Origin of the sequence: Mucilaginibacter psychrotolerans (assembly GCF_004519315.1) — a bacterium.
GTDB classification, from domain to species: Bacteria; Bacteroidota; Bacteroidia; order Sphingobacteriales; family Sphingobacteriaceae; genus Mucilaginibacter; species Mucilaginibacter psychrotolerans.
The window spans coordinates 57,672-115,342 of the sequence record NZ_SOZE01000016.1; the positions used below are offsets into that span (position 1 = coordinate 57,672).

The following is a 57,671-nucleotide window of genomic DNA, read 5'->3' on the forward strand; positions in this document are numbered from 1 at the left end:
CAGCAACCCTCCTTTGCCAAACTTACGTTTGGTATGCTGTTATGACAACGCGAAAAAAAATTATGAGAAAAATCCTTACCCTCCTTATATTATCGGTTGCTTTTGCTGTCAAAGCATCGGCACAAACCTTTAATGCCGACGATTTTAAGAACAATCTCGGCAAATCCAAAACCTTGTGCGACACGGTTTACTCCGTAAAAATATTCAGCGACACACTTTCCCTCATCAACATGGGGGGCAACTATCCCAATCAGAAATACACGATCGCCGTAAAGGGAAATAAAATTGTGATGGATTGGGCCAACCTAAAAGGCAAACGCTTGTGTGTTACAGGTGTTTTTGAGATGCATAAAAACCGCCCCGAAATTGTAGCTGCCGAGCCCAACCAAATCAGCTATCCTTAAAGATTATTTTCCAATGAAAAGCTTCAGGATTGTTAATTAAAAATTACAAAGACTGGGGCTTTGGATGGCGTTTTGTCGTTATTTTAAATGATGTAACCAATAGCTAATTTTTGAGGGTATTGAATTTCCGCATTTCAAAATAAATCAAAAAATAGGGTTGTGACATTTCGCCTGTAATGCAAAAAATGTATAACTTGAACGCGATTTTGAACTAATTACAAGCGTTTTTTAAGGCTATGTAGTATTTAGCCTCCTTATACCAATTAATGGACTTACTTACCGAGAATATTTATCACCAGGAAGAAACGGGCGATGTGTTCCTGCATCGATTGTTTGAGGAACAGGCGCAACTCACGCCCGATGTACTTGCCATACAGCTTGCCGGACAGCAAATTACCTACCACGAATTAAACAGGAAAGCCGACCAACTTGCCCTGGCTATAGTAAACCAAAGCCCGGATTCTCTGGTAATAGGTGTTAGTGTGCAACGATCCATAGAAACCATTGCAGGCATACTGGCGGTGCTTAAAGCAGGTAAGGCCTATTTGCCTATTGATGCATCATACCCTATTGAAAGGCTGCAGCATATCCTAAAGGATGCAGGTGTGAATACGATACTGGCAGCAACGGCGCAAAAAGAATTGTTCACCCATTTGCCGGTTACAGTAATTGCATCAGATAAAGAGTACACTGAAACGGCAACATCTGTTGATCAAAATATCCGCACTCATGTTGCCTATGTTATTTATACCTCAGGTTCTACAGGTACGCCAAAGGGCGTTTGTGTGGGGCATGTAGGCGTGGTTAACCTCATTTATTACCACAAGCGTATTTCACCCTATTTAGGTATTGGTGCAAAAACTTTGCAATTTGCGCCCTTGGTGTTTGATGCATCGGTGGTAGAGATATTTTGTACGCTATGCATAGGCGGTACATTGGTACTTGTTGAAGATGAAGTACGTATAGATCCGGTTAGGTTGATCCGATATGTGGATGACATGAAGGTTAACCGTATCAACGTGCCTTTTGTAGCCCTGCAATATTTTACAGAAATAGCCGATGCAGAAAAACGATACCCGCAATCACTATTGGAGGTAATTACAGCCGGCGAACAATTAAAGGTAACGCCACAGATTGTTCGTTTTTTTCAGGCTTTGCCGGGCTGTGTTTTCTACAATATGTATGGCCCAACCGAAACCAGCGTTGCCAGTACAGCATTAAAACTGACGGGAGCGCCTGAAACCTGGCCTGCTTTACCAACCATTGGTAAGGAGATAGATAATACAAAAAACTACATCCTCGATGAAAACCTCAGTCTATTGCCCGATGGCGAAGTTGGCGAGCTGTGCATAAGCGGTATAAATCTTAGTTACGGGTACCTTAACCGTCCCGATCTGACTGCCGAAAAATTTGTGGATTGGCAAAATAATGGCCAAACTATACGTATTTATCGCAGTGGCGATCTTTGTCGTTTTTTGCCTGATGGTAACATTGAGTACCTTGGCCGTAAAGACACCCAGGTGAAGATACGCGGCAACCGGGTGGAGATTGGCGAGATTGAAGTTTTGCTAAATCAGCTCGATGGTATACAACAATCCGTTGTGATTGCACGGGAAGACACACCCGGCGATAAACGGCTGGTAGCCTACCTGGTAGCCTCGCACGAAAGGGTAACTACTGCACAGGTACGTGACAGGATAGAAGAAAAGCTGCCCGATTTTATGATGCCCTCGGCTTTTGTGTGGATGACCGACCTGCCCAAAACCAGCAGCGGCAAGGTGGACCGTAATAACCTGCCCAAGCCGGATCTGAAACGGCCTGAACTGGCAACTTTATATAAGCCGGCAGCTAACCTTACGCAAAAACGCCTTGCAGGTATCTGGTGCGAATTGCTACAACTTGAAAAAGTAGGTATCGACGATAATTTCTTCGAACTGGGCGGAAATTCCCTGCTGGGCCTTAAAACGGTTGCAACTTTAAAGAAGCAATATAATGTTGTGCTGCCCATTACCAAATTGTACCAGTTTCCAACGGTGGCCGGTATTGCTGCATATTTGGATGGCACTACAGGTAAGGTGGCCGAGGTGGTATTACCAAAAACTAAAGTTAAGGCCGGCAACGGCGATATCGCCATCATAGGCATGGCAGGCCGTTTCCCGGGTGCCAATACGATAGATGAGTTGTGGACGCTATTAAAAGAGAGCCGTGAAACCACCCGCTTCTTTACCGATGAGGAAATTGACTCTTCGATACCACCCGAGGTACGCTTTGCGCCTAATTATGTAAAAGCCCGTGGTGTAGTAGAAAACTCCGACGAGTTCGACGCAGCATTTTTTGGACTGAGCCCGCGAATAGCAGAACTGATGGACCCACAGCAGCGCATTTTTTTGGAGCTGGTTTGGGAGGCCCTGGAAAGCACAGGTCACCTGCCATCGCAATACCATGGCATGGTGGGTCTTTTTGCAGGTTGCGGCAACAATACTTACTATATCAACAATGTGATCCCCAACCGCCACCTGATTGATAAGGTTGGCAGTTTCATGGTATCAACGCTCAACGAAAAAGATTATATCGCAACGCGAATTGCTTACGAGCTTGACCTGAAAGGTCCTGCTGTTAGCGTGCATTCGGCGTGTTCAACATCGCTGCTAGCAATTGCCCAGGCAGTTGACAGCATCCGTGCAGGGCAATGTAATGCGGCATTGGCAGGCGGGGTATCAATCAGTTCACCTATAAACAGCGGGCATTTGTATCAGGAAGGCACCATGCTGAGTGCCGATGGCCATTGCCGCTCTTTTGATGCTGAAGCAGATGGTACCGTGTTCAGCGATGGGGCAGGGGTAGTGCTGCTGAAAAGCCTGGAAGAGGCCGAAGCCGATGGTGACACCATTTACGGCATTATCAAAGGCGTGGGCCTTAATAACGATGGCGGCGGCAAGGGTAGCTTTACTGCACCCAATGCAGCCGGGCAGGCCGGTGCCATAGCCATGGCTATCAGGGATGCGGGGGTATCGGCAGCAGACATTACTTATGTAGAGGCGCACGGTACGGCTACTGTACTGGGCGATCCGATTGAAATAGAGGGACTGCGCATGGCGTTCGGTCCGCAGGATGCTAACCAGTACTGCGCCATTGGCTCCATCAAGAGTAATATGGGCCACTTAGTGGCAGCTGCGGGCGTTGCTGGCTTTATAAAAGCAACCTTGGCGATGTATCATCATCAAATCCCGGCTTCGTTACACCATACCAGGGCCAATCCCAACATCGATTTCGAAAACAGTCCGTTCTTCGTTAACACCCGGCTGCGCGATTGGGAGACCGATAAAAAGCGCATAGCCGGTGTAAGTTCTTTTGGCGTGGGTGGTACCAACGTACACCTTATACTTGAAGAATACCCGCAGCAAATCAAACTCTCGGGTGAAGGGAACGCTTTGCACCTTATCCAATGGTCGGCTAAAACGGAGAGCAGCGCCGATAAATACCGCGAAAAGCTATCCGCATGGATAAATAGCAATCCGGATGCATCCCTGGCAGATATTGCCTATACGCTGCAAACCGGGCGTACGGGCTTCGCCAATCGTTACATCGCGGTAGCAGCAACAAAAGAAGAATTATTAGAGAAACTGGCATCGTCAATACCCAAAACAGATTCCAAAAAACTCAATGCCAAAGCAACCGAAGTTGCTTTTATGTTTCCCGGTCAGGGCGCACAGTTTGTGAATATGGGGCGGTATTTGTACGATACCGAAGCGGTTTACCGCTCGGCTATAGACGATTGCATCGCCCTGCTCAAAGGCACCTCTCAGGAAGATATCCTGGCGATATTATACAACGATAGCAACGAAGCCGCCGCTACCGAGCAGTTAAAAAATACGCTGTACACGCAGCCTGCCCTGTTCATCACCAGCTACGCCATGGCCAGGCTTTGGATGAGTTGGGGCATAACCCCGGCTGTACTAACGGGCCACAGCATAGGCGAATTCGTGGCCGCGCATTTTGCGGGCATCATGTCGCTTGCAGATGCGGTAAAGCTCATCAGCAGCCGTGCAAAATTAGTAAGCGAAGCAGAAGGTGGCGATATGTTATCCGTACGAATGCCCGAGGCCGAAGTACGCGATATATTGCCCGATGGACTTTCCATTGCAGTCCTGAATACCAAAAATGCCACCGTAGTAGCCGGGCCAAGTGCAGAGGTCGCGAAATTTGCCCAAACGGTTGCCGCCATGAACGTCGCTACGCGCGTGCTGGAAACCAGCCACGCCTTCCATTCGGCTATGATGGATAGCGTGGTAGAACCCTTTGAGGCTGTAGTGAAAACCGTTAAGCTTAACCCGCCGGTTAAGCCCATCATATCAACTATAACCGGTAAATGGCTCAGCGAGGCCGAAGCGCTCGACCCGCATTATTGGGCCATGCATGTACGCCGCACGGTAAGATTTGCCGATGCAGCTAATTTGTTAGCCGAAGACGAGGGCCGCATAATGCTGGAAGTTGGTCCTGGCAATGTACTCTCCACCCTGGTAAAGCAACAGGCATCGCCAAAGTTGGTTACAACCATACCAGGCATAGATAGCGCCCTGGGCGATTTGCCCACCCGATCGGCGTTGCAGGCGCTTGGGCAGCTTTGGATGAACGGTATCGACCCGGATTGGACAGCATTTTATGCCGGGCAGCAAAGGCTGAAACTGAACTTGCCTACTTATGCCTTCGATAGGAAACGTTTTTGGGTAGAGCCGGTTATCCCGCTAAGCCATTTAACGCCGCCATTTGAAGCACCTACTGAACAATTATTTGAACACAGCACAGCAATACAAAAAGATATGCCACTTAGAAAGGAACTGTTGATAGGTAAACTGAAGGATATATTTGAGGATACATCGGGTATAGATGTGGATAGCAGCGATGCCAGTTTTATCGAAATTGGTTTCGATTCGCTTTTGCTTACGCAGGTAGCCACCAACCTCAAAAAAGAGTTCAACGTGCCTATCACTTTCCGCAAATTATTTGAGGAATATAATTCGCTGGATTTACTGGCGGCCCACCTGGATAACATACTCCCTGCCGACCAATACCAACCCGCCCCGCCGGCAGCTGCGGCGAGGCCGGTCGCCCAACCCGTTTACCAGCAGCCAACTTACCAGCAGCCAGTATTTCATGCCGCGCCGCAGGCAGAAGGCAGCAACCAGGTCCTCACCATGATTGCTCAGCAATTACAATTATTGGCCAGCCAGGTAGCCCTTATGCAGGGTGGGAATACAGGATACCCGCAACCGGTGCGTACTACTACCGTACAACTTACGCCGCCACCAGTGCAGGTACAGCAAGGTAACAGTGCGCAATCGCCTGTGGCAAAACCCGCCATATCGCTTGCGCCTGCATCAGATATCAGTGCCGAGGAAATGGTAGAACTTAAGAAGCCCTTTGGTGCTACGGCCCGTATAGAGCGACAGGTGCAGGGCTTAGCGCCTAAACAACAGGCACTAATCGCCAAGCTCACCAAAGATTATAACGAAAAAACAAAAACCAGTAAGGCGCAAACGCAGCAGCACAGGCCGTACATGGCAGACCCAAGGGTGGTGAGTGGTTTCCGCCCGCTAACCAAAGAGTTGGTTTACCCCATTGTTGTGAACAGATCTAAAGGCAGCCGCGTTTGGGATGTAGATGGTAACGAATACATTGATGCCCTTAACGGTTTCGGCTCCAATATGTTAGGCTATCAGCCCGATGTGTTGAAGACGGTGATACACGAGCAGATAGATAAAGGTTACGAGATTGGCCCTCAGCATGAACTGGCGGGCGATGTTTGTAAACTGCTTTGCGAGTTTACGCAGTTTGAGCGTGCTGCCTTGTGCAACACCGGTTCTGAAGCGGTACTGGGTGCAATGCGCGTTGCCCGCACAGTTACCGGCAGATCGCTCATCGTAGCGTTTAGCGGATCTTACCATGGTATTATGGACGAGGTTATTGTACGTAGTACTAAGAAGTTAAAAACGGTGCCTGCCGCATCGGGCATCTTGTCAGAAAACGTGCAATGCATGCTGATTTTGGATTATGGTACCGACGAAACCCTCAAAATAATACAAGAGCGTGCCGACGAGATAGCTGCCGTATTGGTAGAGCCCGTGCAAAGCCGCCGCCCCGAATTTAAACCGGTAGAGTTTCTGAAGAAACTTCGCGTACTTACTGCCGATGCTAAAATTGCCCTGGTATTTGATGAGGTGATCAGCGGTTTCCGCATGCATCAGGGTGGTGCGCAGGCCATATTTGGCGTAAAGGCCGATATGGGCACTTATGGCAAAGTTATTGGCGGTGGTATGCCGGTTGGTGCCATTTGTGGTGTAAAAGAGTATATGGATGCGCTCGACGGCGGCCAGTGGCAGTATGGCGACGCATCTGTGCCCGAAGTTGGGGTAACGTACTTTGCCGGTACTTTCGTTAGGCACCCGCTGGCCCTGGCGGCTGCAAAGGCTTCGCTGGAGTATATGAAAGAGCGTGGTCCCGCGCTTCAGCAAAAGCTTACGGCTATGGCCAAAATCTTCACTGATGGTATGGAAGCCAAATGCAGGCAAGCGGGTGTTCCCATCACCATTGTGGGCTTTGGTTCGCTGTGGCGCATGAAGTTTTTAGAAGAAATTCCCTACAGCGAACTGTTGTTTACGCTGATGCGCTTAAAAGGAGTGCATATATTAGACGGTTTTCCGTGCTTTATTACCGATGCGCATACCGAGGACGATATTAAATTCATGCTGGGGGCGTTCACCGAAAGCCTCGACGAGATGATTGCAGCCGGGTTCTTTCCAACCAATCAACAGGTTGAGGGGGGTGCTGTTACGGCATTGCACGTTGAGCCCGTGGCCGCAAACGCAAATACACCACCGGTACCCGGCGCCAGGCTCGGGCGCGATAAGGATGGCAATCCCGGTTGGTTTATTGCCGATGAAAGCAATCCGGGTAAGTATTTGCAGGTAAAATAGTTTTAATTTGAACGGTGTTATGAATTACGAGGTAAGTCCTGTTGAGTTCGATCCATTTGCCGGGCCCCAGATTGCATTGGTGGCCCCAGCTACCGAACCGCAAATAGAAATATGGACATCGTGCCTGATAGGTGGTGCAGATGCCAGCTGCGCCTATAACGATTCGGGTTCGCTTTTACTTTCCGGTCCCTTTGATAAAGAGGCCATGTTTAAGGCCCTACAGGCCCTTAGCGATAGGCATGAAGCACTGCGGACGGTTTTCAGCGCCGACGGTAAGAGTTTCCTGGTGTATGATAATCCAACTTTGCATATCGATTACCAGGATCTTTCGTCACATACCGAAGCGCAAAACGAGCTTTTTATCCAGAATTACACCCGCCAGAACGCTATCACCGCTATCGATTTGATGCACGGCCCCCTGTTTAAACCAACTATACTAAAGTTAAGCAGCCAGGAGCACTACATCACCTTTGTGGCGCACCACATCATTTGTGATGGATGGTCGATAGGGATTATTATGCAGGAGCTAAGTAAGCTATATTCGGCCTTTGCCAAAGGCGAATGGCCAAAACTGCCCCCCGCGCCAAAGTATAGCGACTATGCCGTTGAGCAAAACGCCAATATAAATTCAGAAGAACGGCATCAAACTGAAGAATACTGGGTAAACCAGTTCAACGGTAGCACGCATTTACTTAATGTACCTACTGATAACCCACGCCCCGCCCAGCGCACTTATAAAAGTAAACGTGCTGATTTTACGCTGGATGCCCAGTTGGTTGCCGATATAAAACTAATGGCGCGCAAAGCCGGAACCAGTTTTGTAACCACGCTGATGGCCGCTTTTGAAGTTTACCTGCAACAGATAACCGGCCACGAAGAGATTATATTAGGGTTACCCGCCGCAGGGCAATCTGCCACCGGGAATTACGGCCTGGTGGGCCATTGCGTAAATTTGCTGGCCCTGCGCAGCCACCCCAATGGCGAGCAATCGTTTTTAGATTACCTAAAGGCGCGCAAAACAGAGGTACTGGATGCTTACGATCACCAGATGTTCACCTTTGGTAGCCTGCTCAAAAAAATAAATATTCCAAGAGATCCCTCGCGCGTGCCGCTGGTGCCTGTGGTTTTCAACATCGATATCGGTATGGATGAGGGAGTAGATTTCTATAACCTGAGCCATCGCTACATCACCACCGGCCGCGAGTACGAAAACTTCGAGATATTCCTGAATATTACCGACCATAAGGATGCCCTGGTGCTGGAGTGGTCGTATAATACGCAGATATTTGAGCCTGCCCGCATCAGCCTGATGATGGATGAATACCAGCATTTATTGAAACAAATAGTAAGTGCGCCCGATAAGCTGATTGGCAAATTGCCGCTGATGCGTGCAGATGAATTTACGAGCCAGTTAAAAGCCTGGAATAATACCAGCGTAGCTTATCCAAAAGAAAAATCGCTTCACCAGATTATTAGTGCAATAGCCGCAAAAAATCCTGGTCACGTGGCGCTGAAGTTCGGCAACGAACACCTTACCTACAAGCAGCTGAACGAAAAGTCCAATCAACTTGCCTGGGTATTAGTGACAGAGGGGGTAAGAAAAGGTGATAAAATAGCCATTTCGGTAGATAGGTCGGCTGATTTGGTGATAGGCTTGCTGGCCATTATCAAAGCAGGGGGTGTTTACGTACCTCTGGATCCGATTTTCCCCATCAACCGTATCAACTACATGCTGGCCGATTCCGGCGCAGCAATATTGCTCACCTCTGCCGACTACTCCGGCAAATACGAATCGAAGGCCAAAGAACTATTGCTTGCTGATATGATAGCAGGCATGGGCAATCAACCCGTAACGGAGCCGAACGTTGAGGTAAAAGGCAAAGATTTGTTATACATTCTTTACACATCCGGCTCAACCGGGCAACCAAAAGGGGTGCAGATTGCGCATCATAACATGGTGAACTTTTTGTACAGTATGCAAAAGGAGCCTGGTCTTACGGCGCATGATAAACTACTTGCTGTAACTACCATCAGCTTTGATATTGCGGGGTTGGAATTGTTTTTGCCGCTGATTACGGGTGCGGAGATTGTACTGGTTGATGCTGCCACGGCAAAAGATGGTTATGCCTTGCTGGATATCATCAAAAAAGAAAAAATTACCACCATGCAGGCTACGCCATACACCTGGCGTATTATGCTGGAGGCCGGCTGGGAAACCGAGAAGATAAAGGTAATATGCGGCGGCGAAGCCTTGCCTATGGATCTGGCTACGCGCATACTGGCCCGGGCATCATCGCTTTGGAACGTTTATGGCCCTACCGAAACCACCGTATGGTCTACCATTAAACAAATAACGCCTGAGGATAAGCAGATAAGTATAGGCAAGCCGATTGATAATACCTTTGTATATATCCTTGATCAATTTCAAAACCCGCTGGCACCCGGCGCGGCAGGAGAAATTTATATTGGCGGAGAAGGCGTAGCAAAAGGTTACCTGGACCAGCCGATACTAAATTATGAGAAGTTTTTAGAAGATCCCTTTGCTGATACCCCTGGTACCATGATGTACCGCACCGGCGATTTGGGTAAATACCTGCCCGATGGCAACTTGATGTACCTATCGCGCATTGATGCGCAGGTGAAGATACGCGGTTATCGTATAGAAACCGGAGAAATTGAGTTCCACATGGCTAAAGACCCCGACTTGAAACAGGCCGTGGTAATTGCTCGGCCCGATATCAACGGCGTAGATAAGCTGGTTGCCTATGTAGCCTTTAAAGATGGCTTTGTATGCAAAGACTTTAACGAATGCTCCAACTACTGGCGCAATGAGCTGAGGGGCGCTGTGCCTGATTATATGATACCTGATAATTTTATACAGGTAGATGCTATGCCGCTAACGCCAAACGGCAAGGTTGATAAAAAAGCACTTGCGTTGATTGGACCTCTCCCCACCGATGGCGACACCCTGTACATGGCACCACGTACCGATGTGGAGGAGATGGTAGCCGGGATATGGAGAGAGTTTTTGGGCATCGAAAAAGTGGGTATTTTCGATAACTTTTTTCAGTTGGGCGGGCACTCGCTTATTGCCGTGCAGGTGATGGCCAGGATTGAAAAAGAAACAGGCAAACGCCTGCCGTTGGCTATATTGTTCGAAAACTCGACTATAGAGAAACTTGCCCTGGTTTTGAATATGGACGGCAAAGCCATTATGTGGGATTCGCTGGTGCCGATAAAGCCCAAAGGTAGCAAAATGCCTATCTATATCGTACACGGTGCGGGCCTCAACGTGCTGTTATTCAATGCGCTCGCTATCAATATGGATGATGAGCAGCCGGTGTACGGCTTGCAGGCTAAAGGCCTCAATGGGGTAGAGGAGCCGCTTAACCGCATGGAAGATATAGCGGCACATTACATTTCGAGTATCAGGGCGCAAAACCCCGATGGGCCATACGCCCTGGCAGGCTTTTCGTTCGGTGGTATCATCGCCTTTGAGATGGCTAAACAACTGGAGGCCTTAAACCTGGAAGTAAAAATGCTGGGGATGTTTGATACCTATGCCTATCGTACGCCTTATTATGATAGCTGGTTGGTAAACAAGGTTAAACGCGGTATGTATGTTGGCCGCCGATTGTGGTATTCGCTCACGTTTCAGGATGGCTTCAAGGAAACGATTCAGTATCGGGCAAAATCACTCTACAGGATGATGATGCGGTTGATATGGCGATTGAGAGACGGCAAAGAGCAAAAGGAAGGCTTTTTTGGCTATAGCAACCGTATCGACGATATGAACGATATAGCCCAAAAATATTATCGTATAGAGCCTTATGATATTGCCATAGAACTATTCAGGGCGGAGAGGCGATCTTTTTATCTGGACGATTTTGAATTTATGGGCTGGAAGCCCTTTGCCTTAAAAGGGGTAAACATTCACAATATCCCCGGTGAGCATAATACGATATTTAAAGCACCGAACGATAAAGAATTTGCGCGGATATTGCAGAAGTGCCTGGATGACCTGGCAAAGAAATAAGCTTACAGCATAAAAGCCTGCGATTTTGGGAAGGGTTAGCATCCGGTTTTTAAACGATGTGGATTGGCACCAAGCGATGCCGGGAGACTTTATTATGAACAATGGTGAGTCGCACCTCTTCCGCATCCACATCGGTAGCAACCTACAGCGATTGCAGGCTTTCGCAGCTACGTTAACGCCTTCAGAAACTGAGCGTTGTAACAAATACCACCAGCTGAAAGACAGGCAACGTTTCATAATCAGCAGAGGGGCACAACGTTCTATCCTGAGCCGGTACCTTAATCAAACGGCTGAAGAACTGCAATTTGTGTTAGGTGATAACAAAAAGCCTTATCTGCCTGATACGCGCTACGGCACTGGCCTACAATACAACATTACCCACGCCGGTGAATGGATTTTGCTTGCCGTTGCGGATAGGCCGGTGGGAGCCGATGTAGAGTTTATTGATAGCGCATTCCCGTTTGCAGATATCCTGCCGGAACATTTCAGCCAGGAAGAAATGGGGTTTGTAAACGCCGCAAACCAGCACGACCGTTTCTTTACCCTATGGACCCGCAAAGAAGCATTACTAAAAGCGACCGGCCAGGGCCTCGGTGAATACCTCAAATCAACACCATCGCTGGATGGTAAACATGCGCTGCCCGGCAATTTGTTAGGATCGGAGAAGGATTGGCAAATCAGCAGCTTTAACTTGACGGATAGTTATAAGGCTAGCATTGCGGCCGGGAATGAGATCCGAGTGCTACGTTTTTTTGATGTTAGTTTTTGACACGGGATACCTGCGCCTCCGTTAATAAATTGGCCCTCGTTGATTCACTGTGTGGAACCCATTGGGTCGGCTATTGGTGTTAGCGGTTCTTGTGCCGTTGGCTTTAGCTTTTTTATTTGCTGTAAGGCCACCACCGCTTTTTTCCACTCCTTGCGCTGTTTTGTTGCAATTTGGGAAGTATCGGCATTCTGGTAATAGGCCATGATGTTGCGCTGCAGTTGCGGAGTGATGTTTTTGTACTCCTGTTCTTTAATCTTGATCAACAATTGATCGTAAGTTTTATCGGCCAGGGGGTACTCGCCAAGTACTGCACGGCGACCTGTATCAAAGTCTATATCGGGTAGGTCGAGGCGGTTTTTTCCAGCTTGTTTCAGGGCAATGGCATATCTAACTAAGATGGTATCGAAACTATGGGCGAACAGGCGTTCGCCTTCTTTGCCGGGCGATACGTATTTTAACGTTTTCAAAGGGCCTATCTTGGGCAAGATCCGGATGATAAAAACCGTTAAACGCGCAAAGAATTTTGGTTTTACCTGTTCTTTGCCGTACTCCAACTGGAACGATTTTTTGCTCATTTTATACTGGAATTTCTTGGCCGTCATGCTTGGGGTCATCTTCAGTATGGTGTCCTTATTGGCTTTAAACGCCGATTTGGTAAGCACCGGGAACAAATTGCGGATACCCCAGCGTAGCGTATTGATACTGCCGTTGATATTGGAGAAGATGCCGTCGAGCTTTTGTCCGTAGGTTTCGTAAAAGGCTTTCTCCAGCACAGGAACCGAAATATTGAAGCCTATAAAATCGTGGTAGCCTTCAGTGGTATAACTGCCACGACCGGTTTGCAATACGTCGTAAGAAAACTCCATACGGCTATGCGATTTATGGTCGTCATTATAGGTCACAAAATCGCCAAATTTCTGTTGCAGTTTAGGGTATATAAGCGGGATATTGCGGTTGGTAGCTAAAGAGTGGCCGTATTGATCGGCCATGTAGTGCGATAGCGCGCCCAATGCAAATGCGTATTCGTTAGCGTTTTGGGCATCGCGTATCAGGGTTTCCACAAAATCGCCACTGCGCACGTAATGTAGCAAATCGGTAAAAAAGCCATTACCGAATGGCATATAGCCCATATCGGCCACCATGGCACCGCCATAAGCATAGGAGTGCACCATCTTTACTTCTGAGTCGGTGAGGTTGGGATATTTTTGCCTAATGAGCGGCAATAGGTCTGATTTCCAAGAAGCATCAATAATGGCCTCGTGCGCCAGGATGGAGTATGCCCTTGCCTGCAAAGAAGCAAAAAACAAAAGAGCGGCAATTGCTAAGGTTTTAAGTGCAGGGTATCGGCTTGCAGGGTTCAATTCAGTAGGAATTTTGGATTTATCATGAACGAACAAGCAAAGGGGAATAAAGTTTTTAAGTGACAAGGATGCACGTATTTTGTTATAAATGCGGCAATCATCCTGTTCATCCTGAAATCCCTTAATCGTGTCCTCTTTCGTTATAAACACCAAATTCCGCTATGGAGATCTGATGGTCGGCCTTATCTATCCAAACACGCACTTTGCTGCCGTACACGGTGGCAAAACGATTAACCTTCACGCGGTTAGTGGTTTCGTCTGTAACTATAGGTTTCCAAACGCCGTTTTGCAGGTACTCCAGATGATAGTTGCTGATGTTGGGCTTTTGTTCGGTAATGGTCACCGTGTTAAAGGCTATCTCATGGCCGAAATCTACCTCGTACCAGGGTTTTTCTACCCTTGCATTCGATGTCCAGTTGGTGGTGAAATCATCGTCATTGGCAAAATCCATAATATCCATATCCTCGCTCCAACTTGAATTGGATGGCTTATGTTTGGCCAAATTGGTGGAAATGATAGGCTCACCCGTTGGCGCAAGTTTTGGGGCAGGGCCATCGTTTTTCCAAAGTTCACCAATCTGCTTTAGCGCGGCGAGTGCGTTATTGTCGATTAAGCCATCGCGGTTGGGGGCCACGTTCAGGATGAAGTTGCAATCTACTTTATTAAGGGGGATAATATCTTCGTTAACCAGTTTTACCGGGTCTTTAACCGGCGTGGTAGGGAAGTTTGTTTTCCAAAACCAGGCACTGTTGATAGGCAGGCAGGCCAGGGCAGGCATGCGGTTAGTTTCTTTTGATACACGCTGACCAGCACCCATTTCGTAGGTTTTGATATCGGTATAGTATAAGCCTTCGGCGGGGTATTTGGCACCGTTAAGGTCCATAATTACGCACTCGGGCTGAAGAGATTTTACCAGGTGATAGATATCTTCGAAGTTGATATCATCATAAGAAATGCGGCTCCATGGCGCGTCCCAGCCATCTATGATAAGGGCTTCTATTTTACCGTAATTGCTCAGTAATTCAGCGATCTGTGCCTTTACCATCTCGAAGTGTTTGGGTGTGATGCTGTTTGGCCGGAGGCGGTGGTGAGTATCTAAGATACTGTAATACAGCATCACTTTTAAGCCATTGGCCCGGAAAGCATCTACATACTCGCGCACTACATCACGTTTTAGCGGGCTGTTCATTACGTTGTAGTCGGTGGTTTTGGTATCCCATATGCAGAAACCGCTATGATGCTTGGTGGTTAAGCAGCCGTAACTCATATTGGCCGATTTAGCAGCCTTTGCCCATTGCGTTGGGTTCAGCTTTTTGGGGTTGAAAAGGGCGGGTGAGGCATCTGGGTCGGGCCAGTCGGCATCATTAAAAGTAGGCATATTGAAGTGGATGAACATGCCGAACTTAAGGTTTACGAAGTTTTGTTGCAGTTCCGTAAGCGACTTGGTTTGTGCCGATGCAGCATTTATAAAAATGAGGAATGTAACAAGCGCGAGGAGGATTTTTTTCATACAGATGTTAGCCGATATAATTAAAATCTAAACATACGGCTTATGATTTTATTTGCCATGCTTTGTAGGAATTATTCAATAGGATTGTTTGTAATTCGCTCATTTTTAATTATATATGAGTTGTTAAAATGGTGCTACCAAAATTTTACAATCCGTAAATGCAATTGTGTTGCATTATGTATTATCTTTGCTTTATGAAATTGCTGAAAGCAGGCGCGAAACTGGATAACATAGGGATGACAGCATCTACGCTGTGTGCCATCCATTGCGCGGCGGTACCCGTGTTTTTCTCCAGCCTGCCTTTGGTTGGGATGGGTTTTTTGGCCAATCCATGGGTGGAGTGGGGGATGATTATACTGGCGCTGATTATCGGCGTATCATCAATTGGTGGGTCTTTCTTTAACGCGCACCGCAGGGTACTGCCGCTGGCTTTGCTGATAATTGGTTTTGCAACCATTATATTAGGCCATATATTTACCAAGGGTTGGCTGGAAGCAGTTATTGTCCCAATTGGGGGTATTACCATAGCGGTGGCCCACTTCGTAAACTATAAGTATGCAGGTACCTGTACTTCCGGCGATAGTTTTTTGCATGTAACACACAAGCATCAATAAATGGCACAAACAAAAAATACGTATCAGTTTGAGGATCTGCTGGATAAGCACCAGCTGAAGAAGACTGCTGCGCGCTTACGTGTGCTCAGTATGATGTACGCCAAAAACACCGCTACCTCGCAACCCGACCTGGAAAGCGTGATGCACGATATAGACCGCGTTACCCTCTACCGCGTGCTCAATGTGTTCGAAGAGAAGGGTATTATCCACAAAGTTTTTGATTTGAATGGTACGGCCAACTACGCCGTTTGCCAATCGGGCTGCCACGAGCACCACCACCACGACGAGCACCTGCACTTCAATTGTACCGCCTGCAAAGGCGTGTTTTGCCTGAACGAATTGAGCCTCCCGGCCATCAATCTACCTGCGGGTTTTCAGCCCAGCGGCTTTACGGTTTATGCATCAGGGCTATGCCCCAAGTGCAGCAAGATGCAATAAAGTTGCAAATAGTATTGATGGATTTTTCAATTAAATCGCCTTATTTTACTTCAAAATCTGGAATAGTCCCAACGAAAACCTTTGAAAATCTTTAACAATCGTAATTTTTCTGAATTTTTAGGCCGAAAATCATTTGGCTTTTTCGAGTGATTCCGTGAACTATGCATCATGCAAGTAATATCCCGTTGTAGCCTTCTTTCATAACAATTTCTTTACGCTAATAAAAAACAAACAAAACATTAGTTCTGGTTTTTGTTCGTACTTTACCAAAACATCTATACTTACAAAAGCATCTGCTAATGCCTTACTACCAGCATTATTCTTTCGACCTATGGCTAACGCTCATCAAATCAAATCCCGATTTTAAGATTGAGCGGGCCCGGTATTTTCATCAGCACCATAACGCCCTCCATAAATCCGTAGAGGAGATAGCCGGCACATTCCGCCGGGTAGATTTGATGGTGAACGCCATAAACGAGAAAACCGGCAAGAACATAGATGCCGACGAGATGTACCTGATGGTAATCGACTCCATACACGATGGGCAACTGAATTTGGATAAGGTGGATACCCTCCATCTGCACGCTATGATGGAGGAGCTGCTGTTCCGCTACCCGCCCCTGCTTTACAGCGATGTAACATTTGATACGCTCATACTTCTAAAACAAAACAGTGGCGGCACTTTTAGCTTGTTAAGTAATACAGGATACATCACCGGGAAAACATTGAGAAAAGTATTGGAATTGTACAAATTGAATGATTTTTTTGATTTTCAGCTGTATTCAGATGAGGCGGGCATGTCAAAACCTAACAAGGGATTCTTCAATGTTATGCTGAATAATATTGATATTGCTAACCCTGGTAAAAGCATTCCCCTCGCTGATATTATTCATGTGGGTGATAACCCTAAAAATGATATTGCCCCAACGGTTGAAGTCGGCATCAACAGTTTGCTCATCAATTCAAACAAAGATACCATCTTGAATTTGGTAACATAAAGTAGGCGAATTGAATATTAACAATACAATCAATCATGCTACTCATGACAATGAATTTTTAATAGATACTTAAAATACAAAAACATGAAAAAGCTCTTAAAATCAATCTCAAAAAACAAAAAATTGATAATTACGATAATTCAATTAGTATTTGTGTTGGCAAATTTAAATAGTAATCAACGTCACTATAGCAGTACGGATTCCAATTTTTTTTATTCATTTGTAACATTGACAGGGCAAATCAATCAAACTGGAGACATCACCTTAAATTGATTTTTTAAATCTACTAATAGTATATTCTTAATTTTTTCAGAATTCAACTCAAGTGTTCGTAATTATAAATTAATGCACAGCACCTATTCTCTGCATCATATCAACAATGCTGACGATTTCGGCTTCAGCGCCGATGATTACAGCCGCTTTAAGTTTGGCGATGGTCTGGTATCCAAAGCCTTTGGTACGGCACTGGCTGATTGTTTTATAGCCGAGAGGCTGGTCGTGAACCCTATCCGCCGGCAGATGTTGGTGCTCTCCAGTCCGTATTCCTTCATCCCCACGGCAACCTTTGCCATGAAGGATTGGTTCGTTTACCGCCTTAACCATTGGTTGGCGCAGCATGGTTTCCCCGTAGTGCAGGAGGCCAAGGTTCATCGCACCATTACCTATAAAGAAGATTACGGCGAACTGGATGCAGAGCAACGGATGAAACTCATCGGTAACGACCAGTTTCATATAGATAAGGATTTCCTGGCGGGCAAAACGCTCATCTTCCTGGATGACATCCGCATAACGGGCAGCCACGAGCGCATGATTATGAAAATGGTAGGGGAGTATGGCCTAACGAATGATATCCATATGCTGTACTTTGCCGAACTGGTAAATAAAAGCATCCATCCTAATGTGGAGAACCACCTTAACTATTATCATGTAAAAACAATATTTCATTTACAGGATATAATAAAGGGGGCAGATTTTCGTATCAATACCCGTATTGTAAAATACATCCTCAACTATGATTTCGATAGTTTTTGCATTTTCATACAAGAACAAAACAATACATTTACCGAACAATTATATCATATGGCGCTTGGCAACGGTTACCATACTATCGAAGCCTACGCTCAAAACCTTAACCACCTCAAAAAGCATTTACTTTTAGATAATTATAAATTAATAGCATATGGCAATTAGTCTTCAAAAGGGGCAGCGCGAAGCTATCGACGCTCCTAAATTTACGATAGGATTAGGTTGGGATACCAACAGTTCATCAACCGGAGCGGCATTCGACCTGGATGCGTCTATCTTCATCATGGGCGACAACAAAAAGTTAGTGGCCGATGAGTTCTTCGTGTTCTACAACAACCTGAAATCTCCCGATGGCGCTGTGGAGCACACCGGAGATAACCTTACCGGCGCAGGCGATGGCGATGATGAGCAGATCAAAATAGATCTGTCGAAAATAGACCCGCGTGTTACCGAAATTTGCGTAGTGGTAACCATACACGAGGCAGAAGCACGCCGCCAGAATTTTGGCCAGGTGCGCAACTCTTTCATCCGTATTGCGGATGCAGGCACGGGTGCTGATATATTGAAATACGAACTGGAGGAGGATTTCTCGATAGAAACCGCCGTAGAATTCGGCCGTATTTATAAACGCGACAATAAATGGAAATTTGAAGCCGTAGGTGCCGGAATGAAAGGCGGCCTGCAGGATTATTTGAATAAATACAATTAGGGGGTTGGTGAGTGGAGAGTAGTTAAGTGGTGAGTGGATGTTGCGGCGAAGATAACAACCACTCTCTACTCACTATTCTCTATTCACCGTTTTACAACCATTCACCACTCTCCATTCACTACTCACAACTAATAATAAACATAAGATGGCAATCAATCTTCAAAAAGGGCAGCGCATCAGCCTCGAAAAAACCGACGGCGCAAAGCTGCAAAATATATGTGTAGGTATTAACTGGGGCGCTATAGAAAAGAAAGGCCTGTTCGGCTTCGGTACCACCAAAGAAGCGGTAGACCTGGATGCCAGCTGCGCGCTGTACGACGACCAGAAACGTCTTTTAGAAGTGGTTTACTTCGGTAACCTGAAATCTAAGGACCAAAGCGTACGCCACAGCGGAGATGACCTTACCGGCGATATGGGCGGCGACGACGGCATGGATAACGAAGTTATTACCGTAGATTTTTCGCGTTTGAGCCCTGCGGTAACTTATGTGGCTTTTGTGCTCAACAGTTTCCGCGGACAGGATTTCGGCGACATACCTTTCGCTTCTATCCGTATATACGAGGGCACGCCAACACGCGTGAACGAAATATTTGCAAAGTACGATATCGCCAATGGAGCGGCCTTTAAGGGCCACGTAAGCATGGTGTTGGGCGTGTTCTACAAAAAGAATGGCGAATGGAAATTCAACGCCATTGGCGAGCCAACTAAAGACCGCAAGCTGGAAGAAACCGTAAAAACGGTTACACAAAATTATTTATAAGCTGTAATCAGCATCAACATTAAGCAAAATGGAAACCAACCCAAGCAATAACGAATTGAATTTAAACATGCCGGACCTTAACCTGCCGCCGCAGCCGCAGGCAGGCACCACTGTGCCGGTAAAGTTGGCGAAAGATGGTACGGTGGATTTAAGCACTATTACCCCTGCTGAAGAAACCAAGTTCAAGGAAATTGCAAAAACCATCGACCCTAAAGATGTAAACTCGATACTGAACTACGGTACCGAGGTGCAGAATTCGATGGAGCGTTATAGCAATACGTTCCTTACATCCGTTCGTACGTACAACTCAGGCGAGGTGGGCACCCTGATTACCGACCTGCTGCATGAACTGAATTACATCGACGTAGATGAGCTGAATCAAAGCGCGTTTACCAGGTTCATCGGCAGCATACCTTTCCTCAAAAGTATCGTGATGGATACCAAGAAGCTGTTTGCCAAATACGATACCGTGGTAAACAACATCGATAAGATCGTAAACAAGGTGAAGGCCGGCCGGGTAAACTCGCTGAAGGATAATGCGGCACTGCAAACCATGTTCGATAGCAATGTAAGCTATATCCACCAGATGGAGGAACTTATAATTTCGGGCCAGCTGAAGTACAACGAACTGAACGAACAGCTTGCCGTAATGGATGGCAACCCTGCTGCCTACGAGGATTATGAAATTGCCGACCTGCGCGATTTTGTTAACCGCCTGGATAAACGCCTTGCCGACCTTAAGGTAGTGCGCTTCATCATGATGCAATCCCTTGCGCAGATACGCGTGGTGCAGAACAACAATACCACCATTGCCGAGAAGGCGCAATCCATCGTATCAACCACCATCCCGGTTTGGAAGAATCAGCTCACCATTGCTGTTGCCCTGAACAGACAAAAGGAAAACGTGGAAATGCAGAAGAAGATATCAGATACCACCAACACCATTTTGCAAAAAAATGCCGATTTGCTAAAGCAAAACAGCATAGAGGTTGCCAGGGAAAACGAAAAAACCGTGGTTTCTTTAGATACGTTAAAGCGCACCACGGCTTCGCTGATAGAAACGCTTACCGAAGTGAAACGCATACACGATGAAGGCACGCAAAACCGCAGGGTGCTGAACACCGAATTACAAAATTTGGAATCGGAACTGAAGAAGAACGTGGCTAATGTGAGTTAAACTCGAGGAATCGATTCGTGGTTATTTAAACACAGAGCGCGCAGAGGTTTGCACGGAGGTCACAAAGTTTTTGCTGGGTTAAACGCGGTAAAAGTTACGTGACCTCTGTGTTTTCATCTTTCCCGCCGCCTCGTCAAGTGTTCACACTTGACGAAAGGAAATGGCAAGCGTCCACGCTTGCCGATGTAGCATTGGGTTAATTGAGTGGACGTTCACGAGTTTTGCGTTTGAGCAAAGTAAGCGTGGTCGCTTACCAACGTTTTTGCGCCAAGTGAGGACACTTGGCGCGGCGGCAGGCTTATCTATCTTTTTTCCTAACATCGATTTTGCTAATTTAAGCAAATCTTACTGTCCGGTTTTACCGTTGCATCTCAGGGAGATTGATAATTTTATAGACTCTCCCAACCTGTCGCTAGACCCACATTTAAAATAATTGGATATGGTATTAGGTTATATTATTTTTTCTTACGACAATAAATACAGTATGTACCGTAATTTAAAGTTAAATGAGTGTGATAAATACAGTGATATTTATACGATTAACAGGATAGACCCTGAAATTAAGATAAAAACCAAAAAGCCCATTTCGAGTACGTATGATAATTTTACGATTGTTTCCTATCAGTTCAAAGCGTTTTGCGAGCAGGAAGGCTATGAAGGATTGGAGTTTGTAACGTTACCAAAATCGCCCGGTTTTTACTGGTTAAAAATCCATAACGTGATTGAACTAGATAGAAATGGTCATAGAAAAGGATTTAGTGGTATTCAATTTATCAACTATAACGAACAATGCAAAGGTTATGAATCAGTAATTGGTGCGTCTCCGGTATTTTTAAAAATAAAGGAGTCAATCCCGGATGGTTTTTTTCGCAGTGATTTATGTTTTGGGGGTTATTCAGCCAAAACTCCAGCGCAATTAATCGGAATAGAAACGATGAAAAAAATTAAGTCTGCTGGATTCAAAGGTATCGATGCCAGCGAAATAAAGGATAAATATGATTGATAGAAAAATTGTGAACGTTGGGAGTATAAGGTGTATATTGTAACGCTTTTAATGTTTAATGGTACGGTAAGTTATAGTTTTCCAAAACAGGTAGCTAAAAATACTTTGTTAAGCTCCCCATGCTGGCGCGCGTGTCGCGCGTTCCTTATCAACCTTACAAAACAGAATATCATTAAAATCCAGTAGCTTTATTCGGAAGGAATGGTCCTAATAGATATCGATTTTTTATAGCAGCTATCGCATACGCGGCACGCCTGTACAGGTAAAGGCCAACGCCCTTTCATTATATTTAACGATGCAAACGAACTACGATATACTCGACTGGGCCGATGCCAACGAACTGAAATCGCGCATGGTCGGTGAGGTAGTAGATTATATTGATTTCAACCTAAGCAGGGTTTACGAATTGAGCGATGGAACATATTTAGTCATGCCAATCAATCCCTTCGCAAAATGCCTGGCAACCAAAGACGCGATTTTGTTGGAAAAATGGCGAACAGATTGCTACTACCCAACAAACGAGAAAGTCAATGCTTTTTATTTTGCAAACAAAGAAAAATTTGAAAACCTGCCTCAGTTTCAAGAGGTACTGATTAGCGAATTGTTGAAGTATCTGGAAAAGTATAAAAGCGAATTAACGCAACCGCCTGACCTTGACGAAATATGCCGATTGTTAAAGAAGAAAAAAGCTTTTAATAAGTATAAGCTGAATTTTATTGTGCTGATGGGCTGTCATATTATCAATAAATATCCGGATGACGGACTTAATTGGGCAAAGCTTGTCGACAAGCAATTGTTGAACCCGCTCGTAACGCTTGTGTTGTCAAGAGTCGTTAATAACGAAGACCGGTATTTCAATCTTCAATATTTAGTTGATGGCAAGTGGGGCTATAGCGGGCTTCAGGATATTGAGCACCAATATAAATATCCATTGCATAGGCCGGATGAAATTGTTTCCTTGCAAAAATTTGATTGATATGGGTTGATTTTTTTCCTGCGCTGCATACGCGCAAAGACCAAGTGTTACATAATCTGCCTTAATGCATCACCCCTTTTGCTATTCAAAATCGGATAAGCGCCTACGATAGTATTTTTGTATTTTTACATTTTAAATGGGCTTACGGTTGATGGATGAAAACAGGATAAATATTTTAAATGATAGTACCCGCACCATCAGTAAGCTGCAATTGCTTACGGTGTTCTTTAATAACGATGTCATTTATAAAATTTACCTGCGCACCCAGGTTATTCACCAGTTATTTGCCACCAACCCCGATCTGGATATCAATAAACTGGAATTGTTCCACCTACAGTTTACCGTTACCCTGATAGACCTGCTTAAGAAGATAAAGAAAAGCAACGAAAGCCGTGCCGACCTGCTGCTGGATGAAGTTCAGTTGAACAACGAACTGATAGGCCAGATGGACGATACCGTTTTTACCGAACACGACTTTAGTAACGATAAGCAGCGCCAGGCGCTTAAAATGAGCCAAAGCCTGCGCAAACTGTTCGATGTTCTTTCGCAAGAGCTACCCGATTACCCATTCGCTAAAAACATTAATCTTTTCAGCGCACGCTACGCGCCCGATTACTTCGACGAGATACCCGTAGAACTGCTGGACGAACTGTTGCGCTACGACGCTGCCGACCTTTACACCCACAAGTATGCCACCATACAGCGTAAGCTGATGGGCAAACTGAATAAGCACGATTTTAAGCTAACCTTTTTTTGCGGCCTAAAAACCGGCGACATAACCTTAGAGGTGTATAAATTCGCGGAAATAGAGCAGTACTTCCTATATTCGCCCTCAAACAATATCTTTTTGTTTTGCGACGTAAGCAAGATAGCCGGGGTGGCCCGCGAAAACAAGCTATCGAAGAAGGAACGCGTGATGCAGGAGTTGCTGGATAAGAATGTGCGGCTGCAAAGCAGCGCAGGGGTAATGAAAACCCACCTGCCTGCCGAAGTGATAAGCCTGCTGGAAGAAGATTATAAAAAGATTGCCGATGTTGATTTTTTACAGCACATGAGTAACTTCGATGTGCAGGCCAACACGCTGAAAGCTATGCTAAACACCGATTTAATTTAACCCCGATATATGGACATTTTACATACCCTGCTTGGCCCGGATATTAAAGCAGGATTACTCATTATCCTCAACTTAATCGTTATTGAGAGCTTGCTTTCGGTAGATAACGCTGCTGTGTTGGCAACCATGGTGATAGATCTGCCACCAAAACAGCGCAGCAGAGCGCTTAAATATGGTATTATTGGCGCTTACGTATTGCGCGGGGTATGTTTGTTTTTGGCAGCCTGGCTGGTAAAAATTTGGTGGCTAAAACCCCTGGGTGGTTTGTACCTCATGTATCTGGCCTTTGATTATTTTAAAGGGAAACTACAAACAAAAGAGGCCGGCGAGGAAGAATCTGTAGATAAGGAGAAAAACTGGCTGTACAAATCTACAGTTGGGTTAATAGGTACTTTTTGGGCAACCGTTGCATTGGTAGAACTGATGGATCTTGCCTTCTCTATCGACAACGTATTTGCCGCAGTTGCTTTTACAGACCATGTGTTTTTGATTTATGTAGGGGTGTTTATTGGCATATTGGCCATGCGATTTGTAGCGCAGGCCTTTGTAAAGCTGATGGAGAAGTTCACGTTTTTAGAAACCGTGGCTTTTATCGTGATCGGCGTCTTGGGTATCAAGCTAACGTCATCGTTGTACATCCATTTTCAACCCGAAACACCGTTCTCTAAGTTTATGGAAGGCGAAACTGCCGATATTGCGGTATCGGTATTCACTGTCGCTATCTTCCTGATCCCGGTAATAACATCCCTGCTGTTCAATTTCCCTAAGAAACACACCATCGAACCGGAAGTTGCCGAAGCAGCCGAAGACGTGCTGGATAAAAGCTAAGCCATTCCTATGAACAAACTGATCGCATCAATATTTGGGATAGGGTATGCAAAAGGAGGGGGCACGCTTGCCGCCATAGTAACCTGTCCGCTTATATGGGGCATATGGCAACTGTCGGCACACCCCGCCTATGTTTTGTTTGTCGTTACGATCTTAATCACCATACTGGGTATTTATGTTGGCAACAAGGTAGAACCCGAGTGGGGCAAGGATAGTTACCGGGTAGTGATAGATGAAGTTGCCGGCATGCTGATAACCATGCTATTTGTGCCTGCCAACCTTTACCTGCTGCTGTGCGGTTTAGTGCTTTTCCGTTTTTTCGATATCCTGAAACCGCTTGGTATCCGTAAGATGGAAGCCTTGCCCGGTGGCACCGGCGTTATGATGGACGATGTACTGGCCGGTGTATATGGTAACATCGTGCTGCAGGTTATCGTTTTCTTCTTCTTTCACCAGCTGCAGGTGAGCTGGTAGTCCCCGCCTGTGCAATTGCGTTTTGTTTTCCCCCTATTTAAACAATAACCAGCTGAATGCACTGCCATACGGTAAGTTCTTTTGATACCGAACCGTTGGCTATACGCTTACCGGTGTTATATTCATCGGCTACAAGCTGTAGCTTGTTTTCGAGTTGGCGGCACAGTTCTCCGTTGTCGTTAAAGCCAATGGCATGCAGGGGCATATCCGTTTGCAAATTGTAGGCGTGTGCTGCGGGTTGCCCGCATATGGTCAGTATATCAAACTTAATTTGGTTACTAATATATACAATGTCCATCTTTCCACTTTATCGATTGTATTTCTAATACGTAAATATAATTATTAAGTTATAAGTAATTTCAATGTTATGATGGGATGGTGTCTGTATTTTTCCTATTGGTTAATTATTGGAGATTGCATTGTGGATAAATAACTGAAAATGTGTTTAATTGGTTAATAAATTATAGTTAAAATACCCCAGTTGGGGGAAATGGGTATTTCTACTCGTTTTTAAAATCAGGTATAATTACCTGATTGAAGTGTACTTCAAAAACGCCGTATTTAATGGCAAAGAGCACTAAGCCGGCGGTATTGCGGCAGTTTGTTTTGATCAGCAGGTTGTTGCGGTGCCCTTCTACAGTGCGTACGCTCAAAAAAAGTTCTGCGGCTATCTCGGCGTTGTTGTATTCTTTGCAAATGAGCAAAAGCAATTGTTTTTCGCGCTTGGTTAAGGCTACAGGTATTGGGTTAAGGAGGTCATGCGCATGGTTTTTATGGTTGGTGCCGTTCCTTATAGCCGTAAGGGCTTCGTTGTTGAAATAAAAACCTTTCTCGTGTACGGTGTTTATGGCGGTTATCAACTCGTCTTTATCGCAGTTCTTGGCCAGGTACGAGGCTGCCCCGGCATTGATCATTTTGGAGATAAGTGCCTCATTTACATGTACCGAGAGTATAATTACCCTGGTTTCGGGGTATAGTTCGTGCAGTAGTTTGTTAAGTTGTATGCCGTTCATGCCGGGCATATCCATATCTATCACGGCAACGTCTACACGGGTATCCAATACCTTAAGGGTATCCAGCAGTTCCTGGCCGCCGGAGCTATCGGTAATCAGGTTAAGGTTATCAATGGAATTGATAAGCAGGGCTAGGCTCTGCCTAAAAAGGTTCTGATCGTCAACAATTGCTACACTAATCTTTTCCATCGTTGCTTTTAAATCAATTTAAGGGATAGGTTATGCCAATGCCAAACCCCTGTCCGGGCTGGGTACTCAATACAAATGTAGCATTTATGTTGAGTAAGCGGCTCTCGATGTTTTGCATACCCATTCCTTTCCTGCCAGTGTCTGCCGATATGGGCAGGCCTTTGCCGTTATCTTTGTATTCTATAGTTATTTGTTCACTACTGGCTGCAAACACAATGGCCGCCCGGCTTGCCCCAGAGTGTTTGATGGTATTGTTGAGCAATTCTTCCAGTACGCGGTATAGCGCCGTAGCAACCGTTATATTCAATTGCTCCAGCGCCGCCTCGGCCCGGTTCTGTACCTCAATGGTTAACTTGCCCGATTGGTTGATGATGTCGCTATGCTCGTTTATGGCCGCCGCCAGCCCGTAGTAGCCAAGCGTGGCGGGGGAGAGGTTGTGCGATATATGCCTTACGTCTTTTACAATTTTATCGATAGTGGTTTTGCTTGATCGCAGGAAATCTGTATAGTGCTGGTCTTTTTGCAGCGGCTTAAACATTTCTATTAGCAATCTCAAACCCGAAAGGCTGGTGCCTACGTCATCGTGCAGGTCTTGCCCAATGCGTTTGCGTTCGGCCTCCTGTGATTCAATCACGGCTCGCAGCAATTCCTTCTGGTGCGCAATCTCGGCCTGCTGAAACTGCTGGCGCTGCCTCAGCAACCTGTTTTGGTTACGGATAGAAAATAGGATGAACGATACCACCAAAATGGCGGCACCGCTCATCCCCATAATCATTTGAAAGTAGATATTGTCTGTTGTGCGCTGCATTTGTTGAATCCTATTGCAAATAAAACATATTCTATTGCTACAACAGTAGCATATCCTATAAATATAATCATTTGTATAGTCCCTGCTAGCGTCATCATATTAAAGAAAATGAACATAAATAACGAACTGCTATAATAAAGCAAAACGCCGGCTACAATCCAGTTGCTAGCAAAATCGCCCCATTTATGGTCAAGGTCGTTGTTGTTTTTAGCGAAAAATAACATAGAGCAGGCTATAAGGATAAGTGCATCTACCGACCGGGAGTAGCCATCTAATTGCTTAAAGCTTTGAAAGAAAAGCGTATTGCACAAGCAGAAAAACGCAAACGCTACGGCAACACCATACATGATATACCTTATACGTTTGCTAAAAAATTCGGAAAAAAAGGCGATAATAAAGGCAAACTCAAAAGGCGTATAAATATGGAACAGCCAGAGCGTGGGCAAATGGTAAACACGCGCCATAACGGAGGATGTAGTGTTCATAACCACCGAAAAGATGATGAAGAACAGTAGTGTTTTAAACGCCCGATTTAAATGCCGGTAGTTGATAAATGCGTAAACGACAGGGATTAATGCGGTAGAAGGAGCGATGAACGTGAGGTAAATAAAGAAAAACTTTTCCATTGATGTTTATAAGCCTTAAAGATATTAAAGCTTATAAACATCTGCGGAAGAAATTTCAATTAGCTTTCTAAAGTGGGGCCGTTGCCGGTTGGGCAATACGGAGGGCAAGGGGTAAACATGTCTACGGTGCCGCTTTGTACTTCGCCGTTTCCGTTGGGCAGGGTAAGTACTTCTTCGCCGTCAACAATCGCTACCATTACCATTTTGGCCGTCGTCATGTCGCCGTCATCTTCAAGTGCCATATAAGTCCTTATGCCTTCCAGGCCGGGGCTGTTGGTAAGCAAAGTGTTTATGGAGGCGATAGGGACAAAAAAAGATCTCACCTGAAACACATCTTCGGAATTTGATAAGTGGCTGCGCCAGTTGGCTGCCCAGGCTATTCCGGTTGCTAAAGGGATAGTGCCGTCTGTTGGATTTTCGGTTTCGTTGCTCATGGGTTGTTTTAAAGTTAATAGTAAGTGATGGGGTTAATTTTTTTTATGTCGGGGTTAAGCTATTATCCTCTATAAAAAGTGTCTTTTTTATAGAGGTGATGCCGTAAATATAGGTTTCCCGCGCGTTTTTAAGGGGCAAATTGGCAAATACTTTAATACAATGCACAGCCTTGTTACAATAAACACGATTGTAAACTGAAGTAGCTGTTTGATAAACACTAAAAATTATCGCTTAAAGAGGCTGCGTTCACAATTCGGTGTTCGATATTTAATTCCTTCACCTGGCCTACGCCATTTATATTTTTTGGCCTATTCAATCTGCGAGGCTATTGCTAATATTTGGATGCTGATAATATTTACCTTCAGCATTTAAAACGATAACAGATGGCCAATACCGAAATCACCTACCAGCGCGAAGATACCCTGCATGCCGAAGAATTTATTGATATATTGAAACGTAGCACGCTGGGGCAACGCCGGCCCATTGACGATATAGAGCGCATAAAGATGATGTGCCAAAACGGTGACCTGTTTATTACCGCCCGGCACGATGGCAAGCTTGTTGGCATTGCCCGCAGCCTAAGCGATTTTGCTTTTTGTACCTACCTTTCAGATCTGGCGGTTGATGAGCAATATCAGCGCCAGGGCATCGGCATCAGGTTGATAAAAGAAACCAAATTGCATAGCCCTTTGGCCAAACTGATCTTATTGGCGGCCCCTGCAGCGGTAGATTATTACCCCAAAACCGGCATGACAAAGTTCGCCCACTGTTTTTTGCTGGATAAGGTTAATGATTTGAAAGCATAGCGGTATTTATAACGCCGGATATTGTTTAAATTAGGATTCTTTTTTATCGATATCTGAATATGAGATTAATGCGGTTTTGTTTGGTGATAGCAGCTTGCTTATTTACGGTTACTTCCATTGCCCAAACGGCAGGAAAAATAAGTTACACCATAGCACCCTGGTACGGTAATAAAAAGGCTGCGGTAAGCTTAACGTTTGATGACGGTATTCCCGGGCAATATGCCGTTGCTGTACCGTTACTGGATAAGTACGGCTTCAAAGGCACGTTTTTTATGTCGGTTTCCATTGTAAACGCGCAGCATATCAGTTGGCAGTTGATCAGGGATGCTGCAATGGAAGGGCACGAGATTGCCAACCATGCGCTAACCCACCCGCATTTTATTAAAATTGCTTTAGATACCATTGCCCTGGAGTGTGTTGAATCTAACAAACAGATGGACGCGCTGATACCCTCTCAGCGGATGATTACCCATGCTTACCCCTTCGGCGAAGGCGGCGGCAATACCGATAAAGACATGGCCATTCGTAAAACGGTTGCGCCATATTTTATTGGCGCAAGGGCCACACAGAATAAGCCCTACGCTTATAATACCTATGATTTTGCCAAAATCGAGGATGATTACTATAATGTTAACAGCCAGATGATCAGCGATTCGGCCTCTATGGCCAACTTTGGCAAAAATATCGACGAAACCATCGCCGTGGGTGGCTGGTTTTGCCCTACATATCACGGCATCGAGGATGGCTGGATTATTACGCCCGGCAAAGTTTTCGCGCAGCATTTAGTTGAATTAGAAAAGCGTAAGGATTCTGTTTGGATTGCGCCTTTTAAGCATGTTATTCAATACCATAAGGAGCGTAATTCGGCAACGCTTAAGCTGATAGGAAAGAAGGCCTGGCGCTGGAAGCTGAGCCTCACTGATACCCTCAGTAACCGGAAAAACTACGACCAGCCGCTCACCATCAACCTTGGCACTAATCGGTTGCTTGCCAAAAGCATCGTTCAAAACAAAAAACAGGTGCCTTTTAAGCAAAAGGGAGACATCGTTATTTTTGATGCGATTCCCGGCGATGGCGTAATAGAACTGGAGTTTGAGCATGTATACGTGCCGCGGTAGTACTGAAAACCCCTGCTATCATGACAGTACAGGACAGTTGTTGCTTTCATCTTTTCTACATTAGTCGCACCATGTAAAAAACCGAATTTATCCTGTAATTCATGTTAAAAATGTACCGAGACTATCCTTTATGTGTTTTAAACGCACAGTGCTAAATATTGCTTTTTGTTCGCCGATGTATAAATACTGGTAGCCCCTAATACCGCCAATTATTGAAAAAATGAGAAAGTTTTTACTCCTTGTTACCTTCTTTGCCCTAAGTGCCGCCTTTACGCAGGCACAGGTTACCGTAAACAAAATTTTATGCGAAAACCGCAGCAACCCCATTGGGTTAGATGTGGCGCAGCCCCGCTTTACCTGGGAACTGGCCTCGGCAGGCCGCAACGTTAGCCAAACCGCTTACCAGGTAAGGGTGAGCACCTATCCCGATTTCAGGAAGCCCATATGGGCTTCAGCTAAAATAGCTTCAGATTCATCGGTGCATGTGGCCTATAAAGGCAAGCCCCTGGCCTCGCACACCAAATATTACTGGCAGGTGCGTGTTTGGGATAACGGCAAAAAAGCTTCGGCATGGAGCGAAACCGGGTATTGGATCACATCACTTTTTAACCAAACCGAATGGCAGGCCAAATGGATAGCACCAGGCTATCAGGAAGATAGCCTGCGTGCATCCCCAATTTTCCGTAAAAGCTTCAGCGCTGCCAAAAAGGTAAGCTCGGCCATTGCTTTTATTACCGCACACGGCCTTTACGAAGCACAGATAAACGGCCATAGGGTAGGGGATGCGTACCTCACACCCGGCTGGACCGCCTACGCGAAACGCCTGCAATACCAGGCTTATGACGTTACCGACCTGCTGGCTACCGGTAGCAATACCATTGGCGTTACGCTGGCCAGTGGCTGGTACCGCGGCACCATCGGCTTTGCCAACAATGCAAACAGGTATGGTAAAGATATAGCCCTGCTAATGCAACTGCATGTAACCTATACCGATGGTACGTCTGAAATAATTGTAACAGATAATAGCTGGAAATCATCTACAGCCGAAATCACTTACTCGGAAATTTACAATGGCGAAACCATTGATAACCGCAAAATTAAACAGGGCTGGGCAGTTAACGGCTTCAATGACGCCAGCTGGAGCAGCGCGCAGGTAGTAGATTATGGCACCAAAAATCTGGTAGCTACTTATAATGAGCCTGTACGTAAGCACGAAACTTTTAAGGCCCTTAGGGTAATTAAAACCAAGAAGAACGAGCATATTGTTGATTTTGGGCAGAACCTGGTAGGCTGGGTAAAAATAAGGCTGAAAGGCAAAAAGGGACAGAAAGTGACCATATCGCATGCCGAAGTACTGGATAAAGATGGTAATTTTTATACCGATAACCTCCGCTCGGCCAAGGCACAGGATAACTTTATACTGGGTGGCGACGGCGTGGAAGTGTTCGAACCCCACTTTACCTTCCATGGCTTCCAGTTTATTAAGGTGGAAGGCTATAACGGCGAACTAAACCCGGATGATTTTACGGCTGTTACTTTATATTCGGATATGGCACCAACCGGTACTTTCAGTTCATCGAACGCCTTAGTAAACCAGTTACAGCACAATATTCAGTGGGGTCAGAAGGGGAACTTTTTAGATGTACCTACCGACTGCCCGCAGCGCGATGAGCGCCTGGGATGGACCGGCGATGCGCAAGTGTTCTCGCGCACGGCATCCTTCAATATGAACGTAGATAACTTCTTCTCCAAATGGCTGAAAGATGTAGCCGCCGACCAATTGCCTAACGGCTCTGTACCCTTCGTTGTACCCAACGTACTGGGTAAAAACGATGCCGGCAGTGCGGGCTGGGGCGAAACCGCAACGGTTATACCCTGGAACATGTATGTGGCCTACGGCGATAAACGGATACTGGCCGACCAGTACGCCAGCATGAAGGGTTGGGTAGATTTTATGAAAAGCAACGCCAAAGACGACCTTTGGAACACCGGCTTCCACTTTGGCGACTGGTTGTTCTACAGTGTGAACGATGATACCGACGGCACCTCGGCAGTTACCGATAAGTACCTCATTGCCCAATGTTTTTATGCTTACTCAACGCAGTTGCTCATCAATGCTGCACAGGTATTGGGGAAAACCGACGATTACGAAAACTATGGCAAGCAGCTGAAGAACATCAAAGATGCCTTTATGCGCGAATACGTAACCGCCAATGGCAGGTTGGTATCCGGCACGCAAACGGCTTACGTGCTTGCCCTTAACTTTGATATGCTGCCCGAGAACCTGCGCCCGCAGGCTGCGGCAAGGCTGGCAGCCAACGTGAAAGCCTACAACAATCACCTCACTACCGGCTTTTTGGGTACGCCATACCTTTGCCAGGTGCTAAGCCGCTTTGGCTATACCGATGTAGCGTACAAACTATTGTTGCAGGATACCTACCCAAGCTGGCTGTACCCTGTAAAAATGGGCGCCACCACCATTTGGGAACGTTGGGACGGCATAAAGCCAGATAAAACCTTCGAAACGCCGACCATGAACTCCTTTAACCATTACTCGTACGGTGCCATTGGCGATTGGATGTACCGCACCATGGTAGGGCTGGATACGTATAACGATGCACCGGGGTATAAGCATATCAAAATAATGCCGCACCCGGGCGGTGGCTTTACCAACGCATCGGCAAGTTTGCAAACTTATTATGGTACCGTAAGTTCATCCTGGTCTATTGGTGGCAGTCAGCTGAATTTTGATGTGGAGATACCTGTAAACACTACGGCTTCGGTATTTATTCCTGCAAAAGATGCCGCAAGTGTGATGGATAACGGCAAGCCATTAAAAAACGGCAAGTTGTTTCAGCCTGCCAATAGCAAAGAAACTTATATACAGGTAGAGCTTGGCTCGGGCACGTATCATTACACCGCGCCTATGGATGGGCAAAAGTAGCCGTAGTTCAATAGATATTTCATCAAAGCGATGGCGCTAACCATCGCTTTGATTTTTAAAGGTACTAAAGCTGCTTAGTAAACACAAACCCTACTACACCATCGCTAAAAGTAGGCATAATCATACTTTGCTTGCTGGATTTATCGTCGTGGAAAAGCTTGTTCCTGAATAGCGGATATAATGCATAGGCCGCTTTGGTACCTAGTATGCCAAAACCTGCACCTGCCACAATATCGCTAAACCAATGCTTGTGGTTGTAAACCCTTAAAACGGCTGTAGCTGTTGCAAATGTATAACCCAAAACGCCATACATGGGCGATTTGTCGCCATACTCCTGCGCCATAAATTCGGCAGCTACAAACGCGCTGCCCGCATGCCCCGATGGGAAAGAAAGACGGTCGGCACCATTGGGCCTGAGCCTGCCGGATGAACGCTTTAAACCAAAAGTGGCCAAGCCGAATATACCCTCGGACAAGCCTAAGAGGATAGTCCTATCGATAAAGGTGTTTTTGCCGTGCACGCCCGCAAAGTTCAAACCATATACCATTGCAATAGGGGCATATTGCAAATAGTTTTCAATGGGGTATAGGTTACCCGGGTGGTCTTCCTGTGCATCCCGGTCTATGCTAAAATCGAGGTTGCGGATGGCTTTTACATTGAACGATAATGCGCCATAAGTAACGAATGCTGCAGGCGGTATAAATGATTGCCATGTGGTGCTCAAATTTTTAACCGTATCTGGCAGGGCCAACAGGTTAGCCGAATCTGTTTTTAAGGAATCATTTGTGCTCACTTTTATTTGGGCACTGGCGGTTAAAGTTACAACGCTGAGGAGTATGAGAAAAATCTTTTTCAAAGAATATAAGCTGGGTTAAAAATGTTGCTATTTAAGTTATTAATCTGTAGAAAATCTGGATATCGGCACATCGTGAAGTTTGCTGCGTGTAAATTAACAAATTATTTAGTCGAATTAACAGTTGATAGTCAGCCGTGTTTTAATTTTTTCTTCCGCTTTTTGCGAAAGGTTCTACCTCAACGTCTCCTTTTTCTATCCTTTTTAGCGCAGCAATTATGCACGGTAACCACACTGAATACGGTCAAATGCAAATTTTCTCAAACAATCTCCTTATTGATGCCGTTATTCAATAGTTAATAAGTAATTGCTATACGATAAATAATTACGCAGTACTTAATTATTACACATCTAAAAACAAGGAGAAACATGAAACGATCCATTTTTATGGCTGCAGCAGTAATCGCAATTGGTTTTACTACAAGCAGCGTATTTGCACAAACAACACAAGATACAACCAGGAAAACCACAACGACGACTAGCACCACAACGGCCGCAGCAGCCGATGGCGCAAGCGATGTGGTTGGCGCGCTGGCCAGCAACGCCGATTACAGTACTGCATTGGCAGCCGTTAAGGCAGCTAAACTCGATTCTGTTTTAAAAGCAGGCGGGCCCTATACGATTTTTGCGCCCAATAATATCTCGTTCGGTAACCTACCGGCTGGTAAACTGGATAGCTTGCTGAAAGACCCGGTAACACTGGCAACCTTGCTAAAAGGGCATGTGGTTATGGGTAAATACGGCAAAAAGGAGATTATTGCTGCATTAACCGCAGGTAAAGGCAAAGCAACGGTAACCACCTTAGACGGGCAGCCGCTCACGCTATCGTTAGTCAGTAACAAATTGCAATTGACCAATGCCGCAGGCAGTACAGCACAGGTTACGCTGTTTGATTTGATAGGTGCCAATGGTGTAGTGAACGGGCTCAATGGCATATTGATGCCCAAACCGTAAATAGCGTTTTTATTATTTCATTGCAAAACCCGGCCCGCAGCCGGGTTTTGCTGTTTAAAAGCAGATTTGAAAAGCCTAAATTAGCACGCAAAAGAGCATTTTATGAAACAACCCGATGCCGAATATTGGATAAAGCAATTATCGCTACAACCGCATCCCGAGGGTGGCTATTACAAGGAAGTGTTCCGTTCGCAACAGCAGGTGAATAGGTTGGGTGAGGGGAAAGCGTTGCAGGCATGCACCTCCATCTATTACCTGCTGGAAGGCGAAGATTATTCTGGTTTCCACAAGATTTCTTCAGATGAGATATGGTACTTTCACCAGGGTGTGCCGCTTATGGTACACGTGATAACTGCTCAAGGTAAGCACGAGGCATGGACATTATCCGACCAGCCGGGCGGCGGTTTGTCATTAGTGGTACCAGCCGGTTTATGGTTTGCAGCGGAGATACCTTCCAAAGCAGGTTTCGCTTTGGTGAGCTGTGCCGTGGCACCCGGGTTTGAGTTCAGTGAATTTGAGATGGCTAAGAAGGAGGAATTGATAGAGACATATCCGGGGAATGAAGGGCTGATTGGTAGGTTGTGCAGGTAACAGCCCCACCCAACCCTCCCCGGAAGGGAGGGCTTTAAATTTTGAAGTCTCCCCTGCCGGGGGAGATTTAGAGGGGGCGTATCGCCTTGTCTTGAAGTTTAGAAAACAACACCACCATACAAATGGCCCCGATAGTAGCAAAAAGCATATCGCTTTGGGTGTCCCATATATCGCCTTGCGTGCCTAAAAACGAATCGCCGGATGAGCCGGAGGTTACCGATACAAACCATTCGATAAATTCATACGTTACGCTGATGCTCATGCAAACGCATACGGTTAAGAAGGCCACCCAGCCTTTTTTGAGGATGACATTACAGCGGATAAATAATTCGCGGGCAATCATGGCAGGTACGAATCCCTGGGTAAAGTGGCCCACTTTATCTTAATTGTTGCGGGTTTGGTGCAAGGCATCGCGCAGCCAATTGAAGGCCGGTACTTCGGCATAGGTGTAATGCCCGCCAACGAAAAGGATATAGCAATGCAGCAAAATAGCCACATAGGTTAGGTAGCTGAATTGGAAACGTTTGTACGTAAACAGCAGCACCACGAAGCCGATAATAGCAGGGAAAACTTCCAGTATCCAGGTAAAATAATCGTGCGGGTTAATGGCGGAACCGATAAGCCCTATGAAGAATAATACGATGAGTACGGCATGTTTATTCATGCGGTAAGTTATGAAGAAAGGAGCTTGTAATTTCTTCTAATTATTATAGCGCAATATTCACGCCTGCTTGCTGTCACTAAATGTTTTGAGAAATTCAGCCGCCGTTAAAATAGGAATGTTTTGAAATGGATTTAAGACTAAAAGGTCTAAGTCGCCGGTTATGATACAGGAAGCGCCTGATTCAACTGCCAGCTCTAAAAATTTATTATCTTTTGAATCTCTGCAGGCATTAATCTTAACGGAAATATTGATTAATTGCCCCTTTTCTTCAAATGCAGATATCTCTTTCAGGCGCATATCTATTGTGAGGTATTTGTCGAATTTAGGGCGGATAAATGTATCGGCAAATTCTGCTAAAGTATCAATGGAATAAACAGAAATGCCGATTTTGCGAGCAATATCGTATGCCCGCCTGGTTACCGAATTGGGCAAAAGATTGGCACTGATTAGGCTATTAGTGTCAAAAACAAAAATATTAGTCATTGTCAGCCAAAAGTGCTTCTAATATTTCAGGTGTCAGGCCGTTCTTTATAGCCTCATTGCCTACGTCGTCTAATAATTTGGAGTAATCTGCAAATGTGGCATCATTCAATGCTTTTTTTACCATTAAGCTAACGGTATTATTAAATTGTTGTTTAGTCTCTTTGCTAAAACCTTGATAAGCCTTTCCTACGGTATCATCAACCTCTAATATTATCCTTTGCATATAATTATGTTTAAAAATAGCTGTCTATCAAAAATACAAAAAAATGAAGTGAAGAAGTTATACCGAAAATAAATTTTAGGCAGAACAGTTTGGATAGCAAAGCCTCATACATCCTCCACAAAATTAACCGGCTGGCTTTCGTCAAATGCCACGTAGATGCGCCGCCAGGGTTCATCGTCAAGCATTTTCCATTTGTGGGCGGTGCCGGTGGTATCCATGGCTATGAGTAATTCGCCGGGGCGCAAAATAAAAGTTGCGCCGGGGAAGGTCTCAAACTCCAGCGTGCCGGTAAGGGTAATTACGTACTGGCAGGTGGGGGCGTTGTGCCAATCGTAAAAAGAGTGCGGTGGCGATTCCTGGAAACGGATGCTGGTAGCCTGGTTAAGCTCGCCCTGGCTAACGGTGCCGGTTTGTATATGCGAGTGCCCGTCAGGGCCGGTGTAAAGTTTGTGGGCTTTTATCATAAAAAAATGGCCGCAGTTTTTGCTGCGGCCAAATGTAATTGTTTAAGCGTTTATTGCGCCTATGCGTTTCAGTGTTTTTCGGTTTTCCCTTTTATGGATAAACCTGTGCACTATGGCATATATCAATGGTAATATGAGTAGGGTAAGTATGGTGGATGTTACCAGGCCGCCAATTACTACGATAGCCAATGGTTTTTGCGTTTCTGAACCTATACCGGTTGAAATAGCAGCCGGCATTAAACCAATGGCAGCCATCAGTGCCGTCATCACCACCGGGCGTACACGGGAGATTACGCCGCTCAGGATGGCATCGTCCAGAATTTTGCCTTCTTCCAGGTTCTTGCGGAACACGGATATCAATATCACACCGTTTTGAATACATACCCCAAACAGTGCAATAAAACCGATGCCTGCTGAGATGCTGAAATTGGTTTGCGTGATATGCAGGGCAAGTATACCGCCTATTAAAGCGAATGGTACATTAAGAATAACCAGAAAAGCATCCTTGGCGTTACCGAAGGTGATATACAGTAAAAGGAAGATGACCAATAAACAAATGGGTACAACATGTGCCAGCGTGTTTGATGCGCGGATCTGGTTTTCAAATTCGCCGTTCCAGGTGAAGGAATAACCCTGATCGAGTTTCACTTTGTCGCCTACTTTTTGTTGGGCTTCGGCTATAGTGCTGCCCAGGTCTCTTCCACGTACAGAAAATTTAACGGCTATATAGCGGCTGTTGTTATCCCTAAAGATAAAAGCCGGACCAGTTAACTTCTTAATGGTAGAGATTTCCTTAATAGAGATTTTGGCGCCATTGAGCGTTGGTACCATCAGGTTCTCAATTTTTTCCTCACTGTTACGATATTGTTTTTGGTAGCGGATACGGATGTCGAATTTACGCTCGCCTTCGTATAACTGCGTTGCTGCTTTACCACCTATGGCCATTTCAATTACCGAATTGGCATCGGCAGTAGATACGCCGTATAGGGCCATCTTGCGTTGGTCGAGTTCTATCCGGAATTCGGGTTGGCCAAGGTTTCTAAGGATACCTAAATCCTCAACACCCTTTACATGTTTCAAAACATTCATAACCGAATCGGCTTTATGGTCGAGCACATCAAAATCGGGACCGAAAATTTTAACCGCCATGGATGCCGGTACACCTGCAACCGCCTCGGCAACGTTATCAATAATAGGTTGCGAATAATTGAAGATGATGCCCGGGAACTGACTGAGTTTTTTATCCATTTCGGCAATAAGCTGCTCCTGGGTAATGTTTCGTTTCCACTGTTTCTTTGGCAACAGGTCAACCTGTATCTGTACGTTGAAAAAGCCTTTAGGGTCGGTACCATCATTTGTTCGCCCTACCTGCGAGAGGGTTTGTTTTACCTCGGGGAAAGTAGCCAATACATCTCTTAACTTATCGGTGATCTTTACAGAATTTTCCAGTGAAGTGCTCATGGGCAATTGTGCAGTTACCCATAGCGCACCCTCATTTAATTGCGGTAAAAATTCCGAGCCTAAAAATTTAGCAGAAAAGAATGTTACACCCATAAATACCGTTGCCACTATTATGCTGAGTTTTTGATGGCTGTATGTGTACTTAAACATCCTGCGGATACCGTTCTCAAAAAACAACACAACCGGATTATGTTTCTCTCTTACGTTTTTACGCAGCAGGATGCTGGATAGCGCAGGTACCAATGTAAGGGTGAATAGTAAAGCCCCAAGTAATGCAAAACCTAAGGTATAGGCAAGCGGAGAAAACATTTTACCTTCCACTTTTTGGAAAGCGAAAATGGGTATAAGGCAGGTTAAGATGATTAGTTTGGAGAAAAAGATAGCTTTGCCCATCTCCGTTCCCACGTTTTTAAACAGCCCAAGCTTAGCCAGGTTATTAAATTTGGGCATCCCAACTTCTTTTGCCCGATGATCGAGTGCTACGAAGATCCCCTCAACCATCACCACGGCACCATCTATAATGATACCAAAATCTACTGCCCCCATAGAGAGTAGGTTGGCGCTCATGCCTTTTATTCTTAAACATATAAAGGCAAAAAGGAGGGCTAACGGAATAATAATGGCTACAGTTAAAGTAGTGCGCCAATCGGCCATAAACAGGAACACAATTACTGTTACCAGTATAATACCCTCCAATAAATTGTGTATTACCGTTTCAGTGGCAAAGTCCATTAAAGAGGTACGGTCATAAAACGTATCCAGTTTAACATTTTTAGGCAAAATTCTGTTGTTCAGTTCGTCTACTTTAGCGTGTATCCTGGTGAGTACCTCTGCGGGGTTTTCGCCTTTACGCATCACAACGATACCCTCTATCACATCATTGTTCTTATCCCTGCCAACCTGGCCTAAACGCGGCAAGCCGCTTTCTTTGATATCAGCAACGTCTCGGGCCAGTATAGGTACATTGTTTACATTTTTAATGATGATATTTTGTATTTCATCAATGTTGTTAATTAGTCCAATGCCGCGTACCACAAAAGCCTGGTCGTTTTTCTCTATTACATCGCCACCTACGTTAATATTACTGCGGCTAATGGCGTTAAATACATCTAAAGAAGTTAACCCATATTTTTGAAGCAGGGATGGGTTTACACTCACCTCGTATGCTTTTTCTTCGCCACCAAAGCTGTTCACATCGGCAACGCCATCTACCGATTTAAATTGCTTATCCAATATCCAGTCCTGAATAGCGGTTAGCTCGTGCATGGATTTTGTTTTGCTTTTAAGCGTATAGCGGAAAATTTCACCCGTAGGGCCATAAGGCGGCTCAACCTCGGGCTTAACGCCATCGGGCAAGTCGGCATTGCCCAGGCGACTCAACACCTGCTGGCGCGCAAAGGCATCGTCTACATCATCATCGAAGATAATACGGACGTATGATAGGCCGAAAGACGAAGTAGTGCGCAAGTTGGCCTTTTTTTGTACCGAGTTTAATACCGTTTCCATAGGGATAGTGATCATTTTCTCTACCTCTTCAGCACTTCGGCCCGGCCATTGCGCTATGATGATGATCTGCGTATTGGTAACATCAGGGAAGGTTTCGATGGGGGTGTTGAGGTAACTCCATACGCCCAGTACAGCCAGCACTGCAGTTAAAAAGAATACCATTCCCCGGTGCCGGAGCGAAAAGTATATAATATTTTTTATGAGCTTGTTCATATATTCTCAGTGATAATAGTACCTCAAAAGGTACAGTAAACAATAATTTTTTGGATGCAGTAGCGCTGTGGCTTATTGTTCGGTTAGTGCGTTATACAGCAACAATTGCCCTTGTGATATCACCTTGTCGCCCGGCTTAAGCCCTGTAGCTATATAGGTTATGTTATCAACCGTTTTAATTACACTAACTTCCTGCACACGCATATTGCACTTGCTGTTGTACACCACCACAAAGTTTTTACTATCGTCAAATATCACCGCAGATGCAGGGATGGCTACCGAGGTTGATGCTTCTTTATTGGTTATCAATACATTGGTAAACATTTCGGGCTTAAGCAGCATATCGTTGTTGCTTAATGCAATGCGCACTTTCATTACTTTATTGTCTGGATCTAATACCGAGCTTACCTCATCTACGTTGCCAGTAAAGACCTTGTTGGGGTAGGCCAGTGTTGTGATGTGTGCATCGTAGCCTTTTTTAACCTTGGCTATATCCGATTCAAATACATTGGCCCATATCCACACATCTTTCATATTTGATATGGTGAAGAGGCTGCTGCTGTTATCAGGGCGGATAAAGTTACCCGCGCTGATGTTTTTCTCTACAATGAAGCCATCCGCCGGTGCTTTGATGATAAGTGTGCCTGCGGCATTGGTATTGCCGCCGCCGTTAATGGCTATTTGCTGCTGTATCCTGCTGTTTGCGGCTACGGCTTTGTTGTAGTTTTCTTTTGCTTCTGTATAGTCGCGCTCGCTGGAGATACCGTTTTTGTACAGGTATTCGGCCTGTTCCATCTGGCGTTTGCTAATGGCAAGGTCGGCCTTGGTAGAGCTGAGGTCGGTATAGTTGCCGGCCACATCTGCACTGCGGAGTACGGCCAGGGTTTGGCCCTTGTTTACCTTATCGCCCAGGGAAACCTTTACTTCGGTTACCTGCCCGCTGGTAAAGGGGAATACCTTTACTACCTTGTTCTCATCGAAGGATACTTCACCGCTAAGCGCCAGTTCGTCTTCCATCGGCGTTGTTTTGGCAGTGTCTATTTTAATGATTTTGGCCATGGAATCGCTTACGCAAACCTGTTCTACGGCCATAGTGCCGGTTTTCTTTTCCTGGCAGGATGCAAGTGCTATGGATGCTGCCGCTATATATATTAATCCCTTTTTCATTGTTGTTGTTGTATATGCTGTGTTTTTGTGCTGTTTGTTATAATGGCGTTACTACGGTAGTACCTACGGCGTAGTTAAGGTCAGCAATGGCTTTTTGCAGGTTAAGCTGCTGCTGCAATATCTTGAGCTTGGTTTCTCTGTACGAGTCGAAGAAATCGATGAACTCCTGCAAACCCACCTGTTTTTCGCGGAAGCTTTTGAGCATGCTGTTGTAAAGCTGATCATACTTGCTGTAAAAGTCGGTTTCGTTATTACCCAGCAGTTGCTGGCTTAGCTTGTACTGGTTTACAGCCGAGTAAACATCGTTCTTTAACTGTAATTCATTGCTTTGCACCGTAAGCTCCTGGCTTTGCGCGCTTAGCTTCGCATTTTTAATATTGCCCTGATTGCGGTTGAATAAGGGGAGGGGCAGGCTAATCTGCAGGCCCACATAGTTGTTGGCGTAGCTGCTATGCTGATCGTAAGTGCTACCGATGGTTATATCGGGCACGGCCAGTGCTTTTTGCAGGGTCAGGTTATGGTTGCTTTGGTCTAACAGGTATTTGCTGGCCAGGTAATCGCCGCGGTTGGCTTTGGCTTGTTCTGAAAGCGTTGTGGCATTTAAGGTGGTATCGGTATTGTTAAAGGTAATCTGCGGTGCAATAAACTGGGTTTCGATTGCTGCCAACAGGGTTTTTAGTTCGCTTTGCAAATCGTTTATCTGGCGGTCTATCTCTACCAGGTCGTTCTGTAAGCCAAAATTCAAAGCCTTCAAACGGATAACATCCTTAAGCGAATTATTACCCGCCTGGTACGATTTTTCTATTGCGTTTACCATCGCGGTAGCAGATGCTATTTCCGTTTGGTAAACCTTGCGCTGCTCCATCAGGTTGGCCACCTGCGAAAAATCTAACAGGAGGTTGTAGTGCAGGTTGCGCAGCAGATCGTTGAATTGCGCTTGCTGTATCTGCACGCCATCCTGGGCTATCTGTATTTGCTTGCCGCGTTTGCCTGCTGTTTTTATCAGCTGGCTTAACTGTACCAATACCTGCCCCTGGCCATTGCTGTGCGCAAAGTATTTACGGCCTGCATCGGTAATGTTTTGGTCGGTGCTCAGTACGGGGTTATCCCAAAGTTTGGCTTGCTTAACCAATGCCTGCGCGGCATCTACATTGTATTTTTGGGCAAGCAGGCTTAGATTTTTGTCTAAAAAGGCCTTTTCGGCATCTTTAAAGGTGATTTTGAGGGTGTCGGTTTGTGCGTGTGCGCCCTGAACCGCTGCTATAAGCAGGGCCAACAGTAGGGCGGTTCGTAAATATCTGTGTACCATGAGTTCAATAGAATTTGATAGTACAAACCTATTTCACTCAAATTAGAGGCGCATTAAAACCAAATTAGATTAGCATTAGAATTACAGCAAGGGCTTGCTACTTCAGAAAGTCGACGATGAAGGTGCTGCCCTGCCCCAATTCCGACTGCACCCTGATGGTGCCTTTAAACAGCTCTACTATTTTACTGGCAATATATAAACCTATGCCACTGCCTGATATACTTTTATCCTTATTCACCCGGAAAAAGGGCAGGAAGATTTTTTCCGCATCTTCTGCGCTGATGCCCTGTCCTTTATCTGTAATGGCAATCCTGATGCGCGCTACATCTGCCCTGAAACTTAAGGTAACCTGGTTGCCACCGGAATATTTGAAAGCGTTATCGATAATATTATTGAGGGCAATGTACAGCATTGATTTATGGGCGGGTAGAGTAAGCTGTTCCTCATCCTCGGGCAAAGCGCTCAACTGAATCTTGAGCATGCCGGGGCCTTTTTTGCTGGCCCAGTATTCTTCCAGTTCCCATATCAATTCGTCGGCGCGTACGGGGGTGAGAGCCGCGCGGGTGTAGTTGAGGTCAACCTGGGCCAGTTCCATCAGGCTGGTAATGGTTTCCTGCAGGCGCCCACCATCGTTAGCGATGGAACGCAGCACCCTTTCATACTCAACAATGTTACGCTTTTTGGTAAGCGCCACATCCACCTCGCCCATAATGCTGGTAAGCGGGGTGCGTAGTTCGTGCGAGGCGTTGGCTACAAAGGTTTGCTGCAATTCGAAGGCGTTCTGCAGATGCTCCAGCAGGCGGTTAAAGTTATTTACCAGTTCGGCAATCTCGTCGCGGCTGTTTACCTGGTCTACACGCAAATGCAGGTTGCTGGCTTGTATGTTATTAATCTGGGCAATGATCTTATCTACCGGCGATAATGCCCGCTGGGCAAATACCCGGCCTGCAAAAAACAAACAGGTGCCGAAGATGAGGAACAGCACGCCGGTAATTTTTGCCAATACCCAGGTACGATGTTCCAGATTGGTATCAACTGCCGATACCAGGATAACAAAATTACCCTGATTGTCTTTATAGTATTCGCCTACTACCTTTCGCCGGCCCTCTTCATATTCTATGCTGCCATCGCGACGTACCTGTTCTATGATTTCCTTGGTCCAGTACACATTGTTTTTGGTGTTGAATGCCGATAGGTTGTAATCATCATAAACACGTATCACCTCGTCGGGCAGTTTTTCCAGGTATTTTTGCTGTACGCGCACCAGCGAATCGGTAGCCAGTTCATCGGCCTTGAGGTAGAACTGCGAGGCCAGCCTGGAGCGCTCGCGCAGCCTGTTGTAAAAATCGGTGTTGAAGAACGAGAAAACCGCCACATAAACAGCTATTAATACCAGCAACAAGGCACCGGAGCTGATAAGCGTAAAATATAAGGAAAGGCGGGTTTTTATCTTCATTTTTTTGTGCTTTCACCGATTGCGGCTGATTCCACCGATTATATTGATTTTTCGCTTGAGTACATTTATTAAAGGTGCTCAAGAGGGCTTTGATGTTTCAGCGATTAACCGTCTATGTCATCAGTCTCAGTCTTTTAAAATATAGCCCATGCCTATTACGGTATGGATAAGTTTTTTATCGAACCCCTTCTGTATTTTGTTGCGCAGGTAATTTACGTACACATCAACCATATTGGTGCCTGTATCAAAACTGATGCCCCATACTTTCTCCATAATAAACTCACGTGACAACAGCTTGGCAGGGTGCTGTATAAATAGTTCCAGCAGGCTGTATTCTTTGGCGGTGAGGATAATTTGCTGGCCCTCGCGCTCGGCGGTTTTGGTCCAGGTGTTTAGTTTGAGGCCGCCGAAACTGAGGATATGCTCTTCTTCCTCGGTAACTTTTTTGCGGCGCAGCAGGGCCTCTATGCGCGCAAGCAGCTCGTTAAAATGGAAAGGCTTCAACAGGTAATCGTCCGCTCCCGATTTCAGGCCGTTCACCTTATCGTCAATAGTGCCCAGTGCGCTAAGCATTAGTATGGGTAGCAGGGGTTGGGTTTTGCGTATTTGCACGCACAGTTCTATACCGCTCATGCCGGGCAGCATGATATCCAATATAAGCAGGTTATAGTTTTTGCGTGTCAGCATTTCCAGAGCGGCCTCGCCGGTGGCGGTAATATCTACATCGTATTTATGCTCATTGAGCCCCTTTTTTATAAAAGACGACACCTTCTCATTATCCTCAACCAGGCAAATAGTATCCATAAAGGCAATATATTTTGAACGGACTAAGTTAGTTGTATTTGGCTGTCTATACAGGATACAACAATAATTTATTGATGAGGAAAGGGCTGGGGGGCATTGCTTACCTTTTTCCTGATATGCATTACCTGGGTGTTTTTCCGCTCGGCAACCTTTGGCGGTGCATGGGGACTGCTCAATGTTATGTTTGCGCCCAAAGCGGGCCTTACACCGCTGCTCACTATTGTAGCCATCATTAAAGTGCAGTAGTAATTACGCTGATGCTGGTAGTGCAATGGACCATGCGCAAAAACAGTGTGTTAAAAACCGCATCCAAAAAACCCTGGTTTGGCTATGGTATGGGGCTTCATGTTGGTAATGATCATACTCAGCCAGGAATCGGGCAAATCGTTTATTTACTTCCAGTTCTAATAACGATAATCAAATAAAAAAGGATGCCTCGCGCCGGAGAGGTTCGGGGCTTTCCTTTTTTGGTGAAATATATCGTAACAATTAGCATATTTATAGTGAAGCGAAAATGAATTGCAAAAATTAATTTATGAATGTGAATCTTTTTATTTCCTTATATTGGCTTCATTCTTAGTGATATAAAATGCGGGCAAAATGCAAATAAACGCTAAAAAATGCCTTTACGATTCCTTTCACAATCTTCAAAATTTACATGAAAAGAAAACTTGCAGAATTCTTCTCAACCAACGTGCTCCCCTACATAAAAAGTAAGCCTGGGTTATCGTTCAGCCTGGTGTTTTTCGTGTTTTTAATTATCATCTATTATTGGAATTTCAAGATGCAGAATCAGCTTTCGGATGCTGCTTTTGTAAAAACTACTATAGAAAACGCTAACCCGCGAACACAGCTTGGCTACATCAGCAAGATGCTTAAGAAAGAAGAGTTTACCCTGAACTTGGGAATCATGACCAGAAGTTTGGACGTGGTAACCCATAACGCTTCCGAACAGGTAAACCCTTTGTCTTTGTTCGAAATAAATAACACCTTTGGTTTAACAGGTAATGATACCGTACATTATGTTTTCGACCACGAATGGAAAAAAACGGTTACCCACATCATTACACCTACTGGACACGCCGGAGCATATAATAATGCGCCTTTTGACTATGGTTTTGCTATAAATTACGACCAAAAAAATGTTTATCTCCAGCACGATTTCGGTGTGAATGTTGAAGTTTGGCATCCCGGTAGTGATGAGCCAGAGCTGATGAAATTTCCACAATTCACTAACATTGCAGGATCAGATGGTAAAACACCCGTGTGGTATGCAAACGGCGCATTGGCCACGCTCACAGGAAAAAATGATTCGTTAAAAATCTACTACAATACCAATGAGGTCCCAAATACGGGCGGTAATAGTCAGTCGAACCCTGTTACATACGCCATACAAGGAAAATTTAAAGATGTACTTTTACTAAATGATAGATTATGCCTGCATGAATACGACAAAGGGCAACATAGTTTATGGTTGGTTTCGCCAGGAACGGGGATGCCCTATACGCCACTGATACCGGTAGATGTGCTTAATGCGGTTGTAAAAGATACCGTTCTAACTCTTTCCGCAATAGATCAGGATAGTTACATTAACTATAATGTTGATGGTTCTTTAACCGTTTTGCGACAGCGCAAGGAATGGGCCGCCAAAAGGTTTGTAATTGATTCAAAAGATACTGGCATTGACGAAAAACCCTTTATATTAGGTTTTACAGACAAATATTTATGGCTTTCGGCTAACACTAACGACAATAATATCATCTACCTGAAAATAGATTTAAAAAGTATAAGCGGCAGCGTGAACAATTTAAAACCTGATACTTTGCAAGCCTATAAAATAGCTGATTATGATGTCGAAACCAGCCCTACACTATTGGCTAATGTGAGTGATGACGGGCTAACTTTAGTGGCGGATAGCACACTAAACCGCTGTGTTTTTTACCGATGTGGCAATATTGATAAAAATATCCAAAAAATTGAAACCGCCAGCCTGCTGGATACAACGCTTATCAATAACCTTGCTGACTTTACTTTGATGATACCATCACAAAGTAAACATTTTGAGATGGTGGCCAAAACTACGCGTGGCATCGGCGTGGCTTACCAGGTTACTCCCTCTAAGAGCGGATTGGCAGGGTTAACGGATATAAAAGATAACAGTGCAGACCATGCTACTGCAGTTACCTGGCCTTCCCGGATAATTTTTACCACAAAAAGCCAAATTGACTATTTTTTCTTGGTGCTGTTGATTATTGCCGTACTGGTGTTTTATTTCTTCGGTCTTTATTACGTAATGAATATCATTAATGGAGAGCCGCCGATAAAGGATACATGGTCTTTCCCAGAGCAGGAACAGCTATCTTTCCTTTATAACAAAATAAAGCAAATCGAGAGGACTGTACGGAGCCTGAAGCTTCGCTCGGAGATTATGTTATGGTTAGGATTATCGGTTGGCGTGGCAGGGATGATCGCTTTCATTTTTTCCTTGAAAATCTTTTTTGTTGATACCACAGGATTAAAGTTTGATGCCCAGTTTACTGTGAGGATGCTTCGCACGGTCGGCATCTTTGCTTTTATGGAAGTTTTCTCTTTCTATTTTTTGAAACAATACCGCATTACTTTCAACGAGTACAAACGCTTTTATTCACTGTTCCTCCGCGTGACTACGTACCTGGAATACTTCCAGTTAGCTAAGGCGTTCCCGGATGCAAGTGGACAGACAGACATAAAGGAAATGAAATCGACAATGCTTGCATATGTGGTAAATTTACATGAGGAGGGCACAACGGAAAAGATTAAAGAGTTTGATCAAATTATGACATCCGACGTTATTAAGTCGCTCATAGCTAAGATACCAGGTTGAAAATACGATATCGTGGCATCAGTTTCTCTCGACAGAGGGCTCAACTACAGCGGGGCATTCCGGCGTAAATCGAGACGCATTTTTATCAACTGTGACGCACATCGGCTACCTGTCCTCTGCACGGGGGGCTCTATCGAGCGACCCTGAGCTAACGGGAAGCACTGCTTGATATGCTCAATAGTATGACGCAACTTGCACCGTACAACTAAATATTGTATTAACAATAGAAGCGTACCTTGCGGCAATAAATATGTTATGCAAAACAATCGACAAGGGTACTACCGCGCTGTTTTTAAATTGCGCCAGCCGGATGATGATCATAAATTTCAGCCGCTGCCCGTACCATCGGGCAGTTACCCTTTTCATTTACAGCACCAATGGCCAGATAGCGGCAAGCTTGTTTTTCATATGGTGGGCGATACCGGCGGTTTTCGCGATACAGGCTTTCAGCATCGGGTAGCTGCAGCGATGGCAACCCAGTGCATCAACAGCCAAACTGAGGATGAACGACCACAGTTCTTATTCCACTTGGGAGACATCGTATATAATTATGGCGAAGCCGACGGCTACGCCGAACAGTTTTTTAAGCCGTACGAAAATTACCCGGGACAGATTTACGCCATTGCTGGTAACCACGATAGCGATGTAAACCCCGATGCTGCCGATCCCTACCAAAGCCTGGATGCCTTTACTGCCGTTTTTTGTGACACCGAACATCGCAAAGTGCTTTTTGGGGGCAAAACAAAGCGCAGCAGCGGTAATCAACCCAACGTTTACTGGACGTTGGAAACCAACCTGGCTATCATTATTGCCATGCACAGTAACGTACCCAAGTTTGGCATCGTAACGCAGGAACAGCGTAACTGGCTGATAAACGAATTACAAACGGCAGATTTGAGCCGCCCCGGCAAGGCAATTATTATTGCCATACACCACGCCCCATATTCGGCCGATACCAACCATGGATCCAGCAAGACTATGATAGAATTGCTGGAGGGGGTATTTCTCGAAACCGGCATCCAGCCAGATATGGTTGTAAGCGGACATGTACATAATTATCAGCGTTTTCAACATCTTTATCCCGAAGGTAAACCACTAACCTACCTAGTTGCCGGCGCCGGTGGGTATGACGAACTGCACAGCCTGGCCGAAGAGGGCAACCCGATATACAGCAACCATAGTCCGCTGTTGCAACACCTGCAATTACAGGCTTATAACGACAATAAACATGGTTTTCTGAAAATAGGCATCGAAAGAAAGGCGCTGGGAGTAAATATTACAGGCGAATATTATTTGTACACCGGTGAGGTTGCCGACAGGTTTGAGATAGTTGTTAGTTGATAAAATATTGAGGAATGCCCGCTTCCTTTATTATTTTTGTCGCATTGATTATTCCCGGTATTTAATATTTTAACCTTTCACATGAAGTTTGCCCCTAAACCCCTGCTTACAGCCTTGTTGCTGTCGCTAATGCTTTATTCATGCTCCGTTGTAAAACCGCCGGCACCGGCCGCCCTCTCAGCCGAGGATATCCCTAAACTTGTACAGCCCGTATCTAACATTGAGGTGCCTGTTAGTGTAGACCTGAAAAGCTATTTTGTGCAGGCCGAAAATTCGGTGCCGGCAAAATACACAGATAATCAGCAGCCTTGCGAGGGTTTGCGTTATGCTTATACCTTTACGCGTAGTCCGTTCAACATTACGGGCAGCAGCAATGTTGTCAATTTGAAATTCGTAGGCAGCTATGGTATCAGTGCATCCTATTGTGCCAAGTGCGGCACTTTGTTTGGTGGCGATAACAAATGCCTGGTACCCACAGTATCTGCGCAATGTGGGTGGGGTACCGAACCTCCTCGAAAAATGGAGATATCCTACCAATCAACCTTCAGCATATCGCCTGATTTTCATTTAAGTTCTAAAACCGTACTGTACCCCGCCCCGAAACCCATTGACCGGTGCAATATTCTGATGGGGAATATTGATGTAACCAATAAACTGATAGAATATGTAAGCGGCCCCTTAAATGACCTTGGTAAACAGGTTGATGCCAAAATTGCGGGCTACAACATCAGGCCGATGGTTGAACAGGTATGGAAAAACATGGCATCGGAGGTGAAAATTGGCGATGTGGGGTATCTTTCCATCAACCCGCAAACGGTTAGGTTAAGCAAATTCAGTTTAAATGGCTCGGTACTTAACTTCTCAGTTGGCTTATCGGCTAAGCCTATCGTAACCACTACCAGTGCAAACCTGCCGCTTAAGCCATTACCTAACTTAACCAACTACGCGCCGGCAAATGGTTTCAGTATTTACCTGGATCTGCTGGAGAATTACAACCATCTAACCGATGTGGTAAACAAGCAGATCGTAGGCCAAAGCGCACAGGTAGCAGGCAAAGATTTTATTGTAGACAATACCAAAATATACGGCATTGGTAAGCAGATAGCTATGCAGGTTGATTTTAAAGGCTCTAACACCGGCACCGTTTACCTGGTGGGCACGCCAACTTACAATGCTACCACGCACGAACTGTCATTCCCCGACCTCACCTTCGACCTGCAAACCAAAGCATGGATACTAAAAGCTGCCAAGTGGATGTTCAACGCCAAAATAACCGATATGATACGCCAAAAGGCTACCTACAATTTAAGCCAGTTTATTGCAGATAGTAAAACCAGGATACAGAGCGAAATAGCCGGTAATTCAAATAAAAATATCCGCCCTGATCTGGCCATTCGCGACATGGATATTATGGCTATTTACCCCACTAGCGAAAAGCTGATCATCCGCACCTTATCCAGCGGGCAGCTGAGGGTTAAAGCAGTGATGTAAGCAGCTTGCCGAAATTCTAAAATAACAAAGTAGAGGTCATCCGTTTTGGGGTGGCCTTTATTGTTTAGTGGCGTGTTTGTCATCGAACAGCAATCTTGGATGGCAGGTTAAAATGTTTTGGGGCCTTGGTCGTCCTACCTTTATGAAATCACGAGTTTTTAGCGTGTTGATCCTTTGGCTGCTGATCGACATTTACTTTTTTGCAGCCGTTGAAACACTGTCCCCCGGGCCTGTTGCTTTTTATATTTATTGGGCAGTAGATATTTTCCTGGCTACAGGCATAGCTTTTAGCCTGCTAACCGGGCTGCGCAAATTGGTGTCGCCATTTATGTCGCTGATGTTATTGTCGCTGATACCTAAACTTATCGGGGATGTGTTTTTACTATTAGAAGATTTTACGAGGCTGTTCCGCCATTCTCCCGCCAGGAGCCCGATTGTTAGCGAGTTCGTAGTTGCCGTGGCTTTGATTACGTTCTTCGCGGTGCTATTCGGTATTACCAAAGGCCGCCACTATTATAAGGTTAGGCGTACCATTTTGTATTTTGAGAACCTGCCGGAGGCGTTTAACGATTTTACCATCACGCAGTTATCAGATATACATGCGGGCAGTTTCAGCGATGCTGCGGGCGTGCAAAAAGGCCTGGACTTGGTGAACGCGCAAGGCAGTGATGTGATATTGTTCACCGGCGACCTGGTGAATAACCAGGCCAGCGAAATGGATCCCTGGATATCCGCTTTTGCAGGACTGAAGGCACCACTCGGAAAGTTTTCTGTACTGGGCAACCACGATTACGGCGATTACATGCAATGGGAAAGCGCAGCAGAAAAGCGCGATAACCTGGTAAGATTAAAGGATGTGCACGCGGAGATAGGCTTCCGTTTGTTGCTGAATGAAAGGGTGAAGATTGAGAAAGATGGCCGCTCGATAGAATTGATTGGGGTAGAGAATTGGGGCAAGGGCGGTTTCCATAAATACGGCGACCTTGACCTGGCAACGGCAAATGTAGCCGATAAGGACTTTAAAATACTGATGTCGCACGATCCTTCGCATTGGGATGCCGTTACATTGGGGCACGATCAGCGTATAGACCTTACGCTGGCAGGGCATACACATGGCGCGCAGTTCGGGTTTGAACTATTTGGCTTTAAGTGGAGCCCTATCAAATATGTTTACAAACAATGGGCGGGACTATATGAAAAAGCCGGTCGCTACTTATATGTAAACCGTGGTTTTGGCTTTTTAGGGCTTAAAGGCCGTGTAGGCATCTGGCCCGAAATAGCCGTGCTGACGCTGAAGCGGAAGCCTGCGCTGGCTGTTTAAAGTGAGTCGAAGTAAGTTCTAATCAGTTGTTAAGTTCGGTCTATATATAACAAGAGCCACCCATTGCGGGCGGCTCTTGCTGTTTAATTGGGCACCTTCTATTTATATGTGATTAATTCACATCAAACCAAAGTTTGGTCGTCAGTACATCGGCACCCTGGCTGGCTACAGCAGCTTTGTAGCTTATTCCGTTTAACGATTGCTCCGTACCGGGGTAAATAAACCTTAGTGGCAATTTGCCGCTAAGCGTACCAGCTACAGCGGGCTGTAGTTGCGGGTAATCTAACCTGCGCCATTCGGCAAATGCTTCTAAGCCCTGCCCAAACAGTGCAAGCCATTTTTGTTCGCCAATAGATTTTTTGTAATTGGCGGCATCGTATTGTACCGATGGCTGCGCAACGTATGTTGCAATTGTCGCATCGGCAATGCCGTATTGCTTTAAGGATGCGGTTACCGCCTGGTTGTAAAGGTCCGCAGCATTTTCGATTGTGAAACCACGTGCTGCAGCTTCTGCACGGTCGAACAATACTTCAGCATAGCTGATAATCACTGCCGGTGCGCCGGGTGCTAGAAAGTAAGTGCCGGGTTTTGATGTTTTGGTGAAGCCAAGGTTGCTTGCATCACCTACCAATAAGCCGTTAGGGATACCCACGTAAGTGTTTGGCGTAGCATCCTGTGTTTTGCTGGCGTAAACAGGTAGGCGCGGGTCGTTTAAGGCAAACAACTTATCCACTACGGTTTTGCTGATGCGGTAATCGTCGCGGGTATCAAACAGGTTGCTTATTGGGTTTTGGTTTGGTGATGCCAGGTAAACCAGTTGGGCGGTTTCGCTGTTAGCGCTGATGTAGCCGCTGCCTTCTGCTTGTATATCGGCCAAAACTTGTTTCGCCTTATCCGGTTCGCGGTCGGCTATCCTCAAAGCAATGCGCAAACGCAGCGAATTGGCAAACTTTTTCCATTGCGCGATTTTGTTGCTGTAGATTACGTCGCCTGCTATTGCCGGGCCTGTAGTACTCAATGCAGCCTGTGCCGTTTTCAGGTCCTCCAGCAAGGCAAAGTACACATCCTTTTGCTTATCATAAACAGGCGTAAGGTAGGTGCTGATGTTAGTTGCTTGGGTATAAGGGATATCGCCATAATTGTCCGTCAGCAACGTAAACACCCATGAACGCAAGACAAGTGCCACCCCTTTATAATTAGGGTTTGCCTGTGCATCGGCCAGTTTAATAATCTGGTTAAGGTTTACGATGCTCTTGGCATAGCCAACGCTCCACAATTCGTTGAATGCGGTATTGGTATAAATATACCTGTCGGGATCAGTGTATTGTATTTTGGCCCAATGCTGTACGAAGAGCAGGCTGGCATCCATGTTATTGGCTGTACCCCAGTAGGTATCGGCAGTGGCTTTGGTTGCTGCGGTCAGCAAATAATCAGGTTGCGCATTTTGCGATGCATTTGGGTTTTGGTTAATTTTTACCAAATCCTTTTTGCAGGAGCTTACCGATAGTAATGTGGCTCCGGCTAATAGTATGGTTGTATATTTAAGTTTCATTGTCGTTAGAATTTAAGGTTAACATTAAAGCCGATGTTGCGAACAGTTGGCAGGGTAAGATCTTCCAGGCCCTGGCCATTGCCGGTGTTGAAGGCTGTCTCGGGGTCGATATTCGGTACGTTTTTATGGATGATCCACAGGTTGCGGCCAACCAGCGATACGGTTGCCGATTGCAACCCTAAGCCTTTAACCCATTGCGAAGGGAAGGTGTAGCCCAGTTTAACCTCGCGAAGTTTTACGTACGATGCGCTGTAAACAAATGCCTCATCAACATTGGTGAAGCCTTTGTAATAAGATTGTGCCGGCAAAATAGTGGTATTGGCTGTACCATCTGCTTTAACGCCTTTGAAAATTACGCCATCATCATATACCGTTGCACCTCCCGGTGCGCTTGTGCCTGCAGCAATTTGCACTGCAGCGGCGGAGGTATTGTTGTTGGGGTAGTAGTAGCTTAAGCCACCATTCGCCGCACCACGCCCGGGTAACGTAGATGCCAATACACCAGTATAAGTGCCTGTGCGGTTGGTGTTAGAGTAAATAGAACCGCCTATGCGTGCATCCACCAAAAAGCTTAAGTTAACGCCTTTGTAAGTGAAGCTGTTGTTGATGCTTCCCAACCAATCGGGCGTGTATTTGCCCAGGTATTGTTTTGTAGGATTGATAACCGGCGTGCCATTTGCGCCGATAACGATATTCCCCGAAGCATCGCGGGTATAAGCGTTACCGAACAAGGTGCCATATGGCTGGCCAACTGCCGCTAATACCTGTACGGTACGGTTGGTGCCCAATATGTAGCTTTGCAGTTTGCCTTCGTTATCTAAAGAAATTACTTTGCTCTTGTTGCGCGAGTAGTTCACGGTAACATCCCATGTGAAATCTTTAGATTTAAAAGGACTTAAGCCCAATTGCACCTCAAGCCCCTTGTTATTGATACGGCCGCCGTTAATCAGTTTTTGACTGTAACCTGTGGTTTGGCTTACGTCTACGTTGAGTATCTGGTTAACGCTGTTGGTGTTGTAAACGCTCAGATCAAGCCTTACACGATCATGAAAGAAACCGGCTTCAACGCCTGCCTCGCCGGATGTTGTGGTTTCTGGCTTCAGATCGGGATTCAGGTTAATACTTGCAGCGCTCTGTTGTGGGTTGGTGCCGAATGGCGCAGTAAAGTTGTAGGTATTGATCAACTGATAAGGTGTAGTTGCCTTACCCACTTTAGACCAGCCACCACGCAACTTTAAGTAGCTTAAAGTATTGCTTTTTAAGTCCAGGGCTTCAGATAATATTAAACTGCCGTTTACTGATGGATAAAAGTAAGATAAGCTGGATGAAGGCAAGGTAGAAGACCAGTCGTTACGGCCGGTTAAGTTCAGGAACGCATAATTACGGAAGCCTAATTGTGCCGATGCAAAGTAGCTATAGGTTTTTAGTTTGCCGTAGTAGTTAGAAGATACCAGCGGATCGCGCGAGTTACTTAACGTGTACAAACCTGCTACTGCCAGCTTAGGTGCTATCTGGTCGTTCTGCTCGTTCAAAATAGTGCTGATGTTACCACCTACAAAACCATCGAAGGTGAAATCTTTGTTTATTTTTTTGGTGTATTGCAAGCGGCCTTCGGTATTGGTTTCGTTAACCGTGTAGGCATCTTCTTCATACGAGCCGAAAGGCGTGCCGTTGGTACCGTAAGCAATCTTGATTTTGCGCCTGTCGTTATAGTAATCGGTACCGGTACGGAAGTTGGCCGATAAGCCCTCGATTATTTTGTAGTTTAGTTCTATACTACCAATAATGCGGTTTTTGTGCTGCCCAACGGTGTTCTCGTAAGCAATAAAGTAGGGGTTGCTGTAGTAGCTGTTGTTCCAGTTGAAAGTGTTGCCGTTGGCATCGCGGTAGTTCTTCAGTTGGTTTACATCTACCTGGCGGCCAAACCAGGTAAATTGCAGCATGGTACTGGTAGCGCGCCTGCCGTATGCGCCCGGCAGGTTATCGGCATCGTCTTTAATATAATTAGCGATAGTAGTAATGGTTAGTTTTGAATTGGGCCGGAAGGTAGTGTTCAGTAAGAAAGAGTTTTTGCCTTGTGATGAATTGGGCACTACGCCGGTTTGATTTAGGTTGTTATACGATAAGCGGTAATCGAATTTATCGCTGCTACCCGCCAGGGAAACACCATTATTGAGCGTAACGCCGGTTTTAAAAAAGTCGCGCACGTTGTTGGGATGTGCTACGAACGGTGCGGGTTGGCCATTTGAAAAGAACTGCGGAATAAGGCGGCCATCCAGGGCCGGGCCCCAGCTTTCGTCCACACCATCGTTTACACCCGCACCTGCGCCGTTAACGTAACTGAATTTACCGTTAGAGCCCTGGCCATATTCGTTTTGATAATCGGGGAATACCTTCAGCGTAGCAAACGTGGTGTTTGAGTTGAGCGTAATGCCCGCGCCCTTACTGCCTTTGCCGGTTTTGGTTTTAATGAGGATAACGCCTGCAGCTGCACGGGAACCGTAAAGTGCGGCAGCGTTTGGCCCTTTCAGCACGCTGATGGATTCGATGTCTTCTGAATTTAAATCGGAGATAGCGTTGGCAAAATCCCTTGAGCCATTCGTGCCCTGGAACTGGGAATTATCTACAATTACACCATCCACAACAAACAGTGGCTGGTTGTTGCCCGATACCGATGTTTCGCCACGGATAATGATACGGGATGAGCCCATATCGCCCTGGCTGCCGGTAACGTTTACACCCGCTATTTTGCCCGATAAGGCGTTGATGAGGTTGGTTTCCTTAGCCTCAGATATGTCCCTCGATTTCAGCCCCTGCACCGCATAGCCCAATGATTTTTTGTCTTTTGAGATGTTAAGCGCTGTAACCACCACTTCGTTCAACGAATTGGGTGCTTCTTCCAACACTATCTTTAATGGTTCACCGCTGTTGTTTACAGGAATTTCAACCGGGTTGAAACCGATATACGAGATCCGTAATATATCGTTGACGTTCGCCGGGATGGTAAATTTACCTTGAAAATCGGTTTGGGTGCCGGTTGTTGTCCCTTTTACGCCGATGCTTACACCGGGTAGGGGTTGCCCGTCGGATTTGGCGGTTACCACGCCGCTTATTTTTACAGACTGGGCGTTTGCCTGCTGCAGGGTAAAGAATAGCAATACAATTGCCAGTAACGATTTGTAATTTTTAAACATGATTTTCTAATGAATGGGTCAAAATAATAGCAATACAAATGCATGCAGCTCGCGCTATGGCTTACACAAAAGGTGCAATACCAGCCGGCTTGTTGAATTTGTAAAGAATGAAAAGTTGATTTTCTCCGGGGACTTTAAAGCGTTGGCTTACGCCCGGAATCTTGCAGAAGGATTAGCAATAACAACACATAGAAGAGAGGTAGCTAGCCATCAGGCTGTTAAAATGTAAGACGGAATTATTAAACCGGGGACTTCGGTAGGGGCTGATAGTAGAAGTGTTCATATGGTATGGATTGTGTAAATTCGATTTTGGGATTATTGGGATTAATTAAGGGCAACAACAGGTTTGTTTACAAGGCCGTCAATAGCTTTCAGCATGCCGGCAAATTCCCTCGGATCGTATAAGCGGGTGAGGTAAGCTATCCGGCCATCGCGGTCTATTACCACATTGCGGGTTACGCCGCTTTTTTTGTTGGCAAACCGCCCGAAAATATCGGCACCCGGGTCTAAGGCCAGCGGATAGCTGATGTTCATTACTTTTTGAAAGGCGGTTACCTTTTCCAGGGGCTCGTCGCGGTCAACCCCTATCAGTATAACGCCTTTGTCTTTATAGGACTGCCATACTTCTTTTTCCAGGTGCGGCATTTCTTC

Annotated in this window: 45 protein-coding genes and 1 pseudogene (1 of these 46 only partly in view); 26 read left to right on the forward strand and 20 right to left on the reverse strand. The window is 45.6% G+C overall.

From position 1 onward, the window contains the following. Window positions 1–62 precede the first annotated feature (62 nt). The 4 genes from E2R66_RS15950 to E2R66_RS15965 all read left to right on the forward strand — a co-directional run bounded on the left by E2R66_RS15950 (window position 63) and on the right by E2R66_RS15965 (window position 12,183). Window positions 63–404 carry a hypothetical protein gene (locus tag E2R66_RS15950; protein WP_133232312.1) on the forward strand — a complete coding sequence of 114 codons (342 nt, stop codon included), beginning with the start codon at window positions 63–65 and terminating at the stop codon, window positions 402–404. A gap of 266 nt (window positions 405–670) precedes the next feature. Further along, window positions 671–7,378: a polyketide synthase gene (locus E2R66_RS15955; protein ID WP_133232310.1), complete on the forward strand. Its 6,708-nt coding sequence runs from the start codon at window positions 671–673 to the stop codon at window positions 7,376–7,378. Window positions 7,379–7,397: 19 nt separating this feature from the next. Next, window positions 7,398–11,414: a non-ribosomal peptide synthetase gene (locus E2R66_RS15960; RefSeq protein ID WP_133232308.1), complete on the forward strand. Its 4,017-nt coding sequence runs from the start codon at window positions 7,398–7,400 to the stop codon at window positions 11,412–11,414. 58 nt (window positions 11,415–11,472) lie between these two features. Then, the gene (locus tag E2R66_RS15965) at window positions 11,473–12,183 is read left to right on the forward strand and encodes a 4'-phosphopantetheinyl transferase family protein (RefSeq protein WP_133232306.1); all 711 of its coding nucleotides are present in this window, start codon (window positions 11,473–11,475) and stop codon (window positions 12,181–12,183) included. Between the two features lie 44 nt (window positions 12,184–12,227). On the opposite strand, the gene E2R66_RS15970 is transcribed toward E2R66_RS15965, so the two are convergent. After that, a complete protein-coding gene (locus E2R66_RS15970; RefSeq protein WP_133232304.1) occupies window positions 12,228–13,544 on the reverse strand; it encodes a zinc dependent phospholipase C family protein in 1,317 nt (438 codons plus the stop codon). Window positions 13,545–13,665: 121 nt separating this feature from the next. Then, window positions 13,666–15,054 (reverse strand): alpha-L-fucosidase, encoded by a 1,389-nt coding sequence (locus tag E2R66_RS15975; protein WP_133232302.1) that lies wholly within the window; start codon window positions 15,052–15,054, stop codon window positions 13,666–13,668. 194 nt (window positions 15,055–15,248) lie between these two features. On the opposite strand from E2R66_RS15975, the gene E2R66_RS15980 reads away from it, so the two are divergent. From E2R66_RS15980 to E2R66_RS16035, 12 genes are all read left to right on the forward strand, one after another. Next, window positions 15,249–15,668, forward strand: a complete 420-nt coding sequence (locus tag E2R66_RS15980) for a MerC domain-containing protein (RefSeq protein WP_133232300.1) — start codon at window positions 15,249–15,251, stop codon at window positions 15,666–15,668. Next, entirely contained in the window at window positions 15,669–16,106 is a 438-nt protein-coding gene (locus tag E2R66_RS15985) for a Fur family transcriptional regulator (protein ID WP_133232298.1), read from the forward strand. 299 nt (window positions 16,107–16,405) lie between these two features. Next, window positions 16,406–17,104 carry an HAD family hydrolase gene (locus tag E2R66_RS15990; protein WP_133232296.1) on the forward strand — a complete coding sequence of 233 codons (699 nt, stop codon included), beginning with the start codon at window positions 16,406–16,408 and terminating at the stop codon, window positions 17,102–17,104. A gap of 345 nt (window positions 17,105–17,449) precedes the next feature. Further along, window positions 17,450–18,295 (forward strand): phosphoribosyltransferase family protein, encoded by an 846-nt coding sequence (locus E2R66_RS15995; protein WP_133232294.1) that lies wholly within the window; start codon window positions 17,450–17,452, stop codon window positions 18,293–18,295. Then, window positions 18,285–18,839: a TerD family protein gene (locus tag E2R66_RS16000; protein WP_133232292.1), complete on the forward strand. Its 555-nt coding sequence runs from the start codon at window positions 18,285–18,287 to the stop codon at window positions 18,837–18,839. The genes E2R66_RS15995 and E2R66_RS16000 overlap by 11 nt, the downstream gene beginning before the upstream one ends. A 145-nt stretch (window positions 18,840–18,984) precedes the next feature. Then, window positions 18,985–19,599 (forward strand): TerD family protein, encoded by a 615-nt coding sequence (locus E2R66_RS16005; protein ID WP_133232290.1) that lies wholly within the window; start codon window positions 18,985–18,987, stop codon window positions 19,597–19,599. A gap of 28 nt (window positions 19,600–19,627) precedes the next feature. Then, window positions 19,628–20,776, forward strand: coding sequence for a toxic anion resistance protein (locus tag E2R66_RS16010; protein ID WP_192901984.1), 1,149 nt, complete (start codon window positions 19,628–19,630; stop codon window positions 20,774–20,776). 439 nt (window positions 20,777–21,215) lie between these two features. Then, on the forward strand, window positions 21,216–21,779 hold the full coding sequence (locus E2R66_RS16015) for a hypothetical protein (protein ID WP_133232288.1): 564 nt from the start codon (window positions 21,216–21,218) through the stop codon (window positions 21,777–21,779). Window positions 21,780–22,074: 295 nt separating this feature from the next. Beyond that, window positions 22,075–22,755 carry a hypothetical protein gene (locus E2R66_RS16020; protein WP_133232286.1) on the forward strand — a complete coding sequence of 227 codons (681 nt, stop codon included), beginning with the start codon at window positions 22,075–22,077 and terminating at the stop codon, window positions 22,753–22,755. Window positions 22,756–22,891: 136 nt separating this feature from the next. After that, window positions 22,892–23,869, forward strand: a complete 978-nt coding sequence (locus E2R66_RS16025) for a hypothetical protein (RefSeq protein WP_240049334.1) — start codon at window positions 22,892–22,894, stop codon at window positions 23,867–23,869. Window positions 23,870–23,878: 9 nt separating this feature from the next. Next, the gene (locus E2R66_RS16030) at window positions 23,879–24,697 is read left to right on the forward strand and encodes a TerC family protein (protein WP_133232284.1); all 819 of its coding nucleotides are present in this window, start codon (window positions 23,879–23,881) and stop codon (window positions 24,695–24,697) included. A 9-nt stretch (window positions 24,698–24,706) separates the two neighbouring features. Next, on the forward strand, window positions 24,707–25,171 hold the full coding sequence (locus E2R66_RS16035) for a phosphatidylglycerophosphatase A family protein (protein WP_133232282.1): 465 nt from the start codon (window positions 24,707–24,709) through the stop codon (window positions 25,169–25,171). A gap of 37 nt (window positions 25,172–25,208) precedes the next feature. Here the strand turns inward: E2R66_RS16035 and E2R66_RS16040 are convergent, their stop codons facing one another. From E2R66_RS16040 to E2R66_RS16060, 5 genes are all read right to left on the reverse strand, one after another. Further along, window positions 25,209–25,469: a hypothetical protein gene (locus tag E2R66_RS16040; protein WP_133232280.1), complete on the reverse strand. Its 261-nt coding sequence runs from the start codon at window positions 25,467–25,469 to the stop codon at window positions 25,209–25,211. Window positions 25,470–25,671: 202 nt separating this feature from the next. After that, window positions 25,672–26,373 carry a response regulator transcription factor gene (locus E2R66_RS16045; protein WP_133232278.1) on the reverse strand — a complete coding sequence of 234 codons (702 nt, stop codon included), beginning with the start codon at window positions 26,371–26,373 and terminating at the stop codon, window positions 25,672–25,674. A gap of 13 nt (window positions 26,374–26,386) precedes the next feature. Beyond that, window positions 26,387–27,181 (reverse strand): sensor histidine kinase, encoded by a 795-nt coding sequence (locus E2R66_RS16050; protein WP_133232276.1) that lies wholly within the window; start codon window positions 27,179–27,181, stop codon window positions 26,387–26,389. Next, window positions 27,145–27,807, reverse strand: a complete 663-nt coding sequence (locus tag E2R66_RS16055; protein ID WP_133232274.1) for a hypothetical protein — start codon at window positions 27,805–27,807, stop codon at window positions 27,145–27,147. The genes E2R66_RS16050 and E2R66_RS16055 overlap by 37 nt, the downstream gene beginning before the upstream one ends. Before the next feature lie 59 nt (window positions 27,808–27,866). Further along, window positions 27,867–28,241, reverse strand: a complete 375-nt coding sequence (locus E2R66_RS16060; protein WP_133232272.1) for a hypothetical protein — start codon at window positions 28,239–28,241, stop codon at window positions 27,867–27,869. Between the two features lie 384 nt (window positions 28,242–28,625). Between E2R66_RS16060 and E2R66_RS16065 the strand changes: the two genes are divergently transcribed. From E2R66_RS16065 to E2R66_RS16075, 3 genes are all read left to right on the forward strand, one after another. Continuing rightward, window positions 28,626–29,048, forward strand: a complete 423-nt coding sequence (locus E2R66_RS16065; protein ID WP_133232270.1) for a GNAT family N-acetyltransferase — start codon at window positions 28,626–28,628, stop codon at window positions 29,046–29,048. Between the two features lie 59 nt (window positions 29,049–29,107). Next, on the forward strand, window positions 29,108–30,166 hold the full coding sequence (locus tag E2R66_RS16070; RefSeq protein ID WP_133232268.1) for a polysaccharide deacetylase family protein: 1,059 nt from the start codon (window positions 29,108–29,110) through the stop codon (window positions 30,164–30,166). A 220-nt stretch (window positions 30,167–30,386) separates the two neighbouring features. After that, entirely contained in the window at window positions 30,387–33,110 is a 2,724-nt protein-coding gene (locus E2R66_RS16075; RefSeq protein ID WP_133232266.1) for an alpha-L-rhamnosidase, read from the forward strand. A gap of 64 nt (window positions 33,111–33,174) precedes the next feature. Here the strand turns inward: E2R66_RS16075 and E2R66_RS16080 are convergent, their stop codons facing one another. Beyond that, window positions 33,175–33,966 carry a phosphatase PAP2 family protein gene (locus E2R66_RS16080; RefSeq protein ID WP_133232264.1) on the reverse strand — a complete coding sequence of 264 codons (792 nt, stop codon included), beginning with the start codon at window positions 33,964–33,966 and terminating at the stop codon, window positions 33,175–33,177. A 366-nt stretch (window positions 33,967–34,332) separates the two neighbouring features. Here E2R66_RS16080 and E2R66_RS16085 point away from each other — a divergent pair, with 366 nt between their 5' ends. Next, window positions 34,333–34,917: a fasciclin domain-containing protein gene (locus E2R66_RS16085; RefSeq protein WP_133232262.1), complete on the forward strand. Its 585-nt coding sequence runs from the start codon at window positions 34,333–34,335 to the stop codon at window positions 34,915–34,917. A gap of 102 nt (window positions 34,918–35,019) precedes the next feature. Beyond that, window positions 35,020–35,508: a cupin domain-containing protein gene (locus E2R66_RS16090; protein ID WP_133232260.1), complete on the forward strand. Its 489-nt coding sequence runs from the start codon at window positions 35,020–35,022 to the stop codon at window positions 35,506–35,508. A gap of 67 nt (window positions 35,509–35,575) precedes the next feature. Here the strand turns inward: E2R66_RS16090 and E2R66_RS16095 are convergent. From E2R66_RS16095 to E2R66_RS16135, 9 genes and pseudogenes are all read right to left on the reverse strand, one after another. Then, window positions 35,576–36,172: pseudogene (locus tag E2R66_RS16095) on the reverse strand (DUF2238 domain-containing protein). Window positions 36,173–36,229: 57 nt separating this feature from the next. Then, window positions 36,230–36,655 carry a putative toxin-antitoxin system toxin component, PIN family gene (locus tag E2R66_RS16100; RefSeq protein WP_133232258.1) on the reverse strand — a complete coding sequence of 142 codons (426 nt, stop codon included), beginning with the start codon at window positions 36,653–36,655 and terminating at the stop codon, window positions 36,230–36,232. Beyond that, window positions 36,648–36,878 carry a hypothetical protein gene (locus E2R66_RS16105; RefSeq protein WP_133232256.1) on the reverse strand — a complete coding sequence of 77 codons (231 nt, stop codon included), beginning with the start codon at window positions 36,876–36,878 and terminating at the stop codon, window positions 36,648–36,650. Before E2R66_RS16105 ends, E2R66_RS16100 begins: the two co-directional genes overlap by 8 nt. Before the next feature lie 104 nt (window positions 36,879–36,982). Beyond that, window positions 36,983–37,342, reverse strand: coding sequence for a cupin domain-containing protein (locus E2R66_RS16110; RefSeq protein ID WP_133232254.1), 360 nt, complete (start codon window positions 37,340–37,342; stop codon window positions 36,983–36,985). A 42-nt stretch (window positions 37,343–37,384) separates the two neighbouring features. Then, the gene (locus tag E2R66_RS16115; protein ID WP_133232252.1) at window positions 37,385–40,522 is read right to left on the reverse strand and encodes an efflux RND transporter permease subunit; all 3,138 of its coding nucleotides are present in this window, start codon (window positions 40,520–40,522) and stop codon (window positions 37,385–37,387) included. 72 nt (window positions 40,523–40,594) lie between these two features. After that, window positions 40,595–41,689 (reverse strand): efflux RND transporter periplasmic adaptor subunit, encoded by a 1,095-nt coding sequence (locus tag E2R66_RS16120; protein WP_133232250.1) that lies wholly within the window; start codon window positions 41,687–41,689, stop codon window positions 40,595–40,597. A gap of 37 nt (window positions 41,690–41,726) precedes the next feature. After that, window positions 41,727–42,998 (reverse strand): TolC family protein, encoded by a 1,272-nt coding sequence (locus tag E2R66_RS16125; protein WP_133232248.1) that lies wholly within the window; start codon window positions 42,996–42,998, stop codon window positions 41,727–41,729. A 97-nt stretch (window positions 42,999–43,095) separates the two neighbouring features. Beyond that, window positions 43,096–44,454, reverse strand: a complete 1,359-nt coding sequence (locus E2R66_RS16130; protein ID WP_133232246.1) for a HAMP domain-containing sensor histidine kinase — start codon at window positions 44,452–44,454, stop codon at window positions 43,096–43,098. Window positions 44,455–44,580: 126 nt separating this feature from the next. Continuing rightward, window positions 44,581–45,258 (reverse strand): response regulator transcription factor, encoded by a 678-nt coding sequence (locus E2R66_RS16135; RefSeq protein WP_133232244.1) that lies wholly within the window; start codon window positions 45,256–45,258, stop codon window positions 44,581–44,583. Between the two features lie 96 nt (window positions 45,259–45,354). Here E2R66_RS16135 and E2R66_RS28370 point away from each other — a divergent pair, with 96 nt between their 5' ends. The 5 genes from E2R66_RS28370 (at window position 45,355) to E2R66_RS16155 (ending at window position 52,274) form a co-directional block, all read left to right on the forward strand. Then, complete coding sequence (locus E2R66_RS28370) at window positions 45,355–45,504, forward strand: hypothetical protein (RefSeq protein ID WP_158288424.1); 150 nt, start codon at window positions 45,355–45,357, stop codon at window positions 45,502–45,504. A 412-nt stretch (window positions 45,505–45,916) separates the two neighbouring features. Then, window positions 45,917–48,121 (forward strand): hypothetical protein, encoded by a 2,205-nt coding sequence (locus E2R66_RS16140; RefSeq protein ID WP_133232242.1) that lies wholly within the window; start codon window positions 45,917–45,919, stop codon window positions 48,119–48,121. Between the two features lie 255 nt (window positions 48,122–48,376). After that, the gene (locus E2R66_RS16145) at window positions 48,377–49,462 is read left to right on the forward strand and encodes a metallophosphoesterase family protein (RefSeq protein ID WP_133232240.1); all 1,086 of its coding nucleotides are present in this window, start codon (window positions 48,377–48,379) and stop codon (window positions 49,460–49,462) included. A gap of 81 nt (window positions 49,463–49,543) precedes the next feature. Continuing rightward, on the forward strand, window positions 49,544–50,953 hold the full coding sequence (locus E2R66_RS16150; protein ID WP_133232238.1) for a DUF4403 family protein: 1,410 nt from the start codon (window positions 49,544–49,546) through the stop codon (window positions 50,951–50,953). Window positions 50,954–51,095: 142 nt separating this feature from the next. Continuing rightward, complete coding sequence (locus E2R66_RS16155; RefSeq protein ID WP_133232236.1) at window positions 51,096–52,274, forward strand: metallophosphoesterase; 1,179 nt, start codon at window positions 51,096–51,098, stop codon at window positions 52,272–52,274. 112 nt (window positions 52,275–52,386) lie between these two features. Here the strand turns inward: E2R66_RS16155 and E2R66_RS16160 are convergent, their stop codons facing one another. The 3 genes from E2R66_RS16160 to E2R66_RS16170 all read right to left on the reverse strand — a co-directional run. After that, complete coding sequence (locus tag E2R66_RS16160) at window positions 52,387–53,826, reverse strand: SusD/RagB family nutrient-binding outer membrane lipoprotein (protein ID WP_133232234.1); 1,440 nt, start codon at window positions 53,824–53,826, stop codon at window positions 52,387–52,389. Between the two features lie 5 nt (window positions 53,827–53,831). Then, a complete protein-coding gene (locus tag E2R66_RS16165; protein ID WP_133232232.1) occupies window positions 53,832–57,020 on the reverse strand; it encodes a SusC/RagA family TonB-linked outer membrane protein in 3,189 nt (1,062 codons plus the stop codon). Window positions 57,021–57,344: 324 nt separating this feature from the next. Beyond that, on the reverse strand, window positions 57,345–57,671 hold the 3' portion of the coding sequence (locus E2R66_RS16170) for a TlpA disulfide reductase family protein (RefSeq protein WP_133232230.1). 246 nt of this gene lie beyond the right edge of the window; 327 of the gene's 573 nt are visible here — the last part of the coding sequence; its start codon lies beyond the right edge, outside the window; it ends in the stop codon at window positions 57,345–57,347.

Coding starts and splice junctions, on each gene's coding strand:
- E2R66_RS16040 (WP_133232280.1), bottom strand. CDS start 25,469: ATGGACATTGTATATATTAGTAACCAAATTAAGTTTGATATACTGACC.
- E2R66_RS16115 (WP_133232252.1), bottom strand. CDS start 40,522: ATGAACAAGCTCATAAAAAATATTATATACTTTTCGCTCCGGCACCGG.
- E2R66_RS16110 (WP_133232254.1), bottom strand. CDS start 37,342: ATGATAAAAGCCCACAAACTTTACACCGGCCCTGACGGGCACTCGCAT.
- E2R66_RS16075 (WP_133232266.1), top strand. CDS start 30,387: ATGAGAAAGTTTTTACTCCTTGTTACCTTCTTTGCCCTAAGTGCCGCC.
- E2R66_RS16045 (WP_133232278.1), bottom strand. CDS start 26,373: ATGGAAAAGATTAGTGTAGCAATTGTTGACGATCAGAACCTTTTTAGG.
- E2R66_RS16130 (WP_133232246.1), bottom strand. CDS start 44,454: ATGAAGATAAAAACCCGCCTTTCCTTATATTTTACGCTTATCAGCTCC.
- E2R66_RS16025 (WP_240049334.1), top strand. CDS start 22,892: ATGGGCTTACGGTTGATGGATGAAAACAGGATAAATATTTTAAATGAT.
- E2R66_RS16155 (WP_133232236.1), top strand. CDS start 51,096: ATGAAATCACGAGTTTTTAGCGTGTTGATCCTTTGGCTGCTGATCGAC.
- E2R66_RS16100 (WP_133232258.1), bottom strand. CDS start 36,655: ATGACTAATATTTTTGTTTTTGACACTAATAGCCTAATCAGTGCCAAT.
- E2R66_RS15960 (WP_133232308.1), top strand. CDS start 7,398: ATGAATTACGAGGTAAGTCCTGTTGAGTTCGATCCATTTGCCGGGCCC.
- E2R66_RS16065 (WP_133232270.1), top strand. CDS start 28,626: ATGGCCAATACCGAAATCACCTACCAGCGCGAAGATACCCTGCATGCC.
- E2R66_RS16125 (WP_133232248.1), bottom strand. CDS start 42,998: ATGGTACACAGATATTTACGAACCGCCCTACTGTTGGCCCTGCTTATA.
- E2R66_RS15990 (WP_133232296.1), top strand. CDS start 16,406: ATGCCTTACTACCAGCATTATTCTTTCGACCTATGGCTAACGCTCATC.
- E2R66_RS16120 (WP_133232250.1), bottom strand. CDS start 41,689: ATGAAAAAGGGATTAATATATATAGCGGCAGCATCCATAGCACTTGCA.
- E2R66_RS16160 (WP_133232234.1), bottom strand. CDS start 53,826: ATGAAACTTAAATATACAACCATACTATTAGCCGGAGCCACATTACTA.
- E2R66_RS15980 (WP_133232300.1), top strand. CDS start 15,249: ATGAAATTGCTGAAAGCAGGCGCGAAACTGGATAACATAGGGATGACA.
- E2R66_RS16060 (WP_133232272.1), bottom strand. CDS start 28,241: ATGAGCAACGAAACCGAAAATCCAACAGACGGCACTATCCCTTTAGCA.
- E2R66_RS15995 (WP_133232294.1), top strand. CDS start 17,450: ATGCACAGCACCTATTCTCTGCATCATATCAACAATGCTGACGATTTC.
- E2R66_RS16030 (WP_133232284.1), top strand. CDS start 23,879: ATGGACATTTTACATACCCTGCTTGGCCCGGATATTAAAGCAGGATTA.
- E2R66_RS15950 (WP_133232312.1), top strand. CDS start 63: ATGAGAAAAATCCTTACCCTCCTTATATTATCGGTTGCTTTTGCTGTC.
- E2R66_RS15955 (WP_133232310.1), top strand. CDS start 671: ATGGACTTACTTACCGAGAATATTTATCACCAGGAAGAAACGGGCGAT.
- E2R66_RS16015 (WP_133232288.1), top strand. CDS start 21,216: ATGGTATTAGGTTATATTATTTTTTCTTACGACAATAAATACAGTATG.
- E2R66_RS16090 (WP_133232260.1), top strand. CDS start 35,020: ATGAAACAACCCGATGCCGAATATTGGATAAAGCAATTATCGCTACAA.
- E2R66_RS16020 (WP_133232286.1), top strand. CDS start 22,075: ATGCAAACGAACTACGATATACTCGACTGGGCCGATGCCAACGAACTG.
- E2R66_RS16055 (WP_133232274.1), bottom strand. CDS start 27,807: ATGGAAAAGTTTTTCTTTATTTACCTCACGTTCATCGCTCCTTCTACC.
- E2R66_RS16085 (WP_133232262.1), top strand. CDS start 34,333: ATGAAACGATCCATTTTTATGGCTGCAGCAGTAATCGCAATTGGTTTT.
- E2R66_RS16050 (WP_133232276.1), bottom strand. CDS start 27,181: ATGCAGCGCACAACAGACAATATCTACTTTCAAATGATTATGGGGATG.
- E2R66_RS16070 (WP_133232268.1), top strand. CDS start 29,108: ATGAGATTAATGCGGTTTTGTTTGGTGATAGCAGCTTGCTTATTTACG.
- E2R66_RS16150 (WP_133232238.1), top strand. CDS start 49,544: ATGAAGTTTGCCCCTAAACCCCTGCTTACAGCCTTGTTGCTGTCGCTA.
- E2R66_RS16000 (WP_133232292.1), top strand. CDS start 18,285: ATGGCAATTAGTCTTCAAAAGGGGCAGCGCGAAGCTATCGACGCTCCT.
- E2R66_RS16010 (WP_192901984.1), top strand. CDS start 19,628: ATGGAAACCAACCCAAGCAATAACGAATTGAATTTAAACATGCCGGAC.
- E2R66_RS16135 (WP_133232244.1), bottom strand. CDS start 45,258: ATGGATACTATTTGCCTGGTTGAGGATAATGAGAAGGTGTCGTCTTTT.
- E2R66_RS15985 (WP_133232298.1), top strand. CDS start 15,669: ATGGCACAAACAAAAAATACGTATCAGTTTGAGGATCTGCTGGATAAG.
- E2R66_RS16005 (WP_133232290.1), top strand. CDS start 18,985: ATGGCAATCAATCTTCAAAAAGGGCAGCGCATCAGCCTCGAAAAAACC.
- E2R66_RS16035 (WP_133232282.1), top strand. CDS start 24,707: ATGAACAAACTGATCGCATCAATATTTGGGATAGGGTATGCAAAAGGA.
- E2R66_RS16105 (WP_133232256.1), bottom strand. CDS start 36,878: ATGCAAAGGATAATATTAGAGGTTGATGATACCGTAGGAAAGGCTTAT.
- E2R66_RS16145 (WP_133232240.1), top strand. CDS start 48,377: ATGCAAAACAATCGACAAGGGTACTACCGCGCTGTTTTTAAATTGCGC.
- E2R66_RS16140 (WP_133232242.1), top strand. CDS start 45,917: ATGAAAAGAAAACTTGCAGAATTCTTCTCAACCAACGTGCTCCCCTAC.
- E2R66_RS15975 (WP_133232302.1), bottom strand. CDS start 15,054: ATGAAAAAAATCCTCCTCGCGCTTGTTACATTCCTCATTTTTATAAAT.
- E2R66_RS16165 (WP_133232232.1), bottom strand. CDS start 57,020: ATGTTTAAAAATTACAAATCGTTACTGGCAATTGTATTGCTATTCTTT.